Here is a 57,671-nt window from a genome sequence, read left to right on the forward strand (position 1 = left end):
TCCGCGGCAGAGGTCTGCGCCGTTTCACGTGAAACAACGTGAATCGGGGCGTTGTTTCACGTGAAACGGCACAGACCCGGGCTCTTCGGCCCGTTCATCGCGTTGCCCCCGTCACGATCCAGTAGCCCGAGCGAGAACGCAGCCACAAGGTGAGCATGCGCACGGTCATCATCAGGGTCATCGCCGCCCACAGCGCCGTGAGTGCGCCGCCGAGGACGGGGACGAGCAGGGCCACAGGTGCGAAGACCGCCACGGTCAGCAACATCGCCCAGGCGAGATATCGGCCGTCCCCCGCGCCCATCAGTACGCCGTCCAGGACGAAGACGACGCCGCAGATGGGCTGCGTGACGGCCACGAGGACCAAGGCGGGAAGGGCCGCCTGGTGGACGGTCGGATCGCTGGTGAACAGAGGCAGGAAAAGCGGGCGGGTCACGAGGACGAGCAGGCCCAGTCCGACCCCGGCGGCGACACCCCACTGCAGCATGCGACGGCACGCATCACGGGCCCCCTGTGGATCGTCCGCCCCGAGATAGCGTCCGATGATGGCCTGCCCCGCGATGGCGATCGCATCCAGGGCGAAGGCGAGCAGACTCCACAAGGACAGGATGATCTGGTGGGCGGCGATGTCGGCGTCCCCGAGCCGTGCGGCGACGGCGGTGGCGATCATCAGGATGGCCCGCAGAGAGAGCGTACGGACCAACAGGGGCACCCCGGCCTGTGCAGAGGCGCGTATTCCGGCCGCATCGGGTAGCAGCGAGGCGCCATGGTGACGGGCACCCCGGACCACGACGAGCAGATATACGGCGGCCATACCGCACTGGGCCACGACGGTGCCCCAGGCGGAACCGGCGATCCCCAGACCGGCACCGTAGACGAGGGCTGCGTTCAGGGCGGCGTTGGCCACGAAGCCGGCGACAGCGACGTACAGCGGTGTCCTGGTGTCCTGCAGCCCGCGCAGGACACCGGTCGCAGCGAGCACGACCAGCATCGCGGGAATGCCCAAGGCCGAGATCCGCAGATACGTCGTCGCATAGGGGGCGGCGGTCTGCGAGGCGCCGAAGAGTTCCACGATGCCGGGGGCGGTGGGCAGGACGATGGCGATCACGGCGGCTCCCAGGAGCAGAGCCAGCCAGATGCCGTCCATGCCCTGACGGATGGCCGACCTGAGATCGCCAGCGCCGACGCGGCGGGCGACCGCGGCCGTCGTGGCGTAGGCGAGGAAGACGAAGATGCTCACCGCGGTGGTCAGGAGCGCCGAGGCGACGCCGAGGCCGGCCAGTTGCGCAGTGCCGAGATGGCCGACGATTGCGCTGTCGGCCATCACGAAAAGGGGCTCTGCGACGAGTGCGCCGAAGGCCGGAACGGCCAGTGCGACGATCTCCCGGTCTTGCTGGTGTCTGATGGCGCGGGGTGTCGCCGGAGCCTGTGTCATGGCCACCAATCTAATCGTCCACAGGTAAGAGACGCAAAGCAATGGTGCCCCTTACGGTGATCCAATTGGGATGTGGTGTCGTGCCCCCTTCATGAGGATCTTGCTCTTACGGGGGAAGTTTTTCTTCTGCACAGCCAGTGGACGGGAAAGGTGCAGGTCAAGAGCTTTTCGATGAAGTGCCTGAGGGCTTGTTCACAGGACTGTCCACCGCACCGTGCACAGGTTTTGAGGAGTTCTCCACAGCATCGGGACGCTCGTCCACATGGCCTGTGGATAACCAGATTGGCTGACGGTGCCGACGGGCCTAACGTGGTGCGGCGCCCGCTCCCTCCTCTGCCCTCGGAAAACGCACAAAACCGACGCGTTTGAACCGGAGCCGGGCTTCTCGCTTTGTCAGTGGCGTGCCCTAGAAATGAGGTGCACGGCGAGGTCCGCGCGGCGGACGGGAGGAGGCGGCCCGGTGAGCATTTCCGAGCCCTTGGACGATCCGTGGGCCGACAGCGCTCCGAGCGATCGTGTCCCCGCCTCCCGCCAGGGCCGTGACGGCCGAGCCCGCGACGAGCAGCACGACCGCGGTCAGGACAATGGGGCATGGGACGGCGGAGGCTCCTCCTTCGAGCGTGTCCCGCCGCAGGACCTGGACGCCGAGCAGTCCGTTCTCGGCGGCATGCTCCTGTCCAAGGACGCCATCGCCGACGTCGTCGAGGTCCTCAAGGGCCATGATTTCTACCGGCCCGCGCACGAGACGATCTACCAGGCGATCCTCGACCTGTACGCGAAGGGAGAGCCGGCCGACCCCATCACGGTCGCCGCCGAGCTGACCAAACGGGGTGAGATCACCAAGGTCGGCGGTGCCTCGTATCTGCACACCCTGGTGCAGACGGTTCCGACCGCGGCGAACGCCGAGTACTACGCGCAGATCGTGCACGAGCGCGCGGTCCTGCGCCGCCTGGTCGAGGCCGGTACCCGCATCACCCAGATGGGATACGCGGCCGACGGTGACATCGACGAGATCGTCAACAGCGCCCAGGCCGAGATCTTCGCCGTCACCGAGCAGCGCACGGCCGAGGATTACCTGCCGCTCAGCGAGATCATGGAGGGCGCACTCGACGAGATCGAGGCGATCGGCTCGCGCTCGGGGGAAATGACGGGCGTACCGACCGGCTTCACCGATCTCGACCAGCTCACCAACGGTCTGCACCCAGGCCAGATGATCATCATCGCGGCCCGTCCCGCCATGGGTAAGTCGACCCTTGCACTGGACTTGGCTCGCACGGCGTCCATCAAGCACAACCTGCCGAGCGTGATCTTCTCGCTCGAAATGGGCCGGAACGAGATCGCGATGCGACTGCTGTCCGCCGAGGCGCGGGTGGCCCTGCACCACATGCGGTCCGGCACGATGACCGACGAGGACTGGACCCGGCTCGCCCGCCGCATGCCCGACGTCTCGGCCGCCCCTCTCTTCATCGACGACTCGCCGAACCTGTCGATGATGGAGATCCGAGCCAAGTGCCGGCGCCTGAAGCAGCGCAACGACCTCAAGCTGGTCGTCATCGACTATCTGCAGCTGATGCAGTCCGGCTCCAAGCGGTCCGAGAGCCGACAGCAGGAAGTCTCGGAGATGTCGCGGAACCTGAAGCTGTTGGCCAAGGAGCTTGAGCTACCCGTGATCGCGCTCTCACAGCTCAACCGAGGCCCCGAACAGCGCACCGACAAGAAGCCGATGGTGTCCGACCTGCGCGAGTCCGGCTCGATCGAGCAGGACGCCGACATGGTGATCCTGTTGCACCGCGAGGACGCCTACGAGAAGGAGTCGCCTCGCGCGGGCGAGGCGGACATCATCGTCGGCAAGCACCGCAACGGTCCGACGGCGACGATCACGGTCGCCTTCCAGGGGCACTACTCCCGTTTCGTGGACATGGCGCAGACCTGATCGACACTTGTGTAGGGTCTCAAATTTCGTGTCGGAATCTCACGGTCGATGTCGGATGGATGTCGGATCCGACATCGCGGTGAGACAGCGTAGTGCTGTGCCACGGAAGTTCCGCCGATGAGTTTCCGGCGGTTGTGTGGTCTACCCGTCGACGAAGGGAGCACACCATGCGCAAGATCATCGTTTGCACGTTCCTGACGCTCGACGGCGTCATGCAGGCGCCGGGCGGTCCGGACGAGGACGCGGGGAGCGGCTTCAAGCACGGCGGCTGGCAGAAGCCGGTGGCCGACGACGAGGTTGGCACGGCCATCGCCGGTTGGTACGAGCACTCCGACGCGATGCTGCTCGGCCGCAAGACGTACGAGATCTTCGCGTCGTACTGGCCAACCGCCGATCCCGACAATCCGTTCACCGAGCGAATGAACAGCATGCACAAGTACGTGGCGTCTCGGACCCTGACATCCGTCCAGTGGCAGAACTCCACGCTGCTGGAGGGCGACATCGTCGATGCCGTACGCAAACTGAAGGCGTCCGACGGCGGCAACATCAACGTCGTCGGCAGCGGCGACCTCGCCCAGACCCTCATGCAGCACGGCCTCGTCGACGAGTACCGGCTGACCATCCACCCGGTGATCATCGGCACCGGCAAGCGGCTGTTCGCCGACGGAGCGATCCCCACTGCGCTCGAGCCGGTCAGCGTCTCGACGACGAAGGGCGGCACCGTCGTCGGCGTCTACCGGCCGAACGGCAAGCCCAGCTACGACAGCTACTAATGTCGTCCGCGGCGCAGCAGTAGTTCAGCGGGGCGCACCGTCGCCGCAGGTCCGCGCCGACGGCGATTTCCGGCATGGAACTGAGACGTCGAGCGTCCGACATGACCTGAGACTGCGGACAGATCCGCAGGTCGCGAGGCCTGGTGTCCGACACCAGCCGCGAGACCTTACAACTTGGCAGGTCTCAGGTCCCGCACGCCGTCATCGGCCTTCACCACGACGACGTAGACGCGTCGCCAAGGCTCATCCCCAGATGTATCCGGTCGTGTCGTCCGGGCCGTTGCCCGGTAGGCCCGCGTAGCCGCGCAGGGCCGCCCGGGTGCCGGGCGCCTTTGACGCTGCCGATCCGGGTCGCAGCGGTCGCCGCCGCCCAGCGGATCAGGGGCTACGTGGCGTCCAGGTGGGGGCTGAGCCTTGACGTGCGAGTGATGTCGGGCCGGCGAAGGAATCGGTGGTCAGCGAGCATGGGACGTGCCTTGAGCCGCGAGACCCTACGGCTTGTGCAACGTGACCCGGCGGCGCCGGAATATTGCACTCGACGCGGAGACGCCGGGCGGGGTGGACTGTGGCCATGACGACACCTCAAGAGGACCTGCTCCCCGCCACACGCCGGGCTCTGTTGCATCGCATCGCCGTTGCGCAGGCCGAGGGGCGGGCGCCGTCGCTGGTGGCCGCGGTCGTTCGGGGCGGGCGGACGGTGTGGCACGGCTCGCGCACCTCCCTGGACGGTCACGCCCCGGACGAGAACGTGCAATACCGCATCGGCTCGATCACCAAGACCTTCACCGCGGTTCTTGTGATGCGGCTGCGGGACGAGGGCCTCCTGGACCTGGGGGACCCGCTGGAGAAGCATCTGCCCGGTACCGGGGCCGGGGAGGCGACCATCGCCGAACTGCTCGCGCATGCGAGCGGTCTGGCGGCCGAGTCGCCCGCGCCGTGGTGGGAACGTACGCCTGGATCTCTGCGCCCGGAGCTCGCGGATGTGCTGGGCGAGCAGCCGTTTCTGCATGCGGCCGGCCGGCGGTTCCACTACTCGAACCCCGGCTACACCTTGCTGGGGGCACTGATCGAGAAGCTGCGCGGAGCCTCGTGGGAGGAGGTGCTTCGGCGCGAAGTGCTCGAACCGCTGGGCCTGCTTCGCACGAGCGGCCGTCCCCAGGCACCGCACGCCGGTGGCTGGGCGGTGCATCCCTGGGCCGATGTCATGCTTCCGGAACCCGCCGAGGACCTCGGGCGGATGGCCCCGGCCGGGCAACTGTGGTCCACAACCGGGGACTTGGGCCGATTCGCGGCCTTCCTGGCCAATGGCGACGACCGGGTGCTGAGCGCCGAGTCGCTTCTGGAGATGCGCACTCCGGCGGCCCCACCCGAAGACGCGGACGTGATGGCCGGGTACGCCTACTGCCTGGGCATGGAGATCAGGCGCTCGGGCGGACGGCTTCTCGTCGGACACACGGGATCCCTGCCGGGCTTTCTCGCCTGTCTCACCATCGGTGTGGAGGACGACGTCGCGGCCGTAGTCCTGGCCAACTGCACCTCCGGCCCGCAACTGTCCGCGGTGGGCACCGATCTCGTCGGAATCGTCGCCGAGGCCGAACCGAGGATCCCCGAGCCCTGGCGCCCGCTGCGGGACATCGATCCGTCCACGCTGGAGTGTGCGGGGCAGTGGTACTGGGGGACGTATGGCTTCGCTCTGCGCGTCACGGGCGACGGACTGGTCGCGCTGGAGCCGTTGTCCGGCAGCGGCCGACGTTCTCGGTTCCGCGCGAACGGCGATGGCACCTGGACGGGATTGGAGGGCTACTACGCAGGAGAGCTTCTGCGGGCCGTACGGCGCCCTGACGGGACCGTGAGCCACCTGGACATCGGTTCGTTCGTCTTCACGCGTCAGCCGTACGAAGAGGGCGCTCCGGTGCCGGGTGGCGTGGACCCGGAGGGATGGCGGGGGATCGGATAGAGGCGAGGCCGCTGCTCAGCCGGCGTTCCGTTTCACGTGAAACGCCACGCCGGCTGGGTGAACCGGGCGGCCCGAGGCCCACTCAGAGCGCGAGTTTGAAGCCGACGTGTGAGGCCTCGAACCCCAGACGCTCGTAGAAGCGGTGGGCGTCGGTCCGGCTGACGTCGGAGGTCAGCTGAACCAACTGGCAGTTCTGGCGGCGGGATACGTCGATCGCCCACGCGAGGAGCTGAGTACCAAGACCACTGCCACGTTCATCGGCGTGGATGCGCACGGCTTCGATGATCGAACGGGTCGCACCCCTGCGGGACAGCCCTGGGATGATCGAAAGCTGGAGGGTGCCGACGATACGTCCGTCGCGTACGGCGACCACGAGGTGCTGGTTCGGATCGCTGTTCACCCGTTCCAACGCGCTCAAGTACGGCGTCAGATCGTCCGGTGACTCACGCCGGGCGCCGAGCGGGTCGTCGGCGAACATGGCGACGACCGCGGAAACGTCGCCCGTGACGACGGGGCGTATCTCAAGATCTCCCATGCTCGCACCCTATGCGGATGTGCCGATTCGCGGATGCCGAGGTGGGGCTCACCCTATGCAGGCACGTTCAACGACTCGACAACGCGGACCAGCGGCGCCAGCTCGGGATTCTTGGTCGCTTCGTCCAGCGCCTCACGCAGGGCGGCGTCATTGGTGGGACGGGCCTCTTCGAGGAGTCGGAGGCCGGCCTCGGTGACGTTGGTGTAGATGCCCCGGCGGTCGGTCGGGCAGAGGTAGCGCGCGAGCAGACCACGGTCCTCGAGCCGGGTGACCAGCCGGGTCGTGGCGCTCTGACTGAGGACCACCGCGTCGGCGACCTGCTTCATCTGCAGATGCCCCCCGTCGCCGTCGTGCTGGCGGCTGAGCACGTCCAGCAGGGAGTACTCCCGGACGCTCAGTCCGTGCTCGCCCTGCAGGGCTCGCTCGATACGGGCCTCGATCCTCCCGTGCAGGAGAGAGAGGGCGCACCAGCCCTGGGCAAGGGCGGTGAGCGAGGGGTCCGTCGCTGTCATGGCGTTGTCCTCCGTCCCGGAGCGGCTCACCCTCCAGGATAGGGTACCGCTGCAATAGCCCGCGATTGCATATATCACGCGTCTGCAATTAATGTGGATGCACATAAACAGCTCATGCAATCGCTTGGAAGGTCTACCTCATGCCTCTCGCGCTTCTGGCCCTCGCGATCGGGGCCTTCGGGATCGGGACCACGGAATTCGTGATCATGGGTGTGCTGCCCGAGGTCGCCGACGACTTCGAGGTCTCCATTCCCACGGCCGGACTGCTCGTGACCGGCTATGCCCTGGGCGTGATGTTCGGCGCCCCGATCATGACCACGCTCGGTACCAAGGTCACCCGTAAGCGGATGTTGATGCTCCTGATGGGCCTCTTCGTCCTCGGCAACCTGATCACCGCCGTGGCCCCGGTCTTCGGCCTGATGTTAGTGGGCCGCGTGGTGGCATCCCTGGCCCATGGCGCCTTCTTCGGCATCGGCTCGGTGGTCGCCGCAGAGCTGGTCGCCCCGGAGAGGAAGGCCGCCGCCATCTCCATGATGTTCAGCGGCCTGACCATCGCCAACGTCGTCGGCGTTCCGCTCGGCACGCTCGTCGGACAGTCCGCCGGCTGGCGGGTCACGTTCGCCCTCGTCGCCGCACTCGGCGTGGTCGGGCTGGTCGGCGTCGCGAAGCTCGTGCCCGACATGCCCCGGCCGGAAGGTGTGCACCTGCGCCACGAGCTGGCCGCCCTCAAGAACGTCCAGGTCTTGCTGGCGATGGCGATGACCGTCCTCGGCTTCGGCGGTGTGTTCGCGGCCATCACGTACATCGCGCCGATGATGACCCATGTCGCCGGCTTCTCCGACGGCTCGGTCACTTGGCTGCTGGTGCTTTTCGGCCTCGGCATGGTGGGTGGCAACCTCATCGGCGGCCGGTACGCGGACCGCGCGCTCATGCCGATGCTGTACGTGTCGCTGGGCGGTCTGGCCCTGGTACTCGCGCTGTTCACCGTGACCGCGCACAACAAGGTGCTCGCCGCGCTCACCATCGTCCTGGTCGGTGCTCTCGGGTTCGCCACCGTGCCTCCGCTGCAGAAGAGAGTCCTGGACCACGCGCACGGTGCCCCGACGCTCGCGTCGGCAGCCAACATCGGCGCCTTCAACCTCGGCAACGCGCTGTCCGCCTGGCTCGGCGGCATGGTGATCGCCGCCGGGCTCGGTTACACCGCTCCCAACTGGGTCGGCGCACTCCTCGCCCTGTCGGCTCTGTTGCTGGCGTTCCTCTCCGCAGCCCTGGAGCGCCGGGAGACGACCTCCGGCACGGTCGTGACAGGCGCCGTCCCCAGCGAGCGGCGCACCGCGGTGCACCACTGATCGGGCTTCCCCACCTACGGATGAGACGCGTGTCTCCGGCACCCGAGGCACGCGTCTTGCGTGGAGGACCGGCTCAGCCGGCGGCCACCGTCACCGGAGCGAAGCGCCGCGTCCAGTCGCCGGGCAGGTCCGGGATGCCGTAGGTCATCACCGCGTTGAAGCCGACGGAGGCGAGCCCCCGATCCTTCAGCCAGCTCAGCAGTCCCTCGTGCCGCACATCGACGTCGGTGCGCAGTGGACGGTGGGTGTGGGCGGCGAGAGATGCGACAAGCGCCTTCGCGGTCTCGGTGTCGCGGGCGATGAGCGGACCCACGACATGGGTGTTCATGTTGGGCCAGGCAGCCGCGTAACCGGTGATCCGCCCGTCCTCCTCGGCGACGCGCAACTGGTCGGCGAAAGCGGGCAGCCGGGTGATCATATGGGTGCGGTCGGCACCGAACACCTCTGCGTCGAGCCGGACGAGAGCGGCGAGGTCCTCGCCGGTGGCCGGACGGGTGGCAACGGCCGATGCCGGCCCACCGGGCGTGAAGTGGCCGCGCACCATCTCGGCGCTGCCGCTGACCTTGAAGCCGAGTTCCTCGTAGAGAGGACGGCCGTAGGGGGTTGCGTAGAGCGTGAGGGGGGTGGTGGTGCCCGTCTCCGCCACGACATGCCGCATCAGTCGGCGACCCACGCCCTGGCGCGCATGCCGTTCGGCGACGAGCACCATGCCGATGCCGCACAGATCCGGTCGGTAGTCGGTCCCGTACTGGGTCACGACACAGGCGGAGACGAGGCCACCGTCCGGGTCGTCGATGCCGTATCCCTTTCCGGCGGCAAGGAGAAGTCCCCACTTGTGTTCCTCGCGGGGCCACCCCCGGTCCTCGGACAAGTCGGCGCAGGCGACGAGGTCGCGGGGCGTCAGACGGCGGATGGGCAGAGCGGCGAGGGCAGGTGTCGACACGCAGGTCAGGCTGTCTGACATGGGCCACCTGCGTCCACCGGTTTGAGGTCGAACCCACACCCTTTTGGCCAGGGCGTGCCCGACCGCGCAGGACAGGGACAGATGTTTCACGTGAAACGGTGAGGATTCGATCACGCCCGGTCGTAGTCGAGTGGATGACCGGACCGGGCGACACCTGGGCGAGGGAAGTCCCGGGACGGTGGGTAAGTGGACGCTAGCCTCCTCGACCATGGCGAGACTGCATCTCTTCGATCTGGACGGGACGTTGCTGCATGGAACGTCGGCACCCGTGGAGATATCGCGGCAACTGGGCCTGGAGGCCGAGACCGTGGCGCTGGACAGGGCGATCGCGGCCGGGCGCATCGGACCGCCGGAGTACGCCACAGAGGTGTATGCCCTGTGGAAGGAACTGACGCAGGAGCATGTGACGGCGGCGTTCGCGGCCGCCCCTTGGCTGACCCGCATCCAAGAGGTGTGGACGGAGATCCGCGAGATCGGCGACTACTGTGCCGTGATCTCGCTCTCGCCGTCGTTCTTCGTGGAACGGCTGACGCAGTGGGGTGCGCATGCGGCGTTCGGCTCGCGCTTCCCTGCACTGCCCTTCAGGGAACCGGTGGATCCGGTGGGAATCCTCAGCTCCGCCGCCAAGGTGCGGATCGCCGGCCGACTCTGCGCGGAGTTCGGGGTGGGACTCGCCGACTGCGTCGCCTACGGCGACTCGATGTCGGACAAGGACCTATTCGAGGCGGTGCCGGTATCTGTCGCAGTCAATGCGGACCGGCATCTGGCAGGCCGTGCTACCCACACCTATGCCGGGCAGGATCTGTGGAATGCCTATGAATTGGTTCGGCACGTCCGGTAATTGAGGGAATCGCTGGTTCGCACCATCACCTCTTCACAGCCGACCAGGATGGGACTTGTATGTGCGACGGCGGCCGGTATGGTCGAGTCCGGTTCGCGTCCGGCGGGATGTGCGCACGTTCCGCAGGGTGCGAACGCAAGCCGATGCAGCCTAACGGGACGGAGAGATCGAAGCCCCGCTTTTCTGTTACACGGCCGAGAGCCGAGGTTGAGTGAGATGCTGCGGTGAGACTACTGCGGTCAATATCACACTCTTGCTTTACTTGTCCGTACGCAGCGGGCTTCCGGGTTGACTGTGCCGCATTGGACGTCAGGGACTGAACGGGGGAACCAAGGCACGGCGGGGTGAGGCAGTCGCCCTCCGACCGGTGAAGTGCGCAGACCGACCGAAAGATGTTCGAGGCGAGGCACACCATGAACGCTCCGACCACCACGTCGGCCGACGACGGCACATCCGGCGGCAGCGGCGGGGGCGGCTGGTTCACGCCCCGCAACCAGCCCCAGACGCCCCCGGGCGGAGCGCAGCAGACTCCCGAAGGCAGCCCTCTGGCGGCGATGCGATCCGTCGGCCGTTCGGCGTCCGCCGGCGGTGCGGAGCAGTCGCGAACACACCCTTCGTCGAGAGAGACCGCCCCGACGGAGCGCCCCCTCACCGAACCGGAACGCGGCCACGGGGCGGCCTTCTCGAAGCCGCAGGATCCCCCTTTGCGAACCGCCCCTGAGCCCGAGGCGTCACCCGACGCCGTGCGCATCCGGCGGACCATGGCCGAGATCGGGCCCATCGCCGACAAGGTCACTTCGTACTTCTACGCGCTGCTGTTCGTGCGCCACCCCGACCTGAGGCCGCTGTTCCCCGCCGCCATGGACACCCAGCGCGACCGGCTTCTCAGGGCGCTGCTGACCGCAGCCGAGCACATGGACAACACCGAGGTTCTCGTCGCCTATCTGCAGAACCTTGGTCGTGGCCACCGCAAGTACGGCACGCGACCCGAGCACTACCCGGCCGTCGGTGAATGCCTCATCGGCGCGCTGAGCAAGTACGCCTCCGCGATCTGGGACGAGCAGACCGAGGCCGCCTGGGTACGGGCGTACACGACGATCTCCCAAGTGATGATCGACGCGGCGGCCGCGGACGAGCTGCGGGCCCCGGCCTGGTGGTACGCGGAGGTCGTCTCGCACGACCTGCGTACACCGGACATCGCGGTGATCACCGTGCGCCCCGACCAGCCGTACCCCTTCCTGGCCGGGCAGTACACCAGTGTGGAGACCCCGTGGTGGCCGCGGGTGTGGCGGCACTACTCCTTCGCCTCGGCGCCGCGCTCCGACGGACTGCTGTCGTTCCATGTGAAGGCGGTTCCCGCGGGCTGGGTCTCCAACGCGCTGGTCCACCGGGCCCGCCCCGGCGATGCCATCCGCCTCGGCCCGCCCGCCGGCACGATGACCGTCGACCACACCACGGACAGCGGGTTGCTCTGCCTCGGTGGCGGCACCGGGATCGCGCCCATCAAGGCCCTGGTCGAGGACGTCGCCGAGCACGGCGAGCGACGCTCGGTCGAGGTCTTCTACGGGGCCCGTACCGGCCACGACCTGTACGACATCGAAACCATGCTGCGACTGCAGCAGAGCCACCCCTGGCTGTCGGTCCGCCCGGTCGTCGATCAGCAGGCACACCTCCAGCTGCCGGACGTCATACGCGAGTACGGGCCCTGGAACGAGTACGACGCCTATCTCTCGGGCCCTCCCGGAATGATCCGCAGCGGTGTGGGCGTGCTCCGCGATATCGGCATTCCGGCGGAGCGCATCCGCCACGACTCGGTGGAGGAACTGGTCGCGGCCGGACCCTGACCCCGGCCGGCAAGCCTTGGTGCGGGGCGTCAGCCCAGGTCGGGCGCCTGCATCGCCCGTACACCCTCGATGTTGCCGTCGAGGTAGTGCCGAAGGGACAGCGGTACCAGATGGACGGATGCGATGCCGACCCTGGTGAACGGCACCCGCACGATCTCGTACTCGCCGGCGGGCTCCTCGACCTCGGGACCGTGCCGCTGGCGCTCGTCCATGGACTCCAGTCGGCAGACGAAGAAGTGCTGTACCTTCACTCCGGTCGCGCCGCCCCCCTCACCGATGTGCTCGACCGTGTCGACGAAGCAGGGCACCACATCGGTGATCTTGGCGCCGAGTTCCTCGTGCACTTCACGGTGGAGCGCGTCGATGACCGTCGTGTCCGAGGGCTCGACGCCACCGCCTGGTGTGACCCAGTAGGGATCGACGCCGGGCTTCGTGCGCTTGATCAGAATCAGGTCGTCACCATCGAGCAGGATGGCACGGGCAGTGCGTTTGACCACGGGGCGAACGGTCATGGGTGGAATGTGGCCCAACCTGTTCCACGTGAAACATCGCTCACTCCACACGGAGTCGAATCCCGCGTGAACCCGGGGTGGCGACCCGTGACGGATCCCGGCGATCGTCCCGCGTGCCTGCCCGTGGTGCCTGCCGCCCTGTCTCGCTGTGGATCAGGACCAATCGGCCGCAGTCCGTAGCAGCCACTCGTGTGCCCGAGCGATGTGCGGCATGGCCAGTGTCCCCGTGCGGACCACGAGGAAGTACGTCCGCAGCGGAGGGATCGCCGGATCATGGAGGGCCACCACCTCGCCCCGTTCCAGCGAGGCTGCACAGAGATAGCGGGGCAGCACGGCGAGCCCGGCACCGGTGGCTGCGCAGGCGAGGACCGCGCGCAGATCGGGGACGATCACGGTGCCGGAGGCGGCCGGCAGGGAGTCGAAGACGGAGGCCCAGTAGCGGGCGACAAAGGGCAGCGACTCATGCACCTCGACCACAGGGAGGTTCTCCAAGGCATGAGCTCCCTGGCGGCGGAGTATTTCGGGGCCGCCGATGCGGGTGGCCCAGCGGGGGGCGGCGACCAGAACGTGCTCCTCGTCGCAGAGCGGAGTTGCCGTGAGCAGGGCGCCACGCGGACGGGTCGTGGTGATGGCCAGATCGTGATGCCCGGCAGCAAGCCCTTCCAGAGTCTCGTCGGCGTTCCCGAAGGAGGCGCGCAGCGAGAGCCCTTGGCCGTCGTCGGACAGCTCCGCGAGGGCGGGAAGGGCACGCTCGGCGGTGAATTCCGGCGGTCCCGCGAGATGGAGGGTGCGCAGCGAGGAGTGCTCGTCGACTCCGGTCTCGGTGATCTCGACCAGGGCGTCGAGGTGGGGTGCTGCCTTGTGCGCGAGTTCGTCGCCGATGGTCGTGGGAGTCACCCCGCGGGCCTGCCGTAAGAAGAGGGGTCGGCCCAGCTGACGTTCCAGAGTGCGGATCTGGGAGGTGACCGCCGGTTGCGAGAGGCCGAGCAGCGCTGCGGCGCGGGTGAAGGAACCGGCCCGGTGCACGGTCACGAAGGTGCGCAGCAGGGCCAGATCCATCGTGTCCTCTTTCCTCCTCACACCCCGACGGCGCCCAACTATAAATAAGTCGATAGGTCGCTGTCGCTACTGTGATTGGACACTGACACAGAGTCAACTAGCCTTGGTCGCACGGTTCTTCGCGCGCAGAACCGGGACGGTCCGAGCCACGAGGGGGGAGGCTCGGACCGTCCGTTGTACGTAAAAGGTATCCCTGGGGCGGCGCATCGACTCTCCGGATGCACGTGGCCGGAGCGAGAGCCGTCGACCAGGATGTGGTCACGGCGCCGACTCGTCCAGCGCCCGGAGCACATCGGCCACCAGGTCTTGCGAATCCTCCGCTCCGGCGGAGAAACGGATGAAGCCCTCCGGCACCGCGTCACCGCCCCACCGTCCACGCCGCTCGGCCGTGGACCGAACGCCTCCGAAACTCGTGGCGTCGTCAACGATGCGCAGGGCCTTCAGAAAGCGATCGGCGTGAGCACGTGTGGGCAGCGAGAACGACACCACGCATCCGAAACGCCGCATCTGCTGCGCGGCGATCTTGTGTGACGGGTCGTCGGGCAGCCCCGGATACCGCAGCCCGGACACCTCGGGGCGGACGCGCAGCGCCTCGGCGAGCGCGAGCGCGTTGGCGGTCTGCCGGTCGGCGCGCAGCTGGAGCGTGGCCAGTGAGCGGTGCGCGAGCCAGGCCTCCATGGGGCCCGGGATCGCCCCGACGATCTTGCGCCAGCGCCGCACCGAGGCCATCAGGCCGGCGTCCCGGGACACCACGTACCCGAGAAGCAGGTCCCCGTGACCGGTGAGCATCTTGGTACCGCTGGCCACGGAGAAGTCGGCGCCCAGCTCGAGCGGTCGCTGCCCGAGCGGGGTCGCCAGGGTGTTGTCGACGGCGACGAGGGTGCCCTGCGCGTGCGCGGCCTCTACGATCCTCCGCAGGTCGCAGACGTCGAGCCCCGGGTTCGAGGGGGTCTCGATCCACAGCAGCTTCGCGCCGTCGAGGACGCCGAGCTGAGCGTCGTTGCCGGTCGGCGCGGTGCGCACCTCGATGCCGTACGCGGTCAGCTGCTCGCGCACCAGGGGAAGCACCTGGTAGCCGTCCGCGGGCAGCACCACGGTGTCGCCTGCGCGTAGCTGGGAGAAGAGGACCGCCGAGATCGCGGCCATGCCGGAGGCGAAGGCGAGCGTCTCGGCACCGTCCTCGCCGGGCGCCTCCAGCTCGCCGATGGCCCGTTCCAGATGCGTCCAGGTGGGATTCTCGTCACGCCCGTAGGTGTACGGTCCGGTCGGCTCGCCGGGCAGGTGGAAGTGCGCGGCGAAGACAGGCCCCGGCAGAGTCGGTTCGTGCTTGACCGGCTCGGGCAGTCCCGCCCGGACGGCGCGTGTGCCGTCGCCGGTTCCCGTACCCGAGGTGTCGAAATCCCCTGGCCTCATGCCGCCCGTCCCTCCAGATCCTCTCGTACGTCGGCGAGCAGCCCGTGGCTCGCCGACTCCACCATCTCAAGACATGCCTCGAACCCGTCCATTCCCCCGTAATAAGGGTCGGGAACGTCGAGGTCGTCATCGGCCGCCGGATCGTAGGAACGCAGGAGCCGGACCTTCGCCGCGTCCTCGGCGGTGGGCGCGAGACGCCGCAGGACCTTGAGGTGGCCGGAGTCGAGAGCGATCACGAGATCGAGCCGGGAGAACCAGGCGGCCTGGAACTGGCGGGCGATGTGATCGCAGTCATAGCCGTGCCCCTCCAGGACGGCGACGGTGCGCGGATCGGCACCGTCGCCTTCGTGCCAGTCGCCCGTGCCCGCGCTGTCGACCTCGACCTGTTCGTCGAGACCGGCCTCCTCGACGCGCGCGCGGAAGACGGACTCGGCCATCGGGGAGCGGCAGATGTTGCCGGTGCAGACGAAGCAGACACGGTATGTCATAGGGCTCACTCAGTCCTCGTCGGGCAGCACGATGTGCAGCGCCCAGGAGACGATCGAGATGATCAGGCCGCCGAGGACGGCGGTCCAGAAGCCCTCGACGTGGAAGCTCAGATCCAGCTTGCCCGCCAGCCACGAGGTGAGCAGCAGCATCAGGGCGTTGACGACCAGGGTGATCAGGCCGAGCGTCAGGATGAACAGCGGGAAGGTCAGTACCTTCACGATCGGTTTGACCAGGAAGTTCACCAGGCCGAAGAGCAGGGCGACGACGATGAGCGTGCCTATCTTCTTGCCGGTGCCGGCCCCGGTGAGGGTGATCTTGTCGAGGATCCAGACGGCGACGGCCAGGGCCCCCGCGTTGGCGATCGTCTTGACTACGAAATTCTTCATGTGTCTGATCGTGGCAGACGAGATCAAGCACGAGTACCGAGCAAGGGCGGACAACTGCGATGAAGGCATTCCGGCTGGTCGAACTGGAGTCGGAGCGCGCGGCCAACGAGGGTGCCTACCTGCAGTTTCTGCGGGAGCGGAACATGTCGGTCGGGCTCTACGCGCTCGACGCGGGCGATCGGGACCCGCAGGCGCCGCACCAGCAGGACGAGGTGTACTTCGTCGTCAGCGGGCGGGCCTCGATCACCGTGGACATGGAGACCACGCAGGTCGCCCGCGGCAGTGTCGTCTACGTGCCCGCCGGCGTCGCTCACAAGTTCCACCACATCTCCGAGGACCTGAGGGTTCTGGTGGTGTTCTCTCCGCCCGAGAGCTGAGACCTGTTTCAGGGTTCCCTAGGGGGACGCTCAGGGGAGGACGAGGGACAGGAGGCGCACGCTCCGCCCCTTGGCGGCCCTAGCATCGAAGACAGGACAGGGACCCGGAGGCAGAGCCCCCGAACCGGACGTGGGGCGACGGGCAAAGAGACAAGGACAAGGCGATGCGAGAGATCTTCGCGGGTTTGCCGTGGTGGGTGAAGTGGATCGCGGTGCCGGTCATCGCCCTGGTCGTCTTCGGGGGTGTGATCGCGACCGTCATCGGCTTCGTCATCGGGCTGCTGTTCAAGGTGCTGGTCTTCGTCGCGCTGGTCGGCGGACTGATCTACATCGTGCGGAAGTTCATGTCGAGCTCGACGTCGCGCGGGGACTGGTGACCGTGGTGAGCCGACAGACCGTGCGACGGAACGGTGCGCGGCCGGGCGGACGGGCCGGAACAAGCGGCCGGTAAAAACGTATGTGAGGTTCCCTCGGCTGGGGGAAGTTTTCCCGTGAGGCCGTCGGCGGGGGGTGGTGGACCGTTAAAGTCCGGAGCTCGACGCGCGGCAGGCCCCGCGCGCGGCGCATCCCCTCCCGTGTCCCCGCACGGGAGGTCCTCCTCGCGCTCCGGGAGTGATCCTTGGCCACGGTTGGTACCGCACGCGCAGACTCACCCGCCCCACCCGTACAACGGTGCGCCTCACCGGCGGAAGAGCGCCTTCCGCCCGTACAACCGCAATCCACCCTCATCGGATCCGTGCAGCGGGCGATGCGGCTGCTCGAAGCGGTCGCCGACCGTGAGTACGGGGCACCCGCCAAACAGCTGGCCCGCGAGGTCGGTCTTGCGCTCCCCACGGCGTACCACCTGCTGCGCACCCTGACTCACGAAGGCTTTCTGCGCCGGGAGAAGGGCCTGTTCTTCCTCGGCGACGCCGCCGAGCGGCTGAGCAGCGGTGCGGCCCAGCAGAAACGTCGCAGCATGGTCGACGACGCACTCGCACAATGGCGTGATTCGATCGGTGTCCCTGTGTACTACGCGGTCTATCGCGAGGGTGAGATCGACGTCCTGAGCGTGGCCGACTCCCCGAGCCACCCGGCGGTCGCGGAGTGGGCCGACTTCCGCGAGACCGGGCACGCCCACGCGATCGGTCGGTGCCTGCTGTCACAGCTCGACGAGGAGGCCCGGCGGGACCACCTCGATCGCTATCCTGTGCGGTCGATCACCCCCTACACGGTGCGCGACGAGCACACTTTCCTGCGACGGCTGGAGCGCCTCGGGCGGATGGAACCCGTCTTCGAGCGCCAGGAATACGCGCTCGGAACAGTCTGTGCCGCGGTTCCCATCACCGCAGGTGCGACGGCCGCCACGGTGGCCATCTCCATGCCCGCCCACCAGGCCGACCGGCTGCAGTCCGCGGCATATCAGTTGCAGAGGGAGGTCGGAAGGCTCGTAGGGACACTTGCTCTCTCTATCAACATCTGAAAACTCACTCCTTGTGATCTGCCATGTACTTTCAGCAAACTTCCTGAAGGTGTCAGGCGGATCGTTCCTGGCCAGTCGACGGCTACTGACGGGGTAGGCGATGCGCGAGTCGGTACAGGCAGAGGTCATGATGAGCTTTCTCGTCTCGGAGGAGCTCTCGTTCCGCATTCCGGTGGAGCTGTGCTACGAGACCTGTGATCCCTATGCCGTACGGCTGACCTTCCACTTGCCCGGCGACGCACCCGTGACCTGGGCGTTCGGACGCGAACTGCTGGTCGACGGGGTGGGACGTCCCTGTGGTGACGGGGACGTGCACATCGCGCCCGCCGAGCCGGACACCTTCGGCGACGTACTGATCCGGCTCCAGGTGGGCGCCGACCGGGCGCTGTTCCGATCGGGTGCGGCGCCACTCGTGGCGTTTCTCGACCGCACGGACAAGCTGGTGCCGCTCGGGCAGGAGGGCTCGCTCGCCGATTTCGACGCCCATCTGGACGAGGCGTTGGACCGGATCCTGGCGGAGGAGCAGAGCACTGGCTGAGGCCGTCAGCGGCGCTGTAACGGTTCCTCGCGGGTGATGCGTGCGGCGGGGTGGGGCTTGGGCGGCTCAGGTGCTGTAACGGTTCCTCAGACGTGTCAGGGCCTGGGATGGGGGCGAGTTCCGGACCGCTGCGTCGGCGGCGGGCAGGGAGGCGCAGCACTTTTGCGTCACCGTCTCCACGGCCAGGAAGTCTCATCGCTTGTGGCGGCGCCCCCTTCCCCCGCGTGCCAGGGCCATGACCGGAGCCGTCGTCGTCTCCGGGCGGTCGGCCGAGACCATGAGGGCGGCCAGGGCCGTGGTGACCGGTACCGAGGCGACCAGTCCGATCGACCCCACGAGCGTGCGCACGATCTCCTCGGCGACCAGTTCGCTGTTGGCGACCGTCGCCACACCGCTCTGCGCGATCGAGAAGAGCAGCAGCAGCGGCAGCGCGGCACCGGCGTACGCCAGGACGAGCGTGTTCACGACCGATGCGATGTGGTCGCGTCCGATGCGGATGCCCGCGCGGTACAGGCCGCGCCAGCCCATCGAAGGATTCGCCTCGTGGAGCTCCCAGACCGCCGATGTCTGTGTCACCGTCACGTCATCGAGAACGCCCAGCGAACCGATGATGACGCCGGCGAGCAGCAGACCGCTCATGTCGATGTGCGGGTACAGACCGTGGATCAGACCTGTGTTGTCGTCCGTGTTCCCGGTCAGCGCGGCCCAGTCGATGAACTCCGAGCCCAGCAGACCGATGAGCGACAGCGAGATGAGTGTGCCGAGCACCGCCACCGAGGTGCGGGCCGAGAGACCGTGGCACATGTAGAGGGCGATCAGCATGATGGCGCTCGATCCGACCACGGCCACGAGCAGCGGGTTCGAGCCCTGCAGAATCGCCGGCAGGATGAAGAGACTCAGCACCAGGAAACTCACGGCAAGCGCGATGAGCGCCATGACGCCGCGCATCCGGCCCACGATTACCACGGCGACGGCGAAGATGCCGGCGAGCAGAGCCATGGGGAACTTGCGGTTCACATCGGTGACCGAATACTGCAGATCCCTGGGAGCGGAGGGCTCGTAGGCGACTACGACCTCCTCACCCTGATGCAACTGCCGTGACTGGTCCGGCTGGACGATCTCCGTGAAGGTACGGCCCTTGTCCTTGCCGGTGTCGACGCGCACCGTCGCTTTCTTGCAGGTGCCGCTCGCCTCCTGCTGCGCCGAGGAACCCTCGGCGGTGGAGGTGTCGCCGGTCGGGGTCCCACCCGAGGCGTTCACGGACTTGCAGTCCACCGCCACGACCGTGGTGACGGTCGCCTGCTGTGTCTGCCGGTCGAAGCCGACACCGGTCCGCTTGTGGTCCGGTACGCCGCCGGGCCACAGCACCACGAGGCCGACCACGACCGCCGCGGTGAAGGGGATGAGGATCGCGGCGATGACTCTGCGCAGGTGACGAGAGACGGGGGCGGCGGGGCCGTGGCTGTGGGAGTGGCCGTGCCCGCCGCCGGACCCGTGGCCGTCGCCCGACCCATGCCCAGAGCCGTCTCCGTGCCCGTCTCCGTGCCCGTGTCTGCCTCCGTAACCATGGTCGTGGTTGCCCGGGCCGCGGCCGTGAGGTGGCTCCGAGGGCGGATAGGGGGACGGTTGCTGCATCGTGGTCACCGACCGATCATCGCAAAAATGGCGCGAGGCCTACTGTGCAGGCCGCGGAATTAGACGCTAGCGTGAGAGGACCTTTGCACACGCGGGAGCTCGGAGCACCGGGCTGAGAGGGCGCTGACCTCCGTGGACGCGATGTTTCACGTGGAACATCGCCGGGCGGAAACCGCTGCGTCGACCGCTGAACCTGTTACCGGGTAATGCCGGCGTAGGGAGTAGGTCTCATGACCAACAAGGATGCGCGCACGCCTGCCTCCGACCAGGAGCACATGTCCCCGGAGGCCGGAAAGTCCATTGGCTGGCACAAGGCGTTCATCGAGGGCTCGCGTCCCGATCTGCGGGTGCCGGTCCGTCAGGTGCACCTCACCAACGGGCCGTCGGTCACGCTGTACGACACCTCCGGCCCGTACACCGATCCGCTCGTGGAGACGGACGTCCGCAGGGGTCTGGCGCCGCTGCGAGTGAACTGGATCGCCGCTCGCGGAGACACCGAAGAGTACGCGGGCCGACCCGTCCGTCCCGAGGACGACGGGATCAAGCACACGTCGCCGCGTGGGGGTCTGCGCAACCTCGACGCGGTATTCCCGGGACGGCCGCGCCAACCGCGCCGGGGCCGTGACGGCAAAGCGGTCACGCAGCTCGCCTACGCGCGGCGCGGCGAGATCACGCCCGAGATGGAGTTCGTGGCCATCCGGGAGGATGTGTCACCCGAGGTCGTGCGCGAGGAGATCGCGGCGGGTCGCGCGGTTCTTCCCGCCAACGTCAACCACCCGGAGATCGAGCCGATGATCATCGGCAAGCGGTTCCTGGTGAAGGTGAACGCCAACATCGGCAACTCGGCAGTGACGTCCTCCATCGAGGAGGAGGTCGAGAAGATGACCTGGGCGACCCGTTGGGGCGCCGACACGGTCATGGATCTGTCCACCGGCCGCAACATCCACACCACGCGCGAGTGGGTGCTGCGCAACTCCCCCGTGCCGATCGGCACAGTGCCCCTGTACCAGGCTCTCGAGAAGGTCGACGGGAAGGCCGAGGAGCTGACCTGGGAGATCTACAAGGACACGGTCATCGAGCAGGCCGAGCAGGGCGTGGACTACATGACGGTGCATGCGGGTGTGCGCCTGCCGTATGTGCCGCTGACCGCGAACCGGAAGACCGGCATCGTCTCGCGAGGCGGCTCGATCATGGCGGCGTGGTGCCTCGCCCACCACAAGGAGTCGTTCCTGTACGAGAACTTCGAGGAACTGTGCGAGATCCTCGCGGCGTACGACGTCACCTACTCGCTGGGCGACGGCCTGCGGCCAGGCTCGATCGCCGACGCCAACGACGAGGCGCAGTTCGCGGAACTGCGCACTCTCGGAGAACTCAACCGGATCGCCAGGCGCTTCCATGTGCAGACCATGATCGAGGGCCCAGGTCATGTCCCGATGCACAAGATCAAGGAGAACATCGACCTGCAACAGGAGGTCTGCGACGAGGCGCCGTTCTACACACTGGGGCCGCTGACGACGGACATCGCGCCGGCGTACGACCACATCACCTCCGGTATCGGTGCCGCGATGATCGCGTGGTGGGGCACGGCCATGCTCTGCTACGTCACGCCCAAGGAGCATCTGGGGCTGCCCAACCGTGACGACGTCAAGACCGGTGTCATCACCTACAAGATCGCCGCCCATGCGGCCGACCTCGCCAAGGGGCACCCGGGCGCTCAGGAGTGGGACGACGCGCTGTCCGACGCGCGCTTCGAGTTCCGCTGGGAGGATCAGTTCAACCTGGCCCTCGATCCGGACACCGCCCGTGCCTTCCACGACGAGACTCTCCCGGCGGAGCCGGCCAAGACGGCCCACTTCTGCTCGATGTGCGGGCCGAAGTTCTGCTCGATGAAGATCAGCAAAACCATCACATCGCGATTCGGTGACGCTGCTGTCGGAGGCGCCACACAAGACGAGATCACGGAGGGGATGCTGCAGAAGTCGAAGGAGTTCGCGGCGGGCGGGAACCGGGTGTACCTGCCGGTCGCGGACTGAGGGCGCTGCCGCGTTCATCCGCTGGTACTGAACCTCCTGTGCCGCAGGGGGCCCTCGTGTCCCACCAGGCATGCCCGTCATGAAGGGTGCCGCAGAAATCGAAGGAGTCCGCGGCAAGCGGGAACTGCCCGTTCGAAGGAAACTCCTCTACCCTCTGCCAGGTGATCACGTGCCGAGCGGAGGGGGTGGGTCGTGGTCTCCAAGGATCTGGCCGAGGTGACGTCGCTCGAGCAGTTGGGCGCGCTGCTCGGAGAGCCGACGCCGGCAGCGGCGGACAAGGTGCGGACCAGTCTCCACGAGCACGACAAACAGTGGTTGGCTGCGTCGCCCTTCTGCCTGGTGTCGACCTCGGCCGCCGACGGCAGTTGCGACACGTCGCCGAAGGGCGATCCGGCCGGATTCACGCTGGTCCTCGACGACACGACGATCGCCATACCCGACAGGCCGGGGAACCGGCGCGGCGACGGGTTCCGCAACATACTGAGCAATCCGCAGGTAGGGCTGCTGTACCTGATACCGGGCCGCAGTGACACCCTGCGCATCAACGGACGGGCTCGCATCCTTCAGGACGCTCCGTTCTTCGACCAGATGGTGGTGAAGGGGAACCGTCCGAAGCTGGCGCTGCTGATCGAGGTCGGCGAGGTCTTCTACCACTGCCCGAAGGCTTTGCTGCGGGCCGGGATCTGGAAGACGGAGAGCTGGAACCCGGACGCGGCCCCGTCACGTTCGCGGATCGCCAAGGCTCTTGAGCACCGTCCGGAGAGCCTGGAGGAGCTCGACCGGTACTACGGCCCCCGGTACGGGGAGCGCCTGTACGGCTGAAGTAGGCCGAAGACGTGTGCAACCGCGGGCCTCACGACCGTGCGGGGCGCGTACCCAGGGCGTATGGGAAATGAATGAACGGCGGTCGTACACACGTCCGACACCCCTGGAATCCAGCGAGCGCCGCCCGGAGCAGGTTCGATTCCCGGCGGCGCTCGTCGGTGGCGGTGCTTTCCGGTGGCCTGCGCGGGCCTCTCGGAACTCGGCGCGACGACGGCTCCTCCCACAACCCATCGGAGCGACACGAGTCCCTGGACGCCGCGCACCAGGGCCCTCGGCCCGAAGGCACCGGCCCCCACCCCCTCGTGCCGGTGTCGGCCGGTGGCACCGGCACGGGCGGCCGGCACTTCCTCACTCCGGTCGGTGCTCCGGCCCCCCGAAGTCCGGACTGGTGAAGTCCGGGCTGGTGAAGCTGGGTCGGGGTCCCGCGGGGCCGCTGTCGGGGCTGCTGAAACCCGGCCGGTCGTAGCCGAGGTGCGGGATGCGGCTGGGTGTCGTTTCGGGTGTCTTACGGCTCGTCGCGACCGTGTCCGAGTCGGCGAGCGCCTCGCGGAGGAACGGCAGGATGCCGCGCTCCAGCAGGGCCTCCTGCCAGACTTCCCGGGCCTGGGCCACCTCCACGGCCAACTCGCCTTGCAGGCGTGGTTCGTCGTCGGAGGAGCCGTTGCGCAGGGCGGTGAGCAGAAGTCCGATCGCGGCGATCAGGATCGTCGCCGCGGTCACCGCGCCGAAGACCCACCCGGTGGTCAGGAGGGTCCGGGCGAACGCCTGGTCGGGGTTGACCATCTTGAGGATGTAACCCACGAGCAGGAAGATCACCGCGGCGGCACCGGCGAGGAAGGGGGCGAGCACCGCGATGACGGCACCGGCCCCGGCACTCGTGGCGGCCTCTCCCATCGCGGCGGCAAGCCCCACGCCCTCCATTTCCTGCTCGAGGGAGCGGGTCGCGCTCTCATGGACGGGCGGGGTGGGAGGCGCCGGCCGGCGCAGTTCCTCGCGGACCTTCACATAGTGGTGGTACTCGGTCGCCGCCGCCGCCGCGATGAGAGCGGTGGCGTTCAGCGCCATGGTGCGCAGTTGTTCGGGGTTGAGCCGCTGTCCCACAGCGGCCAGTTCCGGGCGGTGTGGTGCGGAGCGCAGCGCCTCATCGAGGATCCGCTCGTAGTCCTGGCGGTCCTCGCTCAGCAGGTGCTGCGGAACGCTGTTCATGTGCATCCCCCGATGCTCCGTAGGGCTTGGGGCTCGACATGCTGACGAGCCGTCGGGCAGAAACGGAGGGGAGCCTGCTACGGATAAGCCGATGGTAGAGCGGCGACGGCACACGGTGACAGGGGGTTTCAGGAAATTGCACCGCTGAGCCGCGCCGCCTACGACCGTACTGTGCCGGGGTCACGTGCCCCGTGAACGCCTAGCGCTCCAGGGGGAGTTGCTGGACGAGCAGCTTGCCGGCCATGGTCACTCCGCCGTCCATCGCGATCGCCAGCCCGTCCGCGTAGACGTGCGGCCCCTCGACCACCGGGCCGGTGCCGTCCTCGCCCTCTTCCGAGCCGACCTGGCCGAGCAGGTAAGGGATGGGGCTGTGGCCATGGACGACGCGCCTGCCGCCGTATGTCTCCAGCAGGGACCGTGCGGCGTCGGCGCCGCCCTCGTCGCGGAAGGAGAAGCGCTTGGTGAACTTCCGGAACAGGTCCCACACCTCGTCCGCGTCGTTGCGCGTGAGCGTCTCGTGGATGGTGTCGTTGACCGCTTCGATGGAGTCGCCGTAGTCGAGGTACGCGGTGGTGTCCGAGTGGACCAGGAGATGTCCGTCGACCTCCTCGACCGCGTCCAGACGGGCCATCCACTGGAGGTGGTGATCCTGCAGTCGGTCCATGTCCGTCTTCTGGCCGCCGTTGAGCAGCCATGCCGCCTGGAAGGTGACCGTCCCCGCACCGGAGGTGACCGGTGTGTCGCCGAACCGCTTGGCGCCGAGGAGGAGCAGCTCGTGGTTGCCCATGAGCGCCTTGCAGTAGCCGCCGGCCGCGGCGGCCTCCGCGGACAGCCGCATCACCAGATCGATGACGCCGATGCCGTCGGGTCCGCGATCGGTGAAGTCCCCCAGGAACCACAGCCGCGCCGTGCCGGCGGACCAGTGCCCGGCGGAGTCGATGAGGCCCTTCTCCTGAAGCGCCGCCATGAGCTGGTCGAGAAAACCGTGGACGTCCCCGACGACGAACAGCGGCCCCGGACCGTCGGCGTGCTGCTGGGCCGGGACGGACGCGGGGTCGACGGTCGTCTGGAGGGTGTCGCCGCGGTCGACGACAGGGAGGTCCCGCTCGGTGGGCGTATAGGCGTCGGAGTGCTCGTGGGGGTACGCCTCCGGTGCGGTGACGGGCGGGGCGACCTGGCCGGGGGGGATGCTCTGCGCGTACGGACCGGTCTCGTGGACGTACGCGGGCACCCGGAAGTCACGCAACGTCGCCGCCTGCTTTGCCTCGGGTCCCTGACCGGCCCCCTGAGTCATCGACCCCTCCACCATCGCGCCGCATCTGCACCGCTTCGGACTGCCTGGTCGCAGCGGCCCGCGGTGTCGTGGGCCCATCATAGGAATGCGGATCGCGCCATGTGATGACCCAGGGGTGGTGAATCGGGGAAGGGCCCCAGTTCACCGAGGCTTTCGCCCTAAATGGGCGGGGCTTTCCCCCAACCGATGTCCGGACCCTCGGCCGCCCGCGGGCCATCTGGGCGTCGCCCGCGGGTCACCGGCGGCTATCCCTGCTCGGGCGACCGGGGCGGACTGACCGTCGTCCGCGGCGGGCGCCGCTCGGACGACGTGCGGACGATCAGTTCCGTCGGTATCACCTGCTCGACGGGCTGCTCCGACTGCACCCCCTCGATGGCGTCGATGAGGAGCTGGACCACTGCTGTGCCGATCCGGCGCGGCCTCAGCGAGAGCGTCGTGACGGGTGGTTCGGTGTTGGCGTACACGGCGGACTCGCTGCAGCACACGAGCAGCAGATCGTCGGGGACGCGCAGTCCGTAGCGCCGAGCGGCTGCCAGCAGGTCGGTGCCGTTCGGGTCGAAGAGCCCGTAGACCGCGTCGGGTCGGTCGGGACGGGCCAGTAAACGGTCGGCGGCGACGGCGCCCGCGCACGGGTCGTGGGCCGGATAGGCCTCGTAGACGGGGTCCTGTCCGACACGCTCGCACCAATTCAGATACGCGGTCGTGGACAGGTGCGTGTACGTGTCCGTGGTGGTGCCGGTGAGCAGTCCGATCCGGCGGGCGCCCGCCTCCGCCAGGTGGTCGAGGATGCCCAGGACCGCGGCCTCGTGGTCGTTGTCGACCCAGGCGGTGACCGGGAGCGAGCCGGCCGGGCGGCCGTCGGAGACGACCGGTAACCCCTGCCGGACCAGCTCGCTGACCATCGGGTCCTGGTCGGAGGGGTCGATGACGACCGTGCCGTCCAGGGCGACGTTCGACCACACGTCGTGGCGCGAGGTCGCGGGCAGGATGACCAGGGCGTAGCCCCGGGCGAGCGCGGCCGAGGTGGCGGCTCTGGCCATCTCCGCGAAGTACGCGAACTCGGTGAAGGTGAAAGGTTCATCCCCGTACGTCGTCACGGTCAGGCCGATCAGGCCGGACTTGCCGGTGCGGAGGGTGCGGGCCGCGGCCGAGGGGCGATACCCGAGCCGGTCGGCGACCTCGCGAACGTGGCGCCGGGTGGCGTCCGGCAGCCTGCCCTTGCCGTTGAGGGCGTCGGAGACGGTCGTGATGGAGACCCCGGCGGCGGCGGCCACGTCTCTGATGCCCGCCCGTCCCGGTCGGCTTCCTCGGCGGGAGGTCTCCGCCCGGCTCACCTGGTGCTTCCCTGCTGCAGTCATGGCGAGCCGATAGTAGGGCTCGTGCGGTGGGGTGGTGCGGACGCATATGCACCCGTTGACAGGCACGTTTCTGCATGGTCAATTTCCATCAAATGCCTTGGAACTTAAAAGATCTGAACGATCCAACATCAGTACATGACTTGTCGGCACGTATGGGCCTGCCAAGCTCGCCATATTTCGAAGAGGTCTCAACTCACCTTCACGAGGGATGCGCGCCAGGGCGTGAGCCACGGGCGCGTGTCGCAGACGACGACGCGCCCCCCTGGCTGATGCGCCTTTGTGTGATGATGCGCCCCGATTCGTACGGCGATGCGCCCCCGTTTCCATGGTGATGCGAACGGAGGCGTACGCGGTTGTCCACAGCCCATTCGCAGCAGCGCCGAATCCTCATAAGGTGAGAAGCATTGGACGCCGGTGGCGGGTCACGGGCCGGTGATGTGCGCGAGGAGGACTGCAGTGAGCGAGACGAGCCCGAGGCTGCGTGCCGTGCTGGATGACATCCCCACCTACAAGCCCGGGAAGTCTGCCGAGACGGGCGGTCCGGTGGGCTACAAACTGTCCTCGAACGAGAACCCGTACCCCCCGCTGCCGGGCGTGCTGGAGAGCGTGACCGCGGCGGCCTGTTCCTTCAACCGCTACCCGGACATGGCGTGCACGGGCTTGATGAGCGAGTTGTCGGAGCGCTTCGGGGTGCCCCAGTCACACCTCGCGACCGGCACCGGCTCGGTCGGCGTCGCCCAGCAGCTGCTGCAGGCCACGAGCGGCCCGGGCGACGAGGTGATCTACGCCTGGCGCTCCTTCGAGGCGTACCCGATCATCACCCGGATCAGCGGTGCGACCTCGGTGCAGGTGCCGCTCACCCCGGGCGACGTCCACGACCTGGACGCGATGGCGGACGCGATCACCGACCGGACCCGGCTGATCTTCGTCTGCAACCCCAACAACCCGACCGGTACGGTGGTGCGCAGGGAGGAGCTGGAGCGCTTCCTGGACCGGGTGCCGGACGATGTGCTGGTGGTGGTCGACGAGGCGTACCGGGAGTTCATCCGTGACGCCCAGGTGCCGGACGGCGTCGAGCTGTACCGCCGTCGACCGAACGTCTGTGTGCTGCGCACCTTCTCCAAGGCCTACGGTCTCGCGGGGTTGCGCGTCGGATTCGCGATCGCCCACGAGCCGGTGGCCGCGGCGCTGCGCAAGACGGCGGTGCCCTTCGGTGTGAGCCAGCTGGCGCAGGAGGCGGCGATTGCCTCGCTGCGGGCGGAGGACGAACTGCTGGGCCGCGTCGGTTCGCTGGTGTGCGAGCGCACGCGGGTCGTCGAGGCCCTGCGCGCCCAGGGCTGGACCGTGCCCGAGACGCAGGCGAACTTCCTGTGGCTGCGGCTGGGCGAGCGGACCATGGACTTCGCGGCCGCCTGCGAGCAGGCCGGCGTGGTCGTCCGGCCCTTCCCGGGCGAAGGGGTGCGCGTGACGATCGGCGAGGCCGAGGCGAACGACATCTTGATGAAGGTCACGGAAGTCTTCCCCAAGGAGCGCTAGCCGCGCCTCATGCCTGCATGCACCGGCGTGCCCTCGCCGTCCTCGTGGCGGTGAGGGCACGCCGAGCGCGTTCAGGGCCGTCGATCCTCGGGCCCCGGGAGCGGCCGGGTCGCGCCATGGGTCTGCCGGTTTTGGCTCGTGGCCACTCGGCCATCCGCTTAAGGCCCCCCGCCCATCCGGTCTCGAACCCCCATGCGCCATAATTGCTTGTGAATGTGAACGCGTTCACAAACGCGTCCTGATTGCTCCCGTGATGTCTGGGGCAAAAGGGGCAGGCCGCCGCTTGTGGTCACGGCGACGTAAGGAGAAGACGACGTGGACATGGCTCTGGCACCGGAGACTCTGGCGCGATGGCAGTTCGGCATCACCACCGTCTACCACTTCCTGTTCGTCCCCCTGACGATCTCGCTGGCCGCACTGACGGCCAGTCTGCAGACCGCTTGGGCGCGGACAGAAAAGGAGAAGTACCTCCGGGCCACGAAGTTCTGGGGCAAGCTTTTCCTGATCAACATCGCGATGGGTGTCGTCACCGGCATCGTCCAGGAGTTCCAGTTCGGCATGAACTGGTCCGCCTACTCGCGCTTCGTCGGCGACATCTTCGGTGCCCCGCTCGCCTTCGAGGCCCTCGTAGCCTTCTTCTTCGAGTCCACCTTCATCGGCCTGTGGATCTTCGGCTGGGACAAGCTGCCGAAGAGGATCCACCTCGCCTGCATCTGGATGGTGTCCATCGGCACGATCCTGTCGGCGTACTTCATCCTCGCGGCCAACTCCTGGATGCAGCACCCGGTCGGCTACCGGATCAACAAGGAGAAGGGCCGCGCCGAACTCACCGACTTCTGGCAGGTCCTGACCCAGAACACCGCGCTCACCCAGGTCTTCCACACCCTGTCCGCGGCGTTCCTCGCCGGCGGCGCGTTCATGGTCGGCATCGCCGCCTACCACCTGCTGCGCAAGAAGCACATCGCTGTGATGAAGACCTCGCTGCGGCTCGGTCTGGTCACCGTCGTCACCGCCGGTCTGCTCACCGCGGTGAGCGGTGACCTCCTCGGCAAGGTCATGTTCAAGCAGCAGCCGATGAAGATGGCCGCCGCCGAGGCCCTGTGGGACGGCGAGAGCCCCGCGCCCTTCTCGATCTTCGCCTATGGCGACGTCAGCAAGGGACACAACAGCGTCGAGCTGTCCGTCCCGGGGCTTCTGTCCTTCCTCGCCGACGACGACTTCAGCTCCTATGTCCCCGGCATCAACGACACCAGCAAAGCCGAGCAGCAGAAGTACGGCCCCGGCGACTACCGCCCGATCATCCCTGTCACCTTCTGGGGATTCCGCTGGATGATCGGCTTCGGCATGGCGTCCTTCACCATCGGGCTTGCCGGGCTCTGGCTCACCCGCAAGAAGTTCATGCTCCCCGCCCATCTGCGCGTGGGTGAGGACGAGGTGCCGCATCTGGTCCTCTTCCGGAAGAAGGCCCTCGGCCCGAAGCTCACCACGTGGTACTGGCGCATAGCCGTCCTGACCCTGGCCTTCCCGCTCATCGCCAGCTCCTGGGGCTGGATATTCACCGAGATGGGCCGTCAGCCGTGGGTCGTCTACGGCGTGCTGCGCACCCGTGACGCGGTCTCCCCCGGTGTGTCCCAGGGCGAGGTCATCACGTCCATGACCGTGTTCACGCTGCTCTACGCGATTCTCGCGGTCATCGAGGTCAAGCTGCTCGTCAAGTACGTCAAGGCGGGACCGCCCGAGCTCAGTGAGTCCGATCTCAACCCGCCCACAAAGATCGGCGGCGACTCCAGGGACGCCGACAAGCCGATGGCCTTCTCGTACTAGGCCCAGGGAGCGCCCACATCATGCAACTTCACGACGTCTGGTTCGTCCTCATCGCGGTTCTCTGGATCGGCTACTTCTTCCTGGAGGGCTTCGACTTCGGAGTCGGCATCCTCACCAAGCTGCTGGCTCGCGACCGGCCGGAGCGGCGGGTGCTGATCAACACGATCGGCCCCGTATGGGACGGTAATGAGGTATGGCTGATCAGCGCGGGCGGTGCGACATTCGCCGCGTTCCCCGAGTGGTACGCCACGCTCTTCTCCGGTTTCTATCTGCCGCTGCTGATCATTCTGGTCTGCCTGATCGTGCGCGGTGTCGCCTTCGAGTACCGGGTGAAGCGGCCCGAGGAGAGTTGGCAGCGCAACTGGGAAACCGCGATCTTCTGGACCTCGCTGATCCCCGCGTTCCTGTGGGGTGTGGCTTTCGGCAACATCGTGCGGGGGGTGAAGATCGACCGAAATCTCGAGTACGTGGGCACCTTCGGGGACCTGCTCAACCCGTTCGCACTTCTCGGTGGTCTGGTGACGCTGACCCTGTTCACCTTTCACGGCGCGGTGTTCACGGCTCTCAAGACCATCGGGGACATCCGGGAGCGGGCTCGGAGGCTGGCCCGGTGGGTCGGGCTGGTGACGGCCGTCCTGGCGCTGCTCTTCCTCGTCCGGGCGCAGATCGAACAGGGTGACGGCAAGAGCCTGGTCGCGCTGAGCGTGGCGGTGGCCGCGCTCGTCGCGGCGCTCGCGGCGAACCAGGCCGGGCGTGAGGGATGGGCGTTCGCGCTCTCCGGCGTCACCGTCGTGGCCGCGGTCGCGATGCTCTTCCTGACGCTCTTTCCGAACGTCATGCCCTCCACGCTCAACGCGGACTGGAGTCTGACGGTGAACAACGCCTCGTCGAGCCCCTACACCCTGAAGATCATGACCTGGTGTGCCGGGATCGCCATGCCGATCGTCCTGCTCTACCAGGGATGGACGTACTGGGTGTTCCGCAAGCGTATCGGCACACAGCACATCGCCGACGCTGCCGGAGCCGTGCACTGAGTTCTGGTGGGGACGGGCGTTTCGTATGAAACACTCGCCCCCCGGCCGGAAAGGCATGTTTCACGTGAAACCGATCGACCCGCGACTGCTCCGTTACGCCCGGACCACCCGCCTCTTCCTCGTGGCGGTCGTCGGGCTGGGTGCCGTGGGAGCAGTACTGGTCATCGCTCAGGCGATGCTGATCTCCGACGTGGTCGTCGGAGCCTTCCAACGCCACTACGCGGTCGCCGAACTGCGTACCCCTCTGCTCCTCCTGGTGGCCGTGGCGGCCGGCCGGGCACTGGTCTCCTGGCTCACCGAGCTCGCCGCCCACCGTGCGAGCGCGGCGGTGAAGTCCGAGCTGCGCCGACGGCTGCTGGAGCGGGCGGGGGCACTCGGTCCCGGGTGGCTGGGCGAGCAGCGGACCGGATCGCTGGTCGCCCTCGCCACACGAGGGGTCGACGCCCTCGACGACTACTTCTCGCGCTATCTGCCGCAGTTGGGACTCGCGGTCGTCGTGCCGGTGGCGGTGCTCGCACGGATCGTGACCGAGGACTGGGTGTCGGCGGCGCTCATTGTCGGCACGCTCCCGCTCATCCCGCTCTTCATGATGCTGATCGGCTGGGCCGCCCAGTCCCAGATGGACCGGCAGTGGCGGCTGCTGTCCCGGCTGTCCGGGCATTTCCTCGACGTGGTCGCCGGGCTGCCGACGCTCAAGGTGTTCGGCAGGGCCAAGGCGCAGGCCGAGTCCATCAAGCGGATCACCGGTGAATACCGGCGGGCGACGATGCGGACGCTGCGGATCGCGTTCCTGTCGTCCTTCGCGCTGGAACTGCTCGCCACGATCTCCGTCGCACTCGTCGCGGTGACGATCGGCATGCGGCTCGTCCACGGCGACATGGATCTGTACACCGGGCTGGTCATCCTCGTACTCGCGCCGGAGGCCTATCTGCCGCTGCGGCAGGCGGGCGCGCAATACCACGCGGCGGCAGAGGGCCTGTCCGCGGCCGAGGAGATCTTCGCGGTCCTGGAGACACCCGTACCACCGTGCGGTACCCGGACGCTTCCGGACGGGGAGATCGCCTTCGAGGGTGTGACCGTGCAGTATCCCGGTCGGTCCTCCGATGCGGTGTCAGCTGTGTCCTTGACGGTCGGAGCCGGTGAGACCGTAGCCCTCGTCGGACCGAGCGGCGTCGGCAAGACGACGCTGCTGAACGTTCTGCTCGGATTCGTTCGGCCCACCGACGGGCGCGTACGCGTCGGCGGAGCCGATCTCGCCACCGCCGACCTGGGCGAGTGGCGCTCGCGGATCGCCTGGGTGCCGCAGCGACCGCATCTGTACGCGGGCACCATCACCGAGAATGTACGGCTGGCCCGGCCGGACGCGGACGATGCCGCGGTACGCAGGGCACTGGCCGATGCCGGGGCGCTGGAATTCGTGGAGGCCCTGCCCGACGGGGCCGACACAGTGCTCGGTGAGGACGGCGCGGGACTCTCCGCGGGGCAGCGGCAACGGCTGGCCCTGGCACGGGCGTTCCTCGCCGACCGGCCGGTGCTGCTGCTCGACGAGCCGACGGCGTCCCTGGACGGAGCGACCGAGGCGGACGTCGTGGAGGCGGTGCGCCGCCTGGCCGTCGGCCGGACGGTGCTGCTCGTCGTGCACCGGCCGGCGCTGCTCGGGTTGGCGGACCGGGTGGTGCGGCTCGACGCGCAGGAGTGCGCCGCCACGAGCGGCCCCGCGCCGTCCGCATCCGTGGCGCCGCCCCAGCACGCGACACCGCAGGGGACGTCGGCATCCGACGAGCAGACGCTCACCACCGCTCTGTTGCGGCACGGTGGAGTGCTCACCCGCGTCCGCGCCATGGCCGGCCCTCGCCGCGGTCGCCTCGCCCTCGCGCTGCTGCTCGGCAGCCTTGCGCTCGGAAGCGCCGTCGGACTGATGGCCACGTCCGGCTGGCTCATCTCGCGAGCCTCCCAACAGCCCCCCGTGCTGTATCTGATGGTCGCCGTGACGGCGACGCGGGCGTTCGGCATCGGGCGGGCCATGTTCCGTTACGCGGAGCGGCTCGTGTCGCACGACGCGGTGCTGCGGATGCTGGCCGACACCCGGGTCGCCGTCTACCGGCGCCTGGAACGCCTCGCCCCGGCCGGGTTGCGGACCGCGCGGCGCGGCGACCTGCTGACCCGTCTCGTCGCCGATGTGGACACGTTGTCGGACTACTGGCTGCGCTGGCTGCTGCCCGTGGGCGCGGCGCTGGTCGTGTCGGCCGGTTCCGTCGGCTTCACCGCCTGGCTGCTGCCCGAAGCCGGTGCCGTCTTGGCCGTCGGGCTGCTGGCGGCCGGCGTCGGCGTACCCCTGGCGACCGGAGCCGTGGCGCGCCGCGCGGAGCGGAGACTGGCGCCCGCTCGGGGCGCGTTGGCGACCCGGGTCACCGACCTGCTCACCGGGACGGCCGAGTTGACGGTCGCAGGTGCGCTGCCCGAGCGTACGGCCGAGGCCCGGCGGGCGGACGGAGTCCTCACCCGCATCGCCTCCCGTGCTGCCACCGCAACCGCGCTCGGCGACGGGCTCACCACGCTCGTCACCGGTCTGACCGTCGCGGCTGCCGCCCTCGTCGGCGCCCAGGCCGTGGCCGACGGGCGACTCGGCGGTGTGTCCATGGCCGTCGTGGTGCTCACCCCTCTGGCCGCGTTCGAGGCGGTCCTGGGTCTGCCGCTCGCCGTGCAGCACCGGCAGCGGGTACGCAGGAGCGCGGAGCGCGTGTACGAGGTGCTGGACGCCGCCGAACCGGTGCATGAACCGGAGTGGCCGAGGCATGCACCTTCGTCTCCCTTCCCGCTCGTCCTGGAAGGGCTGACCGCCCGCCACGACGGCCGGCGCCGCAACGCCCTCGCCGGGTTCGACCTCACCCTCGAACAGGGCCGCAGGATCGCCGTGGTCGGCCCGTCGGGCGCAGGGAAGACCACACTCGCGCAGGTTCTGCTGCGGTTCCTCGATGCGGACTCCGGTTCCTACACGCTCGGCGGCACCGACGCGTACGCCCTTCAGGGGGACGACGTCCGACGCCTGGTCGGGCTGTGCGCCCAGGACGCCCATCTCTTCGACAGTTCGGTACGGGAGAACCTGCTGCTGGCACGGAAGGACGCCAGTGAGGCGGAGCTGCGCGACGCGCTCGCGCGGGCACGACTGCTCGACTGGGCCGACGACCTCCCCGACGGCCTCGGCACGTTGGTCGGCGAGCACGGCGCACGACTGTCCGGCGGTCAGCGCCAGCGGCTCGCGCTGGCCCGGGCCCTGCTTGCCGACTTCCCCGTCCTGGTCCTCGACGAGCCCGCGGAACACCTCGACCTGCCGACGGCGGACGCGCTCACGGCGGATCTGCTGGCCGCCACGGAGGGCCGCACGACACTGCTGATCACTCATCGGCTGGCCGGTCTCGAGGCGGTCGACGAGGTGATCGTGCTCGCGGAGGGCCATGTGGTCCAGCGCGGTGCCTACGCCCAACTCGCAGCGGTCGAGGGGCCGTTGCGGGAGATGCTGGAACGGGAGGCTCGCGGCGACCTCCTGCGCGACCTGGCCGGACGCACCACCTCGGCGGTTCCGGACTTCGCCGAGGTCCAGGGGGCCGGCTCCCGGTAGGGCGGACGGAGCAGTGGCCGACCCTCCTCCGGGGGATGCCACTGGGCCATCCGAGGCCGTCCTGTCCTCCAGCCGCAGGACGTCGGCAGGACTGCGGCCGCGACACGGGCCACGATCATTGACATGCGATCATCTCACCGTAGTTCCCTGGCTGTTTCCCTGCTCCTGTGCACCGTCGCGGTGTTCCCGGAAATATCCGCCGCAGCCGCCGACGGGGCGTCGGGCGTCGATGTGGCTTCCCGTGCCAGTGTCCTGGTGGAGCGGCTGAACGAGGACGCCACCGTGGCGGCGCGGCAGTACGAGACAGCGCGCCGCGAGGCCGAGAGGCAGCGTTCCATAGCCCGGCGGGACGAGAAGCTCCTCGTCCGCGAGCGCACCCTGATAACGGCCCTGCGCAAGGACCTCGGACGAATAGCCCGCGCCCAGTACCGAATGAGCGGAGGGGTCTCCTACACCTCGCAGACGCTGCTCCTGGACAGCGCCCGCGAATTGATGCAGGGTCATGACGCACTCCCACGCCTGGACCTCGCGGTCGCCAACGCGGTCGCCAGGAGCCGCCGGGCGGAGACCCGTCTGACCGGGGAACAGGCACGGGCCTTGGCGCGGTGGCGGGTGCTGCAGAAGCGGAACGGGGACCTGGCCGCGCGGAACCGGATCCTTCAGACGAAGCTGGAGCTGGCGCGGGGGGTACTGCAGCGCCAGGCCGACGCGGCCGCGGCCGCGAGGACCTGCCGGGGCGCCGTCCATCTGGGCCAGCCGAGACGGAAGATCAGGCACCCATGGGTGGTGCCCGTGGAGGCGTACCGACTCTCCGCGGCCTTCGGCAGCGGCGGCAGCCACTGGGCGCGCGGGCACACCGGCCAGGACTTCGCGGTGCCCATCGGGACACCGGTGCGGGCCGTAGGGTCCGGGCAGGTGGTGCGCGTGACGTGTGGGGGCGCGTTCGGCATGGAGGTCGTGATCAGGCATCCGGGCGGCTACTGCACGCAGTACGCCCATCTCGCCGCCGTCACCGTCGACCCAGGTGACCGGGTGGCGGCCGGGCAGTGGATCGCCCAGTCGGGTACGACGGGCAACTCGACCGGTCCGCATCTTCACTTCGAGGTCCGGGCCACTCCCGAGTTCGGATCGGGCATCGATCCGGTGCCCTGGCTGGCGGCCCGGGGCGTGAGAGTGTGAGGTGCCTCGCCCGGGTCTACAACCGCTCCGCGAGGATCCGCTCGATCACGACGGCCACGCCGTCCTCGTTGTTGGCGACCGTCCGCCCGGACGCCGCCGCGATCACGTCCGGGTGCGCGTTGCCCATGGCGTACGACTGTCCTGCCCAGGACAGCATCTCCACGTCGTTCGGCATGTCACCGAAGGCGACGACCTCCTCGTGCGAGATGCCGCGTTCGGCGCAGCACAGCGCGAGCGTGCTGGCCTTGGAGACGCCGGGACCGCTGATCTCCAGCAGCGCGCTGGGGCTGGACCTGGTGATGGTCGCGCGGTCCCCGACGGCGAGGCGGGCCAGGGCGAGGAAGGCGTCCGGGTCCAGATCCGGGTGGTAGGCGAGGATCTTGAGCACGGGTTGCTGGGAGCCCGCGGCGTCCGGCGCGAGCAGCTCCTCGGCGGGCGCGCGGAGATCCGGGCTCTCGATGTGCAGCTTCGGGTAGTACGGCTCCTGGTAGAAGCCGTACGTCTGCTCGATGGCGTAGACGGTCCCGGGCGCGGCGTCCCGCAGCAGTCGTACGGCGTCGAACGCGTTCTCGCGGGCCAGCTCGCGGATCTTGACGAACCGATGGGTGCCCGGGCCGCCGTGCAGGTCGACCACGGCAGCGCCGTTGCCGCAGATCGCCAGTCCGTGTCCGTGGACATGGTCGCTGACCACGTCCATCCAGCGGGCCGGGCGGCCTGTGACGAAGAACACCTCGATACCGGCCTCTTCGGCAGCGGTCAGTGCGGCGACCGTGCGCTCGGAGACCGACTTGTCGTCGCGAAGGAGGGTGCCGTCGAGATCTGTCGCGATCAGACGGGGTGGAACGGTGGAAGCGGGCGTCTCGGGCTGTCGGGTCGCTGAGGTCACGGGCCTCATTCTCGCGCATATGCCCGCACGGCCGTGCGAAAGTCCGCACAGGTGCGTGGTGACGCCGCTCGCGTCACGCTCCGTCATGGTCAGTTCAGCTGTGCCGGCGCCTCCAGGGCGATCCGCTCGAAGACCTTCTCGTCCGCCGCGAAGTCGGAGTCGGGGATCGGCCAGTGGATCACGAGATCGGTGAAGCCAAGCTCCCGGTGCTGGCCGGCGAAGTCGACGAACGCGTCGAGGGACTCCAGCGGACGGCCGCGGTCCGGGGTGAAGCCGGTGAGCAGGATCTTGTCGAGCTCCGTCACATCACGGCCGATCGTGGCACACGCCTCGGCCAGCTTCTCGGTCTGTGCACGCAGTGCCTGGACCGACTGTTCGGGAGTCCCGGTCTCGTACAGCTTCGGGTCGCCGGTGGTCACCCAGGCCTGACCGTGCCGCGCGGCGAGCAGCAGACCGCGCGGCCCCGTGGCTGCCACCGCGAAGGGCAGCCGGGGCCGCTGGACACAGCCGGGTATGTTGCGCGCCTCGTCGGCCGAGTAGTAGCGGCCCTCGTACGAGACGGAGTCCTCGGTGAGCAGGCGGTCGAGCAACGGGAGGAACTCGCCGAACCGGTCGGCGCGCTCGCGCGGCGTCCAGGGCTCCTGGCCGAGCACGGTGGCGTCGAAGCCGGTGCCCCCCGCGCCGATGCCGAGGGTGATCCGGCCGCCGGAGACGTCGTCGAGGGAGATCAGCTCCTTGGCGAGGGTGACCGGGTGCCGGAAGTTCGGCGAGGTCACCAGGGTACCGAGTCGCATACTGTGCGTCACCGACGCGGCAGCCGTGAGTGTGGGGATCGCGCCGAACCACGGGCCGTCGCGGAAGGACCGCCACGACAGGTGGTCGTAGGTGAACGCAGTGTGGAAACCGAGCTGCTCCGCACGCTGCCAGGCGGCACGCCCGCCTTCGTGCCAGCGGACGTACGGCAGGATCACGGTGCTTAGACGCAGGCTCATGCCTCGAGCCTAAGGGGATGCACAAAGTGGTCGGATCCCCGGCTTGATCAGTGAGCCCCGGGAATCGCAGGCGTGAGGTCAGTGGGGGCCCGGGAAACGCAGGTACTGCGGTGGTACGGACCGGGTCAGCCACACCCCGTTGGCGCTCACATAAAAGACATGACCGTTGCGGCGCATGGCCTCGGCGTCCACGCCGAGGACGACCGGCCTACCGCGGCGGGCGCCGACGCGGGTGGCGGTCTCGCGGTCCGGCGACAGGTGGACGTCGTGGCGGTTCATAGGCCGGAGGCCCTCCGCGCGGATCGCGCCGAGATGGCGCGCGACGGTCCCGTGGTAGAGGTACGCGGGCGGGACGGCCGGAGGCAGCCCCAGGTCGACGTCGACGCTGTGGCCCTGGCTTGCGCGGATGCGGCTGCCCTCCACGGCGAAGCGCTTCTTGTCATTGCCGGCGACCACGTGATCCAGTTCGTCGCGCGTGATCCGGAAGCCGTGTGCGGCTGCTGCGGCGAGCAGCGTGTCGATCTCCACCCAGCCGGCCTCGTCGAGCGTGAGCCCGATCCGCTCCGGCTGGTGCCGCAGGTGCTTCGAGAGGTACTTCGACACCTTCACGGTGCGTCTGTCGTCGTTCCCTTCTTTCATGTCTCCAGCGTGCTGGAGAGACGAGGATCACGCATCTGATTTCGTCTTCGATGTTTGGTCCACAACCAAGTGCGGTTATCCACAGGTCACTTGACGGTTCTGTGGACAACTTGTAAGCCTCACAGGCTCGTTACCCAACTATGCGCGTATGAAGGCGATCTGTCTTGAGCATGCTCAAGGGCTCGTCCAGCACCCGAAGTTCGACGCATGTCGTGCCGCTCTCGAAGTTGTATGCGAAGTGAAAGTGGGGGATGAAATAAGCCAATTGTCCATAGTGTCCATAGGTGCCGGATCATCGCTTGGAGCCACGGCGTGATGACGAACAGGCCGCTCAACGGCGTGAGTTCGTTCTTTCCTCCCGAACCTCGATGCCGGTCAGGTGCGCTACCGGCTGGAGCATGCTGCCGACGTCACATGCTCAGTGAACTCCTGTCAGCAGCAAGCAAGGTGACTCTTCGCTCGCCCAACTCGGGGGAAACAGCGCAAGGAAGAGGAGCCAGCCCGGGCACAGCCCCAACTCCACTTTCACAGCGGTGGATCGAGCCGTGCGATCGCGCGCAGTGCCCTCGGTGCGAAGCGGGACATCAGGTGCGCACCACGTGCCTCAGGGGTGACCGGCACGACGGCCTGGTCGCGCACGACCGCACGCAGGATCGCGTCGGCGACCTTCTCCGGCGGGTACCCGCGCAGGCCGTACAAGCGCGCTGTCCTCTCCTGGCGCCGCTTCTCCTCGTCCGCGTCCACGCCCGTGAACCGCGCGGTCGAGGTGATGTTCGTGTGGACGAAGCCGGGGCAGACGGCCGACACTCCGATGTCCTGCCCGGACAGCTCCGCGCGCAGGCACTCGCTGAGCATCAGGACCGCCGCCTTGGAGGTGCTGTAGGCGGGCAGTGCCTTAGAGGGCTGATAGGCCGCCGCCGACGCGACGTTGACGATGTGGCCACCCTGTCCTCGCTCGGCCATCCGCCTCCCGAAGAGACGGCAACCGTGAATGACACCCCACAAGTTGACATCGAGGACCTTGCGCCAGTCGTCGGTGGTCGTGTCGAAGAAGGAACCGGACAGGCCGATACCGGCGTTGTTCACCAGCACGTCCACCACGCCGTACTCGGTGGCGACCTTCTCGGCGAGCTTCTCCATGGCCTGCTCGTCGGAGACGTCGGCCGTCTCGGCCCACGCCGCGGCAGCGCCGTTCAGCCGGGCCCGCTCCGCTGTGCGGACCGCTCCCTCCGCGTCCCGGTCGACGGCCACCACACGAGCTCCGGCCACGGCGAAGGCGAGCGCCGTGGCCCGTCCGATGCCGCTGGCCGCCCCGGTGACCAGCACGAGTTGTCCGGCGAACCGTTCCGCGTACCGCCCGGTCGCCGCCGCTTGCGGCCGTCCGTTCTCGACGGCGGTCACGAACTCCGAGATCCAGGCGGCCACTTGATCCGGCCGGGTGCGCGGGATCCAGTGCTTGGCCGGCAATGTGCGGCGGACCAACTGCGGTACCCACCGCTCCAGTTCGTCATAGAGCCGCTCGGACAGGAACGCGTCGCCCAGGGGCGTGATGAGCTGCACCGGCGCGTGCGCGTGGGCGTCGGTGCGCGGGTGGCTCAGCCGGGACCGAACGTTGTCGCGATACAGCCAGGCGCCGTGGGCGGCGTCCGTGGGCAGAGACGGGGCCGGATGGTCGCCGGCGGGCACCTTCTCGATCCGCCGGAGGATCTTCGGCCATCGGCTGCCGAGCGGGCCGCGCCAGGCGAGCTCCGGCAGAGCGGGTGTGTGCAGCAGGTACACATACCAGGACTTCGCACCCTGACCCAGCAGTTGGCCCACCCGGCGCGGGGTGGGACGCCTCACGCGCTGCTTGATCCAGTGCCCGAAGTGGTCCAGGGACGGGCCGGACATCGACGTGAAGGACGCGATCCGGCCCTCGGTGCGCTCGACGGTGACGAACTCCCAGGACTGCACCGACCCCCAGTCGTGCCCCACCAGGTGCACCGGACGGTCGGGGCTGACCGCGTCCACGACCGCCAGGAAGTCGTCCGTCAGCTTCTCCAGTGTGAATCCGCCGCGCAGGGGCCGGGGCGCGGTCGACCGGCCGTGCCCGCGGACGTCGTACAGCACGACATGGAAACGGCCGGCGAGGCGGCCGGCCACCTCCGACCACACCTCCTTGCTGTCCGGATAGCCGTGCACGAGCACCACCGTGGGCTGCCGAGGGTCTCCCAGCTCGGCGACGCACAGCTCGATTCCACCCGTTCGCACCCGGCGCTCGCGCGCCCCTGTGAGAGTCATCTGTCCTCCGTCCGGCGCCGCACTCCGCCACGATCGAATGGTCCGCCGGGACACCCCGGAACGCCACGCCCGTGCGTCCACACGCGCCCCGCGACCGCGCCACCGGGCGCTCGGAGGTCCCCGGTCCAGCCGCGCCACGATCGCTTCCGCACACGGGTACGCGAGCCGCGGGCCCGCCTTGCACCTCTGCGGCTCCGCGGGGGAGTTCGCGCGCCTCCGCCGTCACCACGCCACGCTCCGGTCACTCGCCGACTACGCTACGTGCCCGTAACGTGACACCGGCGAATCTCGCAGTTGTTAGAGATTTCGTCAATAGCGTGGCTTCACCCTGTGGAAAACCTCGGGCGTGTTCGACTTCAGGGTGACCCCTAAGGACCCGTACGACTGGAGTCTGACGTCAAGACGGCTCTGGGGTCTGACGACGTGCGTGGGCCGCGTCACTACCTTCGGGGATGTGACTGTGATCGCGACCGAAAGCCTGAGCAAGCGGTTCCCGAGGGTGACCGCGCTTGACCGGCTCTCCGTGGACGTCGGCCCCGGTGTGACGGGACTCGTCGGTGCCAACGGAGCCGGCAAGTCCACACTGATCAAGATCCTGCTGGGTCTGTCCCCCGCCACCGAGGGCCGAGCCGAGGTGCTCGGACTCGACGTCGCCACCAAGGGCGGCGCCATCCGCGAGCGCGTCGGATACATGCCGGAGCACGACTGCCTGCCGCCGGACGTGTCGGCCACCGAGTTCGTGGTCCACATGGCGCGCATGTCCGGCCTCCCCCCGGCCGCCGCGCGTGAGCGCACCGCGGACACCCTGCGCCATGTCGGCCTGTACGAGGAGCGCTACCGCCCCATCGGCGGCTACTCGACCGGCATGAAGCAGCGCGTCAAGCTCGCCCAGGCCCTCGTCCACGACCCCCAGCTGGTCTTCCTGGACGAGCCGACCAACGGCCTCGACCCGGTCGGCCGCGACGAGATGCTCGGCCTGATCCGCCGGGTCCACACCGACTTCGGCATCTCGGTCCTGGTCACCTCCCACCTGCTGGGCGAGCTGGAACGCACCTGCGACCACGTCGTCGTCGTCGACGGCGGCAAGCTCCTGCGCTCCAGCTCCACCCGGGACTTCACCCAGACCACCACGACCCTCGCGATCGAGGTCACCGACACCGACGAGCACCCGGACGGCACCAGCGCGGTCCGCGACGCGCTCCTGGAGCGCGGGGTGACCACCCATGACTGCAGCGGTCTGCCGGGCGCCGGCCACATCCTGCTGCTGACGGCGGAGGGCGAGCAGACCTACGACCTCGTCCGGGACGTGGTCGCCGGGCTGGGCCTCGGCCTGGTCCGCATGGAGCAGCGCAGGCACCAGATCGCGGAGGTCTTCAAGGACAGCGACGAGCAGCGGAAGGAGGCGATCGGCCATGGCGGTTGAGCAGCCCACGGCCCGTGGAGCCGAGCAGACCCGGATCCACAACATCGGCTACCGCACGTACGACGGCCCGCGACTCGGCCGCGCCTACGCGCGCCGCTCGCTGTACTCGCAGTCCCTGCGCGGCGCCTACGGCCTCGGACGCTCGGTGAAGTCCAAGGTGCTGCCGATGCTGCTGTTCGTGGTCATGTGCACGCCCGCGCTGATCATGGTGGCGGTCGCGGTCGCCACCAAGGCGAAGGACCTGCCCGTCGAGTACACCCGGTACGCGATCATCATGCAGGCCATCATCGGCCTGTACGTCGCCTCGCAGGCGCCGCAGTCGGTCTCCCGCGATCTGCGCTTCAAGACCGTGCCGCTGTACTTCTCGCGGCCCATCGAGACCGCCGACTACGTCCGCGCCAAGTACGCGGCCCTGGCCTCGGCGATGTTCATCCTCACGGCCGCGCCGCTGCTGGTCCTCTACGTGGGCGCGCTGCTGGCCAAGCTGGACTTCGGCCACCAGACCAAGGGATTCGCGGAAGGACTGGTCGCCGTGGCTCTGCTCTCCCTGCTGTTCTCCGGTATCGGCCTGGTGATCGCCGCGGCCACTCCCCGGCGCGGGTTCGGCATCGCGGCCATCATCGCCCTGCTCACCATCTCGTACGGGGCCGTCTCCACGATCCAGGCCATCGCGGACGCGCAGTCGGGCGACTCCACCGCCATCGTGTGGATGGGGCTGTTCTCGCCCGTCACGCTCATCGGCGGCGTGCAGACGGCCTTCCTGGGGGCGACCTCCTCCTACCCCGGAGGGGAAGGACCTTCGGCCGCGCAGGGCGTCGTCTTCCTCCTCGTCGTCCTCGGGCTCATCGCGGGCAGCTACGGCCTGCTGACCCGCCGCTACCGAAAGGCCGGACTGTGACCACGCTCTCCATCGACCGCGTCTCGCGTTGGTTCGGCAACGTGGTCGCCGTCAACGACGTCACCATGAACGTCGGCCCCGGAGTCACCGGACTGCTGGGCCCGAACGGCGCCGGAAAGTCCACCCTGATCAATATGATGGGCGGCTTTCTCGCCCCCTCCACCGGCTCCGTCACCCTCGACGGGCAGCCCGTGTGGGGCAACGAGCAGATCTACCGGCACATCGGCATCGTCCCCGAGCGTGAGGCGATGTACGACTTCCTGACCGGCCGCGAATTCGTCGTCGCCAACGCCGAGTTGCACGGCCTCGGCGCCAAGGCCGCCGCTCGGGCTGTCGCCACGGTGGAGATGGAGTACGCGCAGGACCGGAAGATCTCGACGTACTCCAAGGGCATGCGCCAGCGGGTGAAGATGGCGTCCGCCCTGGTGCACGATCCGTCCCTGCTGCTGCTCGACGAGCCGTTCAACGGCATGGACCCGCGTCAGCGGATGCAGCTCATGGAGTTGCTGAAGCGGATGGGCGCCGAGGGCCGCACGGTGCTGTTCTCGTCCCACATCCTCGAAGAGGTCGAGCAACTCGCCTCGCACATCGAGGTGATCGTCGCCGGACGGCACGCGGCGAGCGGTGACTTCCGGAAGATCCGCCGCTTGATGACCGACCACCCGCACCGCTATCTGGTGCGTTCCAGCGACGACCGCGCGCTGGCGGCCGCGCTGATCGCCGACCCGTCGACGTCGGGTATCGAGGTCGACCTCACCGAGGGCGCGCTGCGCATCCAGGCCGTCGACTTCGGCCGGTTCACGGCCCTGCTGCCGAGGGTCGCCCGTGATCAGGGCATCCGGCTGCTCACCGTGTCGCCGTCGGACGAGTCCCTCGAGTCCGTCTTCTCGTATCTGGTCGCGGCGTAGGAGGCCGAAGATGTACGACCCCACAGTCGCCCGGCTCACCTACCGGGGCCTGCTCGGCCGCCGCCGGGCCCTCATCCTCGGCGTGCTGCCCCTGCTGCTGATCGTGATCTCCGTGGTCGTCCGGTCGCTGACCGGCGCCGACGACCAGGTGGCCCATGACGTCCTCGGCGGATTCGCGCTCGCCACGATGGTGCCGATCATCGGTGTCATCGCCGGCACCGGCGCGATCGGGCCGGAGATCGACGACGGCTCGGTGGTGTACCTGCTGGCCAAGCCGGTGAAGCGGCCCGCGATCATCTTCACCAAGCTGATCGTCGCGATCGCCGTCACCATGGCGTTCTCGGCGCTGCCGACGTTCGTCGCGGGGATCATCCTGAACGGCAACGGACAGCAGATCGCGGTCGCGTACACCGTCGCCGCGCTGGTCGCCTCCATCGCGTACGCCGCGTTGTTCCTGCTGCTCGGCACGGTGAGCCGGCACGCGGTGGTCTTCGGGCTGGTCTACGCGCTGGTCTGGGAGGCGCTCTTCGGCTCGCTGGTCTCCGGGGCGCGCACGCTCAGTGTTCAGCAGTGGGCGCTCGCCGTGGCCCAGAAAGTCTCCGACAGTTCCGTCGTCACCTCGGACGTGGGGCTTCCCACCGCGACGGTGCTGCTGGTCCTGGTGACCGTGGCCGCCACCTGGTACGCGGGCCAGAAGCTGCGGAAGCTGACGCTGGCGGGCGAGGAGTAACCGCTCCGCCGGGTGCGGTCCCGGCTCTTCGGTGGGGGGTGCGGCCCGCAACACGGCCGCGCCCCCCATGCGTCGCGCCGTCGGGTCGCTCGTCCTGCCCTATCCGAACGCGGTCTTGACAGCGGCTTCACACCCACCCAGGCAGACTTGGGCAAAGGGGATGTACGGCGGAAAGGAACGGGGATGGCCGCCCAGGCACCGGACGGAGACGGAGCGGGCGAGGCCGGGGACGGCTTCGACGGCGTCGCGTTCGACGAGGACTTCATACGGTCCGCGCCGACGACGGAGCAGTCCGCGCGCGCCCGGATGCTCGCAGCGCGCTGGCGCAACCAGGCGCCTGATCCCCAGCCGTGGCGCTCCGACGAGCCGCCCGCCGGCTGGTTCTTCAGCAAGGCGCGCCGCCGCTGGTGGCGCCGCCGGTAGCGGACCCGCGCACCGCACGGCCGACGCGATTTATTCAGTGGCGCCCGATTCGGTCGCCCGGCACAGTGGTGCTGTCCACGACGCCGGCCCGAGCCGGCGCCACGTTCTGGGAGAGGAGCTGGACGATGTCCATGCACGACAGTCCGTCCTGCTCCCGGCAGGGCAGCCCGCGGCGGACTCCGGGGTAGTTACCCCTCCGCCGAGTCGCGCCTGTACGGAGAGTTGCCCGGGGCGGCCGCTTCGAGCGCGCGAGTGGATTCGCGCGGGCCGCCCACCCGGAGGATTGGCCGAGTGGTAAGGCACCGGCTTGCTAAGCCATGGTCGGGCTTCGAAAGCCCGCGCGCGTTCGATCCGCGCATCCTCCTCGAGACGCCATGAGCGTGTACGACGACATTCCGTACCGCCTACCCCAGCAGTCTCTCCAGCACCACCGCGATGCCGTCCTCCTCGTTGGACAGCGTCACCTCGTTCGCGACCGCCTTGAGCTCCTCGTGGGCGTTGGCCATGGCGACGCCGTGGATCGCCCATGCGAACATCGGGATGTCGTTCGGCATGTCGCCGAAGGCGATCGTGTCCGCGCCCTTCACCCCGAGGCGCCGCGCCGCCAGCGACAGCCCCGTCGCCTTGGTCAGACCCAGGGGAAGGATCTCCACGACCCCCTCGCCCGCCATCGTCACCCCGACCAGGCCGCCGGCCGCCTGCCGCGCAGCCTCGGCCAGCTCGTCGTCGCCCATCGTCGGATGCTGGATGTACACCTTGTTCAGCGGCGCCGACCACAGGTCCGCCGCGTCGTGGATCGGCCGGTACGGGAGCGGTCCGTCATGGACCCGGTAGCCGGGGCCGACCAGGACCTCCCCGTCGAGTCCGTCCCGGCTCGCCGCCAGCAGCAGCGGACCCACCTCGGCCTCGATCTTCGCCAGGGCGAGACCGGCTGTCTGCCGGTCCAGTGTCAGCGACGTCAGCAGGCGGTGCTCCCCCGCGTGGTACACCTGCGCACCCTGGCTGCACACAGCGAGACCCCGGTAGCCGAGGTCGTCGAGTATGTGGCGGGTCCAGGGGACGGCGCGCCCGGTGACGACGATGTGCGCCGCGCTCGCCGCGGTGGCCGCGGCGAGTGCCTCACGCGTGCGCTGCGAGACCGTCCCGTCGGGTCGCAGCAGGGTCCCGTCCAGATCGGTCGCGATCAGCCCGTACGGAAATCCGGCGGGTTCGGCCGTACTCACTTGGCGACGGGTTCCAGCAGCTCCCGGCCGCCCAGGTAGGGACGCAGGATCTCCGGTACCCGCACGGAACCGTCGGCCAGCTGGTGGTTCTCCAGGATCGCCACGATCGTGCGCGGTACGGCGCACAGCGTGCCGTTCAGCGTCGCCAGCGGCTGCACCTTCTTGCCGTCCCGCATGCGGACCGACAGCCGACGGGCCTGGAAGCTGTCGCAGTTGGAGGTCGAGGTCAACTCGCGGTACTTGCCCTGCGTGGGGATCCAGGCCTCACAGTCGTACTTGCGCGAGGCGGACGCGCCCAGGTCGCCCGTCGCCACGTCGATCACCTGGAACGGCAGCTCGAGGGCGTTCAGCCAGTCCTTCTCCCACTCGAGGAGCCGCTTGTGCTCGTTCTCCGCGTCCTCGGGGTCGACGAACGAGAACATCTCGACCTTGTCGAACTGGTGCACACGGAAGATGCCTCGTGTGTCCTTGCCGTACGTACCGGCCTCACGGCGGAAGCAGGGGGAGAAGCCCGCGTAGCGCAGCGGAAGCTGCTCCGCGTCGATGATCTCGTCCATGTGGTAGGCGGCGAGCGGGACCTCGGAGGTGCCGACCAGGTAGAAGTCGTCCTTCTCAAGGTGGTACACGTTCTCGGCGGCCTGGCCGAGGAAGCCGGTGCCCTCCATGGCGCGCGGCCGGACCAGGGCGGGCGTCAGCATCGGCGTGAACCCGGCCTCCGCGGCCTTCGCCATCGCGGCGTTGACGAGTGCCAGCTCCAGCAGGGCGCCGACGCCGGTCAGGTAGTAGAAGCGCGAGCCGGACACCTTCGCCCCGCGCTCCACGTCGATCGCGCCGAGCGCCTCGCCGAGCTCCAGGTGGTCCTTGGGCTCGAAGCCCTCGGCACCGAAGTCGCGGATGGTGCCGTGCGTCTCCAGGACGACGAAGTCCTCCTCGCCGCCGACCGGGACGTCGGGGTGCACCAGATTGCCGAGCTGGAGGAGGAGCCGCTTGGTCTCCTCGTCGGCCTCGTGCTGCTCGGCATCCGCCGCCTTGACGTCCGCGGCGAGTCGGCTCGCCTTCTCGAGCAGTTCGGCCTTCTCGTCGCCGGAGGCCCTGGGGATCAGCTTGCCGAGCGCCTTCTGCTCGGAACGGAGCTCGTCGAAGCGGACGCCGGACGACCTGCGCCGCTCGTCGGCGGAGAGGAGGTCGTCGACGAGCGCGACATCCTCACCACGGGCGCGCTGGGAGGCGCGAACACGGTCGGGGTCCTCACGGAGCAGGCGAAGGTCAATCACCCCTCAAGGCTACCGGTGCCGAGATCCGTCTCACGACTGTGTTTCGCACCGGTGGAGCTTTGACCGTTATGGGGGAATTGCGCTCCGTGTCAAGAAAACGGTCACCATCCCTCGGAAGGGTGCACACCGACTATGGTCCGTTGACTCGACTTCCCCGGGGACAACAGGATTTGGGGTGCGCTTGTCCACAGGTATCCACAGGCGTCTTGGAGTTATCCACAGGCTGTGCGGAAGATCTGTGGACTCGGGAAATGATCATTCCGAAAGTGGCGCCCGGAGTGGACAATTCCCGGTTCAAAACCGAACTAGCTGCACTTTTAGGGGCAAAAGGGTCGCCCGAAGGGGTTGATCGAAAGAAACACGTGGACAACTGTTGCGGACGTGGCGGTGGACGGATGGGAGCCTTTAGAGAGATTTGTCGACTCTCCGATGCCATGTTGTCGACTTGTCCCCAGATCGAGAAGCCAACCTGTGGATAACTTCTGTGGACAGCGAAAATCTGCAGGTAAGACCGGACGCCGCGGTCCCGCCAGTCTAGAACCGGCCGTCCTGGCAGCGTGCCACCCAGTCGGCCGCCGACATGAACTCGTCGTCCGATGTCCCCGGCAGCGGGACACGGACGTCGTCCACCTTGATGTCCGCACGCGGGTAGGAGCCGAGGAACCGCACCTGCAGGCAGATCCTCTTGAGCCCCATCAGCGCCTCGGCCACCCGGCGGTCCGAGATATGGCCCTCGGCGTCGATGCAGAAGCAGTAGTTGCCGATGCCCGCACCGGTCGGGCGGGACTGGAGCAGCATCAGGTTCACGCCCCGCACGGCGAACTCACCCAGCAGATCACGCAGCCCACCGGGGTGGTCGTCGCGCTGCCACAGCACGACGGACGTCTTGTCCGCGCCCGTCGGCGCCGCCGGCCGGGCGGGCCTGCCGACGAGCACGAACCGTGTCTGCGCGTTCTCCGCGTCGTGGATGCCGGTCTCCAGCGCCTGCAGGCCGTAGCGCGCGGCGGCGAACTCGCCGGCGAACGCGGCGTCGTACCGTCCCTCGCGGACCAGACGGGCGCCGTCGGCGTTCGAGGCGGCCGACTCCCAGACGGCGTCCGGGAGATTGGCCTTGAGCCAGTTGCGCACCTGCGGCTGCGCGGCCGGGTGCGCGGTGACCGTCTTGATCTCCGACAGCCTGGTGCCCGGCCTGACCAGCAGCGCGAAGGTGATCGAGAGGAGTACCTCGCGGTAGATCATCAGCGGTTCGCCCGCCACCAGCTCGTCCAGCGTCGTGGTGATGCCGCCCTCCACCGAGTTCTCGATCGGTACGAACGCGGCCTCGGCATCGCCGTTGCGCACGGCGTCGAGCGCCGCGGGGACCGACACCATGGGAACGAGCTCCCGGGTCGCCGCCTCGGGCAGCGTGCGCAGGGCGACCTCGGTGAAGGTGCCCTCGGGACCGAGATACGCATAACTGGCTGGCATGATCTCACCCTAATGGGCCCGGCGGAACTCGGCGGGCATCCGGGCCGGTGGGTGCCCCCGTGGGGGATTCCGCCGACGGTCAGCCTTCCAGCAGTCGCTGTCCCACGTACTCGCCCGGCGCGGCGCCGCCCGGCACGGCGAACAGGCCGCTCGCCTCGTGGCGGATGTACTGCGACAGGGCGTCGCCCCGGTCGAGTCTGCGCTGCACCGGCACGAAGCCGCGCAGCGGGTCCGCCTGCCAGCAGATGAACAGCAGGCCCGCGTCGGGCGTCCCGTCGCCGTCGAAGCCGTCGTGGAAGGAGAACGCACGGCGCAGCATCGCCGCGCCGCCGTTCTGGTCGGGGCGGGTGATGCGTGCGTGCGCGCTCAGGGGCACCACCAGCGTGCCGTCGGCCGCCGTCTTCTCCAGGTCCATCGTGGTGGTCTCGGTGCCGCCGCCGAGCGGCGCGCCGTCGGACTTGCGGCGGCCGATGACCTCCTCCTGGGCCTTGAGCGAGAGTTTCTCCCAGTCGTCCAGCAGCATGCGGATGCGGCGTACGACGGCGTAGGAGCCGTGCGCCATCCAGGCCGGGTCGCCGGAGTCGGGCACGAAGATGCGCTGCTCGAAGTCGGTGTCGGCCGGCTTCGGATTGCGTGTGCCGTCGATCTGCCCCATCAGGTTGCGGGCTGTCGTCGGGCGGGCGGTCGCGCCGGGGGTGCGGTTGAAGCCGTTCATCTGCCAGCGCAGCCGCGCCGCACCGCCGGTGTCCTTCTGGATCGCGCGCAGGGCGTGGAAGGCGACCAGCGCGTCGTCGGCGCCGATCTGCACCCAGAGATCGCCGTTGCTGCGGGAGGTGTCGAGGTGATCGGAGGAGAAGTCGGGCAGCGGGTCGAGGGCCGAGGGCCGCTGCCCGTCCAGTCCCGTGCGGGAGAAGAAGCTGTGGCCGAAGCCGAAGGTGATCGTCAGGGACGACGGGCCCGCGTCCCGGGCGACGTCGGTGTCGTCGTGGCCCGCCGCCTCGCCCGCCATCAGCCGTTCGGCGGTGGCCGACCAGCGGCGCAGCAGGGCGGCGGCCTGCGAGCGGCCCGCGCCCGCCGCCAGATCGAAGGCGAGGAGATGGCCGCGGGCCTGCGCGGGGGCGACGATGCCGGGCTGATGCCGCCCGTGGAACGACACCCGGCTCGCGCCCAGCGAGGTCAGGGGCACGGCCTTGTCCGAGGGCGCCGCGGCGTAGCCGGTGGCGGCGCCCGCCGCGCCCAGTACGAGCCCGGTGGCACCTGCCGTTCCCAGCAGCCGTCGCCGGGAGATCGCCGCCGTGGCGGCGACGCCGCCCGCGACGTCGTCCTCCGGTGCGTTCCTGCCGGACGTGGGCCGCTTGGGGGCGTCCTTCGTGGCGGGGCGTCGCGTGCTGTTCTGGGAAGGGAGGCCGTCGGAGGACGTCTCGGGCGTGGACTGCTCAGTCATGATGTCGTTCAGCCGATCTTTGCGTTCTTGCTCACGCTTACTTGGTCGATGTCGGATGTCCGCACGGTCACCGTGATCCTCCAGTCGCCCGCCATGGGAATCTGCACCCCGCTCGCCGACCAGTGCCCTGTGGCGATGCGGTCGGGCACGACGGGCAGCGGGCCGATGCTCTTGGCCGCGAGGGTGAAGGCGACCTTCACCTCGGGGACGTCGAAGGCCTTGCCGTTCGGGCGCACCACGTAGAGGTGCATCTCGTTGCCGCCGACGCGGGCCGGGTCGAGGGCGACCTCCACCGTGCCCTTGCCGTCCTGGCCGCCCGTGTCGAAGGGGATCTTCAGCGACAGCGGCCCGGACCGCTGCGACGCGCTGGCCGTGGCGGCCTTGGCCGCCTCCTCCGTGCGCCCCGGTTCGGTGGTCGTCAGCGCGGTGGTGACGGCCAGCACCACGATCGCGACCGCCGCCTCCGCGAGCACGGAGCGGCGCAACCCGGAACGGGTGGGGTCGGCGTCCCGGAGCCGCTTGGCCCGCGCGGCGGCCATGGCGGCCCGCTGCCGGGCCAGCTGGGCGGTGCGCTCGGACGAGCCTGAAGCCCCCTTCCGGGAGGCGTTCGAGTCCTTGCCCCTCGCGGACCCGCCGCTCTTGGCCGACGCCTTGGCCGTCACCCGCTTCTTCTCCGCCGTGCGCTTCGCCTTCGCGGCCGCGGCCGGCGCGTCCGCGAGCTGCGCGGTCCAGCGCCGTGAGACCCAGGCGATGCCGACCAGGACGGCGACCAGGCCGACCTTCACGAGGAGCAGCTGTCCGTACGCCGTCCCGGTCAGCGCCGACCACGAGCCGAGCTGCCGCCATGACTGGTAGACACCGGTCGCGGCCAGGGTCACGACGCTTCCGAAGGCGACATTCGAGAAACGCCGCACGGCGGCCTTCTCGATCGACCCCGCCCGGTACAGCGCCACCAGCAGCGTCGCGAGACCGCCGAGCCAGACGGCGACCGCCAGCAGATGCAGGATGTCGACCGGCATCGCGAGGCCGGTCTGGACGCCGGTCGAGGCGTGTTCGGCCATCGCCCAGGTGGCCGCGAGTCCGGCCGCGACGACGGTCCCGCCGACGGCGAGACCGAAGGTGAGGTCCTGCTTCGAGGCCGCCCGGTCCGCGTCCGGAGCGTCGCCGCCCGACGCGCCCTTCCGGGCATCGGACCCGCTCGCCTCGCCGGCCGCTCCGTCCATCTCCTCCCCGTCCGCGTCCCGTTTCACGAACGCTCCGAAGAGCACCGCGATGAACAGCGCCGCGGCTGCGAGCAGCAGCAGCCGGGAGACCAGGGCCGCCCCGGTCTTGGTCTGGAGGACCTGCCCGATCAGGGAGAGGTCGAAGATGTCGTCGACCTTGCCCGAGCCGGTGTACGAGCCGCGCAGAAGCAGCAGCGCGAGCGTGGCGGAGGTGAGCGCCACCCATCCGGAGACCACGAGCCGCTGCACCGCCCGCACTCCGGCCCCCCGCTGCCAGCAGGCCAGTACGAAGGCGGCGCCGCCGATCAGAACGATGAACGCGGCGTAGGAGACGTACCGTGCGAACCCGTAGAGCCCGCCGACGACCCCGCCGCCCACGGTCTGGCCGGCGGTGGAGACCGTGGTCGCGGACGGGGCTCCGATGGAGAAGGTGAAGGCGCCCGAGACGGGATGGCTGTCCGCGGACACCACCTGGTACGTGACGGTGTAGGTGCCGCGCGGCAGCCCCGGGCGCACCTTCACGCCGTACATCGTCCCGGTCAGCTCGGACGCCTTGCCGGCGTCGACCCGTTGCCCCTTGGGGTCGAGGACCTTGAACGATCCGTCAGAGAGGGCCACCTTCTCGGAGAAGTCGAGCGTGATCTGCGCGGGCGCTTTGTCGACCACCGATCCCTGCGCGGGGTCGCTGCCGAGCAGTGCGGCGTGCGCGGAGGCGGGTGCGGCTCCGCCGACCAGCACGCCCGCCACGGCGAGCAGCAGCGCCAGCAGCGCTCGGATCCACGGCGCGCGGGGGAACTCCGCGCGGGAGTGCCCCTGGACGTGTCCGGCAGGAGCGATGGCCTGCGTCACGGTGATCTCTCTCTCAGTGCCCGGTCTTCGGGTTGTACGTCGGCGACTCCACCGGCATCTCGACCGTGACCGTTCCGGACTTGGCAAAGTGCAGTTGCACGGACACCTTCTCGCCCTGTTTCGGCTTGTGGGTGAGCTTTTCGAACATGAGGTGGTTGCCGCCGCTGGCGAAGTCCAGCCGGCCGTCCACGGGCACGGCGAAGGACTTCTCCTCCTCCATCGCGCCGTCCTTGGTGGAGTGCAGCGTGACGTCGCCGGCGAGACCGCTGGTGACGGAGGTGAGGGTGTCGGCGCCACCCGAGTTGGAGACGGTGAAGAAACCGGCCGCCAGATCGCTGGTGGGCGGGGCGGGCATATAGGCGCCGGTGACCTTCAACTCGGGCTTGGCCGAGGACGAGGAGCTCGCGCCGCCGCAGCCCGCGAGCACCAGTCCCGCCGCTATGACCAGGGCGGGGCAACCGAGACGGCGGTTCACGGGTTCTCCCCCTTGATGATCTTCGGGAAGTCCTTGGTGTAGTCGTCGACAGTGGCGTCCTCGCCGTACACCAGATAACCCGCGTCGCTCTTCGGCGAGAACGCGATGACCTGGGTGCCGTGGTAGGAGACGATCTTGCCGTCCTTCTCCTTCTTCGGCGGCTCGATACTGATGCCCAGAGTGCGGGCGCCGGCCTGGACGGTGGCGAAGTCCCCGGTCAGGCCGATGACATCGGGGTCGATGCCCTTGAGCCACGCGCCGAGCGCGGAGGGCGTGTCGCGCTCCGGGTCGGTGGTGACGAACACGATCCGCAGCGAGTCCTTCTGTGCCTGGGTCAGCTGCTTGTCCTTCTCCACCTCCTTCTTGGCGACCGCGAGGTTGTTCATCGTCAGCGGGCAGACGTCGGGGCAGTGGGTGTAGCCGAAGTAGACCAGGGTCGGCTTGCCCTTGGTCTGTGCGCGCAGGTCGTACTTCTTGCCGTGCGTGTCGGTGAGGACCAGGTCCGGTTTCTCGAACGGCTGGTCGAGCACGGTCGCGGCCTTGTCGGATCCCGGTTCCGCGGAGACCACGGCGACCGGCTTGTCGCCGTTGTCGCCGGATCCGCAGGCGGAGAGGGTGAACGCGGCGACGGCCAGGAGGGCTGCCGCGGCGAGCGTCTTCTTGTGCATGGACATGTCCCAGATGTGAGTGCTCCGGTGTGCGCGGGGATCGTGCGCCATGCGCCACGGCGGTGGCGCACGATCCCCGCGTGTGCCGGGAGGCGGGGTGGTACCTCAGGCCTCGGTGCTGCGCCGACGGCCGGCCAGAACGCCGTACGTGACGCCCGCCGCGCCGGCGAGGATGCCCACGACGCCGAGGACGCGGGCGGTGGTGTCGCTGCCGCCGGTGGAGGTCCCGGCCGCGGTTTCCTCGGGAGCCGAGGCGGCGGAGGCGTCCTCGGCCGTGGAGCCGTTGTGACCCGAGGCGGAGGCCGGGGTCAGCTCGAGCACCGGGGCCGGGCTCTCGGGCTCCTCCTGGCCCTCCTTCTGCGGCTCGATCCAGCGGACGACCTCGTTGTCGGAGTACGTCTGCAGAGCCTTGAAGACGAGCTGGTCGGTGCCCTCGGGCAGCCGCCCGACCGAGAGCGGGAACTTCTGGAAGTAGCCCGGTTCGATGCCCTTGCCGGCGGCGGTCCAGGTGACCTTCGTGACGGCCTCGTCGATCTGCTCGCCGTGCAGCGTGAGGGGCTTGGCGAGCTTGGACTTGGTGACCTGCACCGTCCAGCCGTCGACCGGCTGCGGCATCACGGAGGCCAGCGGGTGGTCGGCGGGGAGGTGGACCTCCAGCTTGGTGGTGGAGGCGTCGTCGCGCTCGTTCGGAACCTTGAAGTCGACGACCGCGTAGCCGCCCTTGGCGGCCTCGCCCTCGGGCTGCACGGTGACGTGCGCGAAGGCGGGCGAGGAGAGGACGAGAACGGCCGATGCGGCGGCGGCACCGGCGACGGCCAGGCGCGAAGCCTTCGGGGAACCCTTGATGGCCTTCATGGCGTCAGAGCACTCCACTTCGAGTGTGAGTCCATTGGGAAGAGCGGTGCGCGGGCGCAGCGGTGTCCACGGGTGTGGCACGGCACGGGCGCGCACGCGTGCTGCACGACGGCAGCCCCTCCGCAAGGACGAGTGGAGTGGTGCGTCGTGTCAGGCAGCGAGGACGTGAGGAGTGAAGGACGGCGGTCCACGTCGGATCACCGTGTGCTGCAGCGCGTTCGTCCGCTGCTTCGGCGGAACGAGGAGCGAGGCGCGTGGGGCGCGCGGTCCCGTTCCGGGCGCCTCGGGGAGTCCGGCCAGCAGGGCGCGCACGAGCGTGAACGCCGAGCGTAGAGACCGGACGAGCGCCCCCTCCGCGACTCCCTGCGCGGACAGCCGCATGAGCCGCAGCAGCGCCATGTCCCCATGGCGCAGCACCCAGCCGGCGGCGACGGCGGCGAGTACGTGTCCGAGCAGCATGGGCACGGACGGCAGCATCGACCACCACGAACCGGCGGTGGTCGACAGGGCGTCCGCCGGGTCGTGCATGGCGGCCATGTCCGTACCCGTGCCGAGCCCCGCATCGGCGAGGATCTTGTGGGCCTGCGCGGGGGAGATCGTCGCCGCGGTGGCGCCGCACATGATGTGCGCGGCCCGTGCCACGAGCGTGGCGTCGGCCGAGGACATCGCGTTCGCGGTCATCGACATGGCGCCGGACTGCTGTCCGAGCCCGAACACGGTGTGCAGCACGGCCTGGCCCACCACGAGGAGCGCGGCGATGCCCGGCAGCGAACGCTCCCGCCCGGCGAGCGCGACGGCGACGGCGAACACGCCGAGAAGGCCGGCGCCCAGCGTCCACAGCGGAACCGCGGAGCAGGAGGCGAGCCCGTGCCCCGCCGCGGCCAGCACGACGCAGACCGCGGCGAACACCGCGGCCCTCAGGATCCGGATCTCGCGTCCGGCGCACGCCGTGCGCTGATCGGGGGCACTCATGGCGACCTCATCATCCCACTGGCCCCGCAGGCTCCGTACGGCAGGTCCGCGAGGTGACATCCATGCGGTTGTCGGGAGAACGATCCGGAAGATCGCCTTCTGATGAGTTCGTCGTGCACGCACCCGCGCATACACCCGCACAGGGCCGGGGCGCATCCGCCGATCGAGCGGGATCTCGTCCAACGGGCGATTGCACGAGCGTAGTCGCGGCAATACGTAACGGTATGTCGAGCCGCGGCCAGGAGGCTGGAGCATGAGCATCTGGTGGTCACTCCATCTGCGGCGCGAAGCTGCGAGTGTGCCGCTCGCCCGGCGGCTCCTCATGGGCACCATGGAGACCGCGGGCGTCGATCCGGACATCTCCTACGACCTTTCCGTCGCCCTCAGCGAGGCCTGCGCCAACGCGGTCGAGCACGGCGGCGGCAGCGCCTACGGGGAGGCGTACCGGGTCACGGCCTACCTCGACGGGGAGACGTGCCGCATCGAGGTCGCCGACTCGGGACCCGGCTTTCCCGCGGGCAGATCGCGTCCCGCGATCCGGTCGGCCCACGCCGACGCCGAGCACGGCCGCGGACTCTGCCTCATCGAGGAACTCGCCGATCACGTCCACATCGGCAACAAGCCGGACCGGGGCGGGGCGGTGGTGAGCTTCGACAAGATCCTTAAGTGGAAGAAGGACGCGTCGCTGATGGCGGTGTAGCGCGCGGTCCGGACGGCGCGAGCCGGTGGGGGAGCGACGCGTCGCACGAGGACCGTCCGGGTACGACACGCACCTTGTTGCCGGTGGGAAGTGGCTGCGGCGCGCCAGTGACCGGACGCTGCCCCTGGGCGCGGCACCACATGTGACACACGGTCACCTGACCGCCCCGCAGATCGCAACCAGGAGACGCGGCATGCGCCACATCAACCGTCTGGGGCTGAGCGCGGCCACGGCAGTGGCCGCCGCCCTTTGCTTCGCCCCCCTGACGTCGGCCGCCGCACCCGCCGCCGGTCCCCAGCCGACCGGTGGCCAGGGAGAGGTCATTCACCTGACGGCGGTGACGACGCCGAGCACCTCCATCGACCTCGTCCCTCTTGGGCCCAGCCAGGGGGACGAACTCATCGTCGCGGGGAATGTCTCGCGGCGGTCACCCTCCGCCTCATCCGCTGACCCGCCCGCGCCGGTCCCGTGCCGAGCTGAACCTGTCGAGCTCCGGACTGTTCATACCGGCCGTCCTGCACCACACACATGAACGGCCGGGTACCCGATCGCGGGTCCCGGCCGTCCGTCCGTGTTCCTGCTCCGTACCGTCTCAGCCCTTCAGGGCGGCCATCCACGCCTCGACCTCGCCGGAGCGCCGCGGCAGGCCCGCCGAGAGGTTCCGGTTGCCGTCCTGCGTGACGACGATGTCGTCCTCGATGCGGACGCCGATACCCCGGTACTCCTCCGGGACGGTCAGGTCGTCCGCCTGGAAGTACAGGCCGGGCTCGACCGTGAGCACCATGCCGGGCTCCAGCGTGCCGTCCACGTACGTCTCCACGCGCGCGGCGGCGCAGTCGTGGACGTCCATGCCGAGCATGTGGCCCGTGCCGTGCAGGGTCCAGCGGCGCTGCAGACCGAGTTCCAGGACACGCTCCACCGGGCCCTCGACCAGGCCCCACTCGACCAGCTTCTCGGCCAGCACCCGCTGCGCGGCGTCGTGGAAGTCACGGTACTTGGCGCCCGGCTTCACCGCCGCGATACCGGCCTCCTGGGCCTCGTACACGGCGTCGTAGATCTTCTTCTGGATCTCGCTGTACGTGCCGTTGATCGGCAGTGTGCGGGTGACGTCAGCGGTGTAGTAGCTGTGCGTCTCCACGCCCGCGTCCAGCAGGAGCAGGTCGCCGGAGCGGACCTGGCCGTCGTTGCGCACCCAGTGCAGCGTGCAGGCGTGGGGGCCGGCCGCGCAGATGGAGCCGTAGCCGACGTCGTTGCCCTCCACGCGGGCGCGGAGGAAGAAAGTGCCCTCGATGTAGCGCTCGGAGGTGGCCTCCGCCTTGTCGAGGACCTTCACGACGTCCTCGAAGCCGCGCACGGTCGAGTCGACGGCCTTCTGCAGCTCGCCGATCTCGAAGTCGTCCTTGACCAGCCGCATCTCGGAGAG

Annotated in this window: 50 protein-coding genes and 1 tRNA gene (1 of these 51 running past the window's edge); 24 read left to right on the top strand and 27 right to left on the bottom strand. The window is 68.9% G+C overall.

Annotation, left to right across the window (positions count from 1 at the left end; all coding sequences use genetic code 11):
• Positions 1-94: 94 nt before the first annotated feature.
• Positions 95-1,432: an MATE family efflux transporter gene (locus tag VXC91_RS10310; protein ID WP_329506794.1), complete on the bottom strand. Its 1,338-nt coding sequence runs from the start codon at positions 1,430-1,432 to the stop codon at positions 95-97.
• 460 nt (positions 1,433-1,892) lie between these two features.
• Here VXC91_RS10310 and dnaB point away from each other — a divergent pair, with 460 nt between their 5' ends.
• From dnaB to VXC91_RS10325, 3 genes are all read left to right on the top strand, one after another.
• Positions 1,893-3,365: a replicative DNA helicase gene (gene dnaB, locus VXC91_RS10315; RefSeq protein WP_329506795.1), complete on the top strand. Its 1,473-nt coding sequence runs from the start codon at positions 1,893-1,895 to the stop codon at positions 3,363-3,365.
• 167 nt (positions 3,366-3,532) lie between these two features.
• Positions 3,533-4,138: a dihydrofolate reductase family protein gene (locus VXC91_RS10320; RefSeq protein WP_329506796.1), complete on the top strand. Its 606-nt coding sequence runs from the start codon at positions 3,533-3,535 to the stop codon at positions 4,136-4,138.
• Between the two features lie 571 nt (positions 4,139-4,709).
• Complete coding sequence (locus VXC91_RS10325; RefSeq protein ID WP_329506797.1) at positions 4,710-6,095, top strand: serine hydrolase domain-containing protein; 1,386 nt, start codon at positions 4,710-4,712, stop codon at positions 6,093-6,095.
• Between the two features lie 82 nt (positions 6,096-6,177).
• On the opposite strand, the gene VXC91_RS10330 is transcribed toward VXC91_RS10325, so the two are convergent.
• Positions 6,178-6,630, bottom strand: a complete 453-nt coding sequence (locus VXC91_RS10330; protein WP_329506798.1) for a GNAT family N-acetyltransferase — start codon at positions 6,628-6,630, stop codon at positions 6,178-6,180.
• A 53-nt stretch (positions 6,631-6,683) separates the two neighbouring features.
• A complete protein-coding gene (locus VXC91_RS10335) occupies positions 6,684-7,142 on the bottom strand; it encodes a MarR family winged helix-turn-helix transcriptional regulator (RefSeq protein WP_329506799.1) in 459 nt (152 codons plus the stop codon).
• Positions 7,143-7,282: 140 nt separating this feature from the next.
• Here VXC91_RS10335 and VXC91_RS10340 point away from each other — a divergent pair, with 140 nt between their 5' ends.
• Positions 7,283-8,491, top strand: a complete 1,209-nt coding sequence (locus tag VXC91_RS10340; RefSeq protein ID WP_329506801.1) for an MFS transporter — start codon at positions 7,283-7,285, stop codon at positions 8,489-8,491.
• Between the two features lie 73 nt (positions 8,492-8,564).
• Here VXC91_RS10340 and VXC91_RS10345 read toward each other — a convergent pair whose 3' ends face one another.
• A complete protein-coding gene (locus VXC91_RS10345) occupies positions 8,565-9,434 on the bottom strand; it encodes a GNAT family N-acetyltransferase (RefSeq protein WP_329506802.1) in 870 nt (289 codons plus the stop codon).
• 229 nt (positions 9,435-9,663) lie between these two features.
• Here VXC91_RS10345 and VXC91_RS10350 point away from each other — a divergent pair, with 229 nt between their 5' ends.
• Together VXC91_RS10350 and VXC91_RS10355 are read left to right on the top strand one after the other, a co-directional pair.
• Positions 9,664-10,296 carry an HAD family hydrolase gene (locus tag VXC91_RS10350; protein ID WP_329506804.1) on the top strand — a complete coding sequence of 211 codons (633 nt, stop codon included), beginning with the start codon at positions 9,664-9,666 and terminating at the stop codon, positions 10,294-10,296.
• Positions 10,297-10,709: 413 nt separating this feature from the next.
• Complete coding sequence (locus VXC91_RS10355) at positions 10,710-12,140, top strand: globin domain-containing protein (protein WP_329506806.1); 1,431 nt, start codon at positions 10,710-10,712, stop codon at positions 12,138-12,140.
• 29 nt (positions 12,141-12,169) lie between these two features.
• Here the strand turns inward: VXC91_RS10355 and VXC91_RS10360 are convergent, their stop codons facing one another.
• From VXC91_RS10360 to VXC91_RS10380, 5 genes are all read right to left on the bottom strand, one after another.
• Complete coding sequence (locus VXC91_RS10360) at positions 12,170-12,652, bottom strand: NUDIX hydrolase (protein WP_329506807.1); 483 nt, start codon at positions 12,650-12,652, stop codon at positions 12,170-12,172.
• A 153-nt stretch (positions 12,653-12,805) separates the two neighbouring features.
• Positions 12,806-13,711 (bottom strand): LysR family transcriptional regulator, encoded by a 906-nt coding sequence (locus tag VXC91_RS10365; protein ID WP_329506809.1) that lies wholly within the window; start codon positions 13,709-13,711, stop codon positions 12,806-12,808.
• Between the two features lie 258 nt (positions 13,712-13,969).
• A complete protein-coding gene (locus tag VXC91_RS10370; protein WP_329506811.1) occupies positions 13,970-15,124 on the bottom strand; it encodes a cystathionine gamma-lyase in 1,155 nt (384 codons plus the stop codon).
• Positions 15,121-15,612, bottom strand: coding sequence for a low molecular weight protein-tyrosine-phosphatase (locus tag VXC91_RS10375; protein ID WP_329506812.1), 492 nt, complete (start codon positions 15,610-15,612; stop codon positions 15,121-15,123). Before VXC91_RS10375 ends, VXC91_RS10370 begins: the two co-directional genes overlap by 4 nt.
• Positions 15,613-15,621: 9 nt before the next feature.
• Positions 15,622-15,999: a phage holin family protein gene (locus VXC91_RS10380; protein WP_329506813.1), complete on the bottom strand. Its 378-nt coding sequence runs from the start codon at positions 15,997-15,999 to the stop codon at positions 15,622-15,624.
• 59 nt (positions 16,000-16,058) lie between these two features.
• Here VXC91_RS10380 and VXC91_RS10385 point away from each other — a divergent pair, with 59 nt between their 5' ends.
• From VXC91_RS10385 to VXC91_RS10400, 4 genes are all read left to right on the top strand, one after another.
• Positions 16,059-16,376 (top strand): cupin domain-containing protein, encoded by a 318-nt coding sequence (locus VXC91_RS10385; protein WP_329506814.1) that lies wholly within the window; start codon positions 16,059-16,061, stop codon positions 16,374-16,376.
• A 164-nt stretch (positions 16,377-16,540) separates the two neighbouring features.
• Positions 16,541-16,753, top strand: a complete 213-nt coding sequence (locus VXC91_RS10390; protein ID WP_329506815.1) for a DUF5326 family protein — start codon at positions 16,541-16,543, stop codon at positions 16,751-16,753.
• Between the two features lie 242 nt (positions 16,754-16,995).
• Complete coding sequence (locus VXC91_RS10395) at positions 16,996-17,838, top strand: IclR family transcriptional regulator (protein ID WP_329506817.1); 843 nt, start codon at positions 16,996-16,998, stop codon at positions 17,836-17,838.
• A gap of 100 nt (positions 17,839-17,938) precedes the next feature.
• Entirely contained in the window at positions 17,939-18,376 is a 438-nt protein-coding gene (locus VXC91_RS10400) for an SsgA family sporulation/cell division regulator (protein ID WP_329506818.1), read from the top strand.
• Positions 18,377-18,568: 192 nt separating this feature from the next.
• Here VXC91_RS10400 and VXC91_RS10405 read toward each other — a convergent pair whose 3' ends face one another.
• Positions 18,569-20,011, bottom strand: a complete 1,443-nt coding sequence (locus tag VXC91_RS10405; RefSeq protein ID WP_408057363.1) for a YibE/F family protein — start codon at positions 20,009-20,011, stop codon at positions 18,569-18,571.
• Positions 20,012-20,241: 230 nt separating this feature from the next.
• Between VXC91_RS10405 and thiC the strand changes: the two genes are divergently transcribed.
• Together thiC and VXC91_RS10415 are read left to right on the top strand one after the other, a co-directional pair.
• On the top strand, positions 20,242-22,044 hold the full coding sequence (gene thiC, locus VXC91_RS10410; protein WP_329506820.1) for a phosphomethylpyrimidine synthase ThiC: 1,803 nt from the start codon (positions 20,242-20,244) through the stop codon (positions 22,042-22,044).
• A gap of 192 nt (positions 22,045-22,236) precedes the next feature.
• Positions 22,237-22,866, top strand: a complete 630-nt coding sequence (locus tag VXC91_RS10415; RefSeq protein ID WP_329506821.1) for a pyridoxamine 5'-phosphate oxidase family protein — start codon at positions 22,237-22,239, stop codon at positions 22,864-22,866.
• A 351-nt stretch (positions 22,867-23,217) separates the two neighbouring features.
• Here VXC91_RS10415 and VXC91_RS10420 read toward each other — a convergent pair whose 3' ends face one another.
• The 3 genes from VXC91_RS10420 to VXC91_RS10430 form a co-directional block, all read right to left on the bottom strand.
• A complete protein-coding gene (locus VXC91_RS10420) occupies positions 23,218-24,081 on the bottom strand; it encodes an inorganic phosphate transporter (RefSeq protein WP_329506822.1) in 864 nt (287 codons plus the stop codon).
• A 193-nt stretch (positions 24,082-24,274) separates the two neighbouring features.
• Positions 24,275-25,369, bottom strand: coding sequence for a metallophosphoesterase (locus VXC91_RS10425; protein ID WP_329506823.1), 1,095 nt, complete (start codon positions 25,367-25,369; stop codon positions 24,275-24,277).
• A gap of 245 nt (positions 25,370-25,614) precedes the next feature.
• Positions 25,615-26,727 carry a LacI family DNA-binding transcriptional regulator gene (locus VXC91_RS10430; protein WP_329506824.1) on the bottom strand — a complete coding sequence of 371 codons (1,113 nt, stop codon included), beginning with the start codon at positions 26,725-26,727 and terminating at the stop codon, positions 25,615-25,617.
• 456 nt (positions 26,728-27,183) lie between these two features.
• Between VXC91_RS10430 and hisC the strand changes: the two genes are divergently transcribed.
• From hisC to VXC91_RS10455, 5 genes are all read left to right on the top strand, one after another.
• Positions 27,184-28,263 (top strand): histidinol-phosphate transaminase, encoded by a 1,080-nt coding sequence (gene hisC, locus VXC91_RS10435; RefSeq protein ID WP_329506825.1) that lies wholly within the window; start codon positions 27,184-27,186, stop codon positions 28,261-28,263.
• 315 nt (positions 28,264-28,578) lie between these two features.
• Positions 28,579-30,087: a cytochrome ubiquinol oxidase subunit I gene (locus VXC91_RS10440; protein WP_329506826.1), complete on the top strand. Its 1,509-nt coding sequence runs from the start codon at positions 28,579-28,581 to the stop codon at positions 30,085-30,087.
• 20 nt (positions 30,088-30,107) lie between these two features.
• A complete protein-coding gene (cydB, locus tag VXC91_RS10445; RefSeq protein ID WP_329506827.1) occupies positions 30,108-31,121 on the top strand; it encodes a cytochrome d ubiquinol oxidase subunit II in 1,014 nt (337 codons plus the stop codon).
• Between the two features lie 55 nt (positions 31,122-31,176).
• A complete protein-coding gene (cydD, locus tag VXC91_RS10450; protein WP_329506828.1) occupies positions 31,177-34,740 on the top strand; it encodes a thiol reductant ABC exporter subunit CydD in 3,564 nt (1,187 codons plus the stop codon).
• Between the two features lie 123 nt (positions 34,741-34,863).
• On the top strand, positions 34,864-35,919 hold the full coding sequence (locus VXC91_RS10455; protein ID WP_329506829.1) for a M23 family metallopeptidase: 1,056 nt from the start codon (positions 34,864-34,866) through the stop codon (positions 35,917-35,919).
• Between the two features lie 16 nt (positions 35,920-35,935).
• On the opposite strand, the gene VXC91_RS10460 is transcribed toward VXC91_RS10455, so the two are convergent.
• The 4 genes from VXC91_RS10460 to VXC91_RS10475 form a co-directional block, all read right to left on the bottom strand.
• Entirely contained in the window at positions 35,936-36,805 is an 870-nt protein-coding gene (locus VXC91_RS10460; protein WP_408057361.1) for a Cof-type HAD-IIB family hydrolase, read from the bottom strand.
• Between the two features lie 89 nt (positions 36,806-36,894).
• Positions 36,895-37,797: an LLM class flavin-dependent oxidoreductase gene (locus VXC91_RS10465; protein ID WP_329506831.1), complete on the bottom strand. Its 903-nt coding sequence runs from the start codon at positions 37,795-37,797 to the stop codon at positions 36,895-36,897.
• Positions 37,798-37,875: 78 nt separating this feature from the next.
• Entirely contained in the window at positions 37,876-38,436 is a 561-nt protein-coding gene (locus VXC91_RS10470) for an RNA 2'-phosphotransferase (RefSeq protein WP_329506832.1), read from the bottom strand.
• Positions 38,437-38,961: 525 nt separating this feature from the next.
• Positions 38,962-40,716 carry an SDR family oxidoreductase gene (locus tag VXC91_RS10475; RefSeq protein ID WP_329506833.1) on the bottom strand — a complete coding sequence of 585 codons (1,755 nt, stop codon included), beginning with the start codon at positions 40,714-40,716 and terminating at the stop codon, positions 38,962-38,964.
• A gap of 460 nt (positions 40,717-41,176) precedes the next feature.
• Between VXC91_RS10475 and VXC91_RS10480 the strand changes: the two genes are divergently transcribed.
• From VXC91_RS10480 to VXC91_RS10505, 6 genes are all read left to right on the top strand, one after another.
• Positions 41,177-42,139 (top strand): ABC transporter ATP-binding protein, encoded by a 963-nt coding sequence (locus VXC91_RS10480; protein ID WP_329506855.1) that lies wholly within the window; start codon positions 41,177-41,179, stop codon positions 42,137-42,139.
• Positions 42,129-43,037 (top strand): ABC transporter permease, encoded by a 909-nt coding sequence (locus VXC91_RS10485; RefSeq protein WP_329506834.1) that lies wholly within the window; start codon positions 42,129-42,131, stop codon positions 43,035-43,037. Before VXC91_RS10480 ends, VXC91_RS10485 begins: the two co-directional genes overlap by 11 nt.
• Positions 43,034-43,945: an ABC transporter ATP-binding protein gene (locus VXC91_RS10490; RefSeq protein ID WP_329506835.1), complete on the top strand. Its 912-nt coding sequence runs from the start codon at positions 43,034-43,036 to the stop codon at positions 43,943-43,945. The genes VXC91_RS10485 and VXC91_RS10490 overlap by 4 nt, the downstream gene beginning before the upstream one ends.
• Before the next feature lie 10 nt (positions 43,946-43,955).
• A complete protein-coding gene (locus VXC91_RS10495) occupies positions 43,956-44,675 on the top strand; it encodes an ABC transporter permease (protein WP_329506836.1) in 720 nt (239 codons plus the stop codon).
• Between the two features lie 183 nt (positions 44,676-44,858).
• Positions 44,859-45,098: an SGM_3592 family protein gene (locus VXC91_RS10500; protein WP_329506837.1), complete on the top strand. Its 240-nt coding sequence runs from the start codon at positions 44,859-44,861 to the stop codon at positions 45,096-45,098.
• 277 nt (positions 45,099-45,375) lie between these two features.
• Positions 45,376-45,463: transfer RNA gene (locus tag VXC91_RS10505), tRNA-Ser, on the top strand.
• A 39-nt stretch (positions 45,464-45,502) separates the two neighbouring features.
• Here VXC91_RS10505 and VXC91_RS10510 read toward each other — a convergent pair.
• From VXC91_RS10510 to VXC91_RS10550, 9 genes are all read right to left on the bottom strand, one after another.
• A complete protein-coding gene (locus VXC91_RS10510) occupies positions 45,503-46,321 on the bottom strand; it encodes an HAD family hydrolase (RefSeq protein WP_329506838.1) in 819 nt (272 codons plus the stop codon).
• On the bottom strand, positions 46,318-47,595 hold the full coding sequence (gene serS, locus VXC91_RS10515) for a serine--tRNA ligase (RefSeq protein WP_329506839.1): 1,278 nt from the start codon (positions 47,593-47,595) through the stop codon (positions 46,318-46,320). The genes VXC91_RS10510 and serS overlap by 4 nt, the downstream gene beginning before the upstream one ends.
• A gap of 534 nt (positions 47,596-48,129) precedes the next feature.
• Positions 48,130-49,062, bottom strand: a complete 933-nt coding sequence (pheA, locus tag VXC91_RS10520) for a prephenate dehydratase (RefSeq protein ID WP_329506840.1) — start codon at positions 49,060-49,062, stop codon at positions 48,130-48,132.
• Between the two features lie 79 nt (positions 49,063-49,141).
• Positions 49,142-50,506: an iron uptake transporter deferrochelatase/peroxidase subunit gene (efeB, locus tag VXC91_RS10525; RefSeq protein ID WP_329506841.1), complete on the bottom strand. Its 1,365-nt coding sequence runs from the start codon at positions 50,504-50,506 to the stop codon at positions 49,142-49,144.
• Positions 50,507-50,514: 8 nt separating this feature from the next.
• Positions 50,515-52,506, bottom strand: a complete 1,992-nt coding sequence (locus VXC91_RS10530; RefSeq protein WP_329506856.1) for a copper resistance CopC/CopD family protein — start codon at positions 52,504-52,506, stop codon at positions 50,515-50,517.
• A gap of 85 nt (positions 52,507-52,591) precedes the next feature.
• Entirely contained in the window at positions 52,592-53,053 is a 462-nt protein-coding gene (locus tag VXC91_RS10535; protein WP_329506842.1) for a copper chaperone PCu(A)C, read from the bottom strand.
• Positions 53,050-53,721, bottom strand: a complete 672-nt coding sequence (locus VXC91_RS10540; RefSeq protein ID WP_329506857.1) for an SCO family protein — start codon at positions 53,719-53,721, stop codon at positions 53,050-53,052. The genes VXC91_RS10535 and VXC91_RS10540 overlap by 4 nt, the downstream gene beginning before the upstream one ends.
• Positions 53,722-53,826: 105 nt before the next feature.
• On the bottom strand, positions 53,827-54,576 hold the full coding sequence (locus tag VXC91_RS10545; RefSeq protein WP_329506843.1) for a YcnI family copper-binding membrane protein: 750 nt from the start codon (positions 54,574-54,576) through the stop codon (positions 53,827-53,829).
• A gap of 150 nt (positions 54,577-54,726) precedes the next feature.
• A complete protein-coding gene (locus VXC91_RS10550) occupies positions 54,727-55,548 on the bottom strand; it encodes a hypothetical protein (RefSeq protein ID WP_329506844.1) in 822 nt (273 codons plus the stop codon).
• A 253-nt stretch (positions 55,549-55,801) separates the two neighbouring features.
• Between VXC91_RS10550 and VXC91_RS10555 the strand changes: the two genes are divergently transcribed.
• Positions 55,802-56,248, top strand: a complete 447-nt coding sequence (locus VXC91_RS10555; RefSeq protein ID WP_329506845.1) for an ATP-binding protein — start codon at positions 55,802-55,804, stop codon at positions 56,246-56,248.
• Between the two features lie 592 nt (positions 56,249-56,840).
• Here VXC91_RS10555 and VXC91_RS10560 read toward each other — a convergent pair.
• Positions 56,841-57,671, bottom strand: partial view of an aminopeptidase P family protein gene (locus VXC91_RS10560; RefSeq protein WP_329506846.1) — the 3' portion only. 627 nt of this gene lie beyond the right edge of the window; the window shows 831 of its 1,458 coding nt (coding positions 628-1,458); its start codon lies off the right edge, out of view; its stop codon occupies positions 56,841-56,843.

Source organism: Streptomyces chiangmaiensis, assembly GCF_036281785.1.
Taxonomy (GTDB): domain Bacteria; phylum Actinomycetota; class Actinomycetes; order Streptomycetales; family Streptomycetaceae; genus Streptomyces; species Streptomyces chiangmaiensis.

Coding starts and splice junctions, on each gene's coding strand:
- VXC91_RS10365 (WP_329506809.1), bottom strand. CDS start 13,711: ATGGATCTGGCCCTGCTGCGCACCTTCGTGACCGTGCACCGGGCCGGT.
- VXC91_RS10425 (WP_329506823.1), bottom strand. CDS start 25,369: ATGACTCAGGGGGCCGGTCAGGGACCCGAGGCAAAGCAGGCGGCGACG.
- VXC91_RS10540 (WP_329506857.1), bottom strand. CDS start 53,721: ATGCACAAGAAGACGCTCGCCGCGGCAGCCCTCCTGGCCGTCGCCGCG.
- VXC91_RS10475 (WP_329506833.1), bottom strand. CDS start 40,716: ATGACTCTCACAGGGGCGCGCGAGCGCCGGGTGCGAACGGGTGGAATC.
- VXC91_RS10320 (WP_329506796.1), top strand. CDS start 3,533: ATGCGCAAGATCATCGTTTGCACGTTCCTGACGCTCGACGGCGTCATG.
- VXC91_RS10545 (WP_329506843.1), bottom strand. CDS start 54,576: ATGAAGGCCATCAAGGGTTCCCCGAAGGCTTCGCGCCTGGCCGTCGCC.
- cydB (WP_329506827.1), top strand. CDS start 30,108: ATGCAACTTCACGACGTCTGGTTCGTCCTCATCGCGGTTCTCTGGATC.
- VXC91_RS10350 (WP_329506804.1), top strand. CDS start 9,664: ATGGCGAGACTGCATCTCTTCGATCTGGACGGGACGTTGCTGCATGGA.
- VXC91_RS10370 (WP_329506811.1), bottom strand. CDS start 15,124: ATGAGGCCAGGGGATTTCGACACCTCGGGTACGGGAACCGGCGACGGC.
- VXC91_RS10380 (WP_329506813.1), bottom strand. CDS start 15,999: ATGAAGAATTTCGTAGTCAAGACGATCGCCAACGCGGGGGCCCTGGCC.
- VXC91_RS10385 (WP_329506814.1), top strand. CDS start 16,059: ATGAAGGCATTCCGGCTGGTCGAACTGGAGTCGGAGCGCGCGGCCAAC.
- VXC91_RS10470 (WP_329506832.1), bottom strand. CDS start 38,436: ATGAAAGAAGGGAACGACGACAGACGCACCGTGAAGGTGTCGAAGTAC.
- thiC (WP_329506820.1), top strand. CDS start 20,242: ATGACCAACAAGGATGCGCGCACGCCTGCCTCCGACCAGGAGCACATG.
- VXC91_RS10495 (WP_329506836.1), top strand. CDS start 43,956: ATGTACGACCCCACAGTCGCCCGGCTCACCTACCGGGGCCTGCTCGGC.
- pheA (WP_329506840.1), bottom strand. CDS start 49,062: ATGCCAGCCAGTTATGCGTATCTCGGTCCCGAGGGCACCTTCACCGAG.
- VXC91_RS10310 (WP_329506794.1), bottom strand. CDS start 1,432: ATGACACAGGCTCCGGCGACACCCCGCGCCATCAGACACCAGCAAGAC.
- VXC91_RS10485 (WP_329506834.1), top strand. CDS start 42,129: ATGGCGGTTGAGCAGCCCACGGCCCGTGGAGCCGAGCAGACCCGGATC.
- VXC91_RS10355 (WP_329506806.1), top strand. CDS start 10,710: ATGAACGCTCCGACCACCACGTCGGCCGACGACGGCACATCCGGCGGC.
- efeB (WP_329506841.1), bottom strand. CDS start 50,506: ATGACTGAGCAGTCCACGCCCGAGACGTCCTCCGACGGCCTCCCTTCC.
- VXC91_RS10550 (WP_329506844.1), bottom strand. CDS start 55,548: ATGAGTGCCCCCGATCAGCGCACGGCGTGCGCCGGACGCGAGATCCGG.
- VXC91_RS10405 (WP_408057363.1), bottom strand. CDS start 20,011: ATGCAGCAACCGTCCCCCTATCCGCCCTCGGAGCCACCTCACGGCCGC.
- VXC91_RS10340 (WP_329506801.1), top strand. CDS start 7,283: ATGCCTCTCGCGCTTCTGGCCCTCGCGATCGGGGCCTTCGGGATCGGG.
- VXC91_RS10375 (WP_329506812.1), bottom strand. CDS start 15,612: ATGACATACCGTGTCTGCTTCGTCTGCACCGGCAACATCTGCCGCTCC.
- VXC91_RS10330 (WP_329506798.1), bottom strand. CDS start 6,630: ATGGGAGATCTTGAGATACGCCCCGTCGTCACGGGCGACGTTTCCGCG.
- VXC91_RS10430 (WP_329506824.1), bottom strand. CDS start 26,727: ATGACTGCAGCAGGGAAGCACCAGGTGAGCCGGGCGGAGACCTCCCGC.
- VXC91_RS10325 (WP_329506797.1), top strand. CDS start 4,710: ATGACGACACCTCAAGAGGACCTGCTCCCCGCCACACGCCGGGCTCTG.
- VXC91_RS10555 (WP_329506845.1), top strand. CDS start 55,802: ATGAGCATCTGGTGGTCACTCCATCTGCGGCGCGAAGCTGCGAGTGTG.
- VXC91_RS10465 (WP_329506831.1), bottom strand. CDS start 37,797: ATGAGCCTGCGTCTAAGCACCGTGATCCTGCCGTACGTCCGCTGGCAC.
- VXC91_RS10335 (WP_329506799.1), bottom strand. CDS start 7,142: ATGACAGCGACGGACCCCTCGCTCACCGCCCTTGCCCAGGGCTGGTGC.
- VXC91_RS10420 (WP_329506822.1), bottom strand. CDS start 24,081: ATGCACATGAACAGCGTTCCGCAGCACCTGCTGAGCGAGGACCGCCAG.
- VXC91_RS10390 (WP_329506815.1), top strand. CDS start 16,541: ATGCGAGAGATCTTCGCGGGTTTGCCGTGGTGGGTGAAGTGGATCGCG.
- VXC91_RS10360 (WP_329506807.1), bottom strand. CDS start 12,652: ATGACCGTTCGCCCCGTGGTCAAACGCACTGCCCGTGCCATCCTGCTC.
- VXC91_RS10400 (WP_329506818.1), top strand. CDS start 17,939: ATGCGCGAGTCGGTACAGGCAGAGGTCATGATGAGCTTTCTCGTCTCG.
- VXC91_RS10455 (WP_329506829.1), top strand. CDS start 34,864: ATGCGATCATCTCACCGTAGTTCCCTGGCTGTTTCCCTGCTCCTGTGC.
- cydD (WP_329506828.1), top strand. CDS start 31,177: ATGTTTCACGTGAAACCGATCGACCCGCGACTGCTCCGTTACGCCCGG.
- VXC91_RS10500 (WP_329506837.1), top strand. CDS start 44,859: ATGGCCGCCCAGGCACCGGACGGAGACGGAGCGGGCGAGGCCGGGGAC.